50 protein-coding genes and 1 pseudogene are annotated in these 52906 nt (G+C 31.9%); 4 read left to right on the forward strand and 47 right to left on the reverse strand.

The window, feature by feature from the left end:
• Window positions 1-6: 6 nt before the first annotated feature.
• Window positions 7-381: an Asp23/Gls24 family envelope stress response protein gene (locus tag HMPREF3125_RS01075; protein WP_017637132.1), complete on the reverse strand. Its 375-nt coding sequence runs from the start codon at window positions 379-381 to the stop codon at window positions 7-9.
• A gap of 307 nt (window positions 382-688) precedes the next feature.
• Here HMPREF3125_RS01075 and rpmB point away from each other — a divergent pair, with 307 nt between their 5' ends.
• On the forward strand, window positions 689-877 hold the full coding sequence (gene rpmB / locus HMPREF3125_RS01080; protein WP_002435210.1) for a 50S ribosomal protein L28: 189 nt from the start codon (window positions 689-691) through the stop codon (window positions 875-877).
• Between the two features lie 164 nt (window positions 878-1041).
• On the opposite strand, the gene HMPREF3125_RS01085 is transcribed toward rpmB, so the two are convergent.
• The 9 genes from HMPREF3125_RS01085 to HMPREF3125_RS01125 form a co-directional block, all read right to left on the reverse strand.
• A complete protein-coding gene (locus tag HMPREF3125_RS01085) occupies window positions 1042-1686 on the reverse strand; it encodes a thiamine diphosphokinase (RefSeq protein ID WP_029055459.1) in 645 nt (214 codons plus the stop codon).
• A 5-nt stretch (window positions 1687-1691) separates the two neighbouring features.
• Window positions 1692-2336 (reverse strand): ribulose-phosphate 3-epimerase, encoded by a 645-nt coding sequence (gene rpe / locus HMPREF3125_RS01090; RefSeq protein WP_017637134.1) that lies wholly within the window; start codon window positions 2334-2336, stop codon window positions 1692-1694.
• Window positions 2337-3212: a ribosome small subunit-dependent GTPase A gene (gene rsgA, locus HMPREF3125_RS01095; RefSeq protein ID WP_070451372.1), complete on the reverse strand. Its 876-nt coding sequence runs from the start codon at window positions 3210-3212 to the stop codon at window positions 2337-2339.
• 140 nt (window positions 3213-3352) lie between these two features.
• Window positions 3353-5365, reverse strand: coding sequence for a Stk1 family PASTA domain-containing Ser/Thr kinase (gene pknB, locus HMPREF3125_RS01100; RefSeq protein ID WP_070451374.1), 2013 nt, complete (start codon window positions 5363-5365; stop codon window positions 3353-3355).
• Window positions 5362-6105, reverse strand: a complete 744-nt coding sequence (locus tag HMPREF3125_RS01105) for a Stp1/IreP family PP2C-type Ser/Thr phosphatase (RefSeq protein WP_017637137.1) — start codon at window positions 6103-6105, stop codon at window positions 5362-5364. The genes pknB and HMPREF3125_RS01105 overlap by 4 nt, the downstream gene beginning before the upstream one ends.
• Before the next feature lie 5 nt (window positions 6106-6110).
• Window positions 6111-7205 (reverse strand): dual-specificity RNA methyltransferase RlmN, encoded by a 1095-nt coding sequence (gene rlmN, locus HMPREF3125_RS01110; protein WP_070451377.1) that lies wholly within the window; start codon window positions 7203-7205, stop codon window positions 6111-6113.
• 1 nt (window position 7206) lies between these two features.
• Window positions 7207-8514 carry a 16S rRNA (cytosine(967)-C(5))-methyltransferase RsmB gene (gene rsmB, locus HMPREF3125_RS01115; RefSeq protein WP_070451379.1) on the reverse strand — a complete coding sequence of 436 codons (1308 nt, stop codon included), beginning with the start codon at window positions 8512-8514 and terminating at the stop codon, window positions 7207-7209.
• Entirely contained in the window at window positions 8511-9443 is a 933-nt protein-coding gene (fmt, locus tag HMPREF3125_RS01120; RefSeq protein ID WP_070451381.1) for a methionyl-tRNA formyltransferase, read from the reverse strand. The genes rsmB and fmt overlap by 4 nt, the downstream gene beginning before the upstream one ends.
• Window positions 9436-9924, reverse strand: a complete 489-nt coding sequence (locus HMPREF3125_RS01125) for a peptide deformylase (RefSeq protein ID WP_029055467.1) — start codon at window positions 9922-9924, stop codon at window positions 9436-9438. The genes fmt and HMPREF3125_RS01125 overlap by 8 nt, the downstream gene beginning before the upstream one ends.
• A gap of 207 nt (window positions 9925-10131) precedes the next feature.
• Here HMPREF3125_RS01125 and HMPREF3125_RS01130 point away from each other — a divergent pair, with 207 nt between their 5' ends.
• Window positions 10132-10335: a TM2 domain-containing protein gene (locus HMPREF3125_RS01130; protein WP_029055468.1), complete on the forward strand. Its 204-nt coding sequence runs from the start codon at window positions 10132-10134 to the stop codon at window positions 10333-10335.
• 74 nt (window positions 10336-10409) lie between these two features.
• On the opposite strand, the gene priA is transcribed toward HMPREF3125_RS01130, so the two are convergent.
• From priA to gmk, 4 genes are all read right to left on the reverse strand, one after another.
• On the reverse strand, window positions 10410-12818 hold the full coding sequence (priA, locus tag HMPREF3125_RS01135; protein WP_070451384.1) for a primosomal protein N': 2409 nt from the start codon (window positions 12816-12818) through the stop codon (window positions 10410-10412).
• The gene (coaBC, locus tag HMPREF3125_RS01140; RefSeq protein ID WP_070451386.1) at window positions 12818-14017 is read right to left on the reverse strand and encodes a bifunctional phosphopantothenoylcysteine decarboxylase/phosphopantothenate--cysteine ligase CoaBC; all 1200 of its coding nucleotides are present in this window, start codon (window positions 14015-14017) and stop codon (window positions 12818-12820) included. Before coaBC ends, priA begins: the two co-directional genes overlap by 1 nt.
• 220 nt (window positions 14018-14237) lie before the next feature.
• Window positions 14238-14450: a DNA-directed RNA polymerase subunit omega gene (rpoZ, locus tag HMPREF3125_RS01145; protein WP_017637145.1), complete on the reverse strand. Its 213-nt coding sequence runs from the start codon at window positions 14448-14450 to the stop codon at window positions 14238-14240.
• Window positions 14450-15073, reverse strand: coding sequence for a guanylate kinase (gene gmk, locus HMPREF3125_RS01150; RefSeq protein ID WP_070451388.1), 624 nt, complete (start codon window positions 15071-15073; stop codon window positions 14450-14452). Before gmk ends, rpoZ begins: the two co-directional genes overlap by 1 nt.
• A gap of 193 nt (window positions 15074-15266) precedes the next feature.
• On the opposite strand from gmk, the gene HMPREF3125_RS01155 reads away from it, so the two are divergent.
• Window positions 15267-16973, forward strand: coding sequence for an Rqc2 family fibronectin-binding protein (locus tag HMPREF3125_RS01155; protein ID WP_070451391.1), 1707 nt, complete (start codon window positions 15267-15269; stop codon window positions 16971-16973).
• Window positions 16974-17104: 131 nt separating this feature from the next.
• Here HMPREF3125_RS01155 and HMPREF3125_RS01160 read toward each other — a convergent pair whose 3' ends face one another.
• From HMPREF3125_RS01160 to bshC, 31 genes and pseudogenes are all read right to left on the reverse strand, one after another.
• Window positions 17105-17512, reverse strand: a complete 408-nt coding sequence (locus HMPREF3125_RS01160; protein ID WP_017637148.1) for a VOC family protein — start codon at window positions 17510-17512, stop codon at window positions 17105-17107.
• 448 nt (window positions 17513-17960) lie between these two features.
• Window positions 17961-18185, reverse strand: a complete 225-nt coding sequence (locus HMPREF3125_RS01165) for a hypothetical protein (RefSeq protein ID WP_017637149.1) — start codon at window positions 18183-18185, stop codon at window positions 17961-17963.
• Window positions 18186-18210: 25 nt separating this feature from the next.
• Window positions 18211-18822: an orotate phosphoribosyltransferase gene (gene pyrE / locus HMPREF3125_RS01170; RefSeq protein ID WP_070451393.1), complete on the reverse strand. Its 612-nt coding sequence runs from the start codon at window positions 18820-18822 to the stop codon at window positions 18211-18213.
• Window positions 18823-19515, reverse strand: a complete 693-nt coding sequence (gene pyrF / locus HMPREF3125_RS01175; protein WP_029055472.1) for an orotidine-5'-phosphate decarboxylase — start codon at window positions 19513-19515, stop codon at window positions 18823-18825. It abuts the gene before it with no gap.
• A gap of 110 nt (window positions 19516-19625) precedes the next feature.
• A complete protein-coding gene (gene carB / locus HMPREF3125_RS01180) occupies window positions 19626-22799 on the reverse strand; it encodes a carbamoyl-phosphate synthase large subunit (protein WP_070451394.1) in 3174 nt (1057 codons plus the stop codon).
• Complete coding sequence (locus HMPREF3125_RS01185; protein WP_017637153.1) at window positions 22792-23892, reverse strand: carbamoyl phosphate synthase small subunit; 1101 nt, start codon at window positions 23890-23892, stop codon at window positions 22792-22794. Before HMPREF3125_RS01185 ends, carB begins: the two co-directional genes overlap by 8 nt.
• Window positions 23893-25170 carry a dihydroorotase gene (locus tag HMPREF3125_RS01190; protein ID WP_070451396.1) on the reverse strand — a complete coding sequence of 426 codons (1278 nt, stop codon included), beginning with the start codon at window positions 25168-25170 and terminating at the stop codon, window positions 23893-23895.
• Window positions 25171-25188: 18 nt separating this feature from the next.
• On the reverse strand, window positions 25189-26070 hold the full coding sequence (locus HMPREF3125_RS01195; protein ID WP_029055474.1) for an aspartate carbamoyltransferase catalytic subunit: 882 nt from the start codon (window positions 26068-26070) through the stop codon (window positions 25189-25191).
• A 24-nt stretch (window positions 26071-26094) separates the two neighbouring features.
• Window positions 26095-27387, reverse strand: coding sequence for a uracil-xanthine permease family protein (locus HMPREF3125_RS01200; protein ID WP_070451398.1), 1293 nt, complete (start codon window positions 27385-27387; stop codon window positions 26095-26097).
• A gap of 192 nt (window positions 27388-27579) precedes the next feature.
• A complete protein-coding gene (gene pyrR, locus HMPREF3125_RS01205; RefSeq protein ID WP_017637157.1) occupies window positions 27580-28107 on the reverse strand; it encodes a bifunctional pyr operon transcriptional regulator/uracil phosphoribosyltransferase PyrR in 528 nt (175 codons plus the stop codon).
• Between the two features lie 397 nt (window positions 28108-28504).
• The gene (locus tag HMPREF3125_RS01210; RefSeq protein WP_070451400.1) at window positions 28505-29422 is read right to left on the reverse strand and encodes an RluA family pseudouridine synthase; all 918 of its coding nucleotides are present in this window, start codon (window positions 29420-29422) and stop codon (window positions 28505-28507) included.
• Between the two features lie 11 nt (window positions 29423-29433).
• Window positions 29434-29910 carry a signal peptidase II gene (lspA, locus tag HMPREF3125_RS01215; RefSeq protein WP_029055477.1) on the reverse strand — a complete coding sequence of 159 codons (477 nt, stop codon included), beginning with the start codon at window positions 29908-29910 and terminating at the stop codon, window positions 29434-29436.
• 167 nt (window positions 29911-30077) lie between these two features.
• Entirely contained in the window at window positions 30078-30551 is a 474-nt protein-coding gene (locus HMPREF3125_RS01220) for a CHAP domain-containing protein (protein WP_070451403.1), read from the reverse strand.
• A gap of 4 nt (window positions 30552-30555) precedes the next feature.
• Window positions 30556-31350, reverse strand: a complete 795-nt coding sequence (locus HMPREF3125_RS01225) for a VOC family protein (protein ID WP_070451405.1) — start codon at window positions 31348-31350, stop codon at window positions 30556-30558.
• Window positions 31351-31691: 341 nt separating this feature from the next.
• Window positions 31692-34442, reverse strand: coding sequence for an isoleucine--tRNA ligase (gene ileS, locus HMPREF3125_RS01230; RefSeq protein WP_070451407.1), 2751 nt, complete (start codon window positions 34440-34442; stop codon window positions 31692-31694).
• A gap of 214 nt (window positions 34443-34656) precedes the next feature.
• Window positions 34657-35307 carry a DivIVA domain-containing protein gene (locus tag HMPREF3125_RS01235; RefSeq protein WP_017637162.1) on the reverse strand — a complete coding sequence of 217 codons (651 nt, stop codon included), beginning with the start codon at window positions 35305-35307 and terminating at the stop codon, window positions 34657-34659.
• A 23-nt stretch (window positions 35308-35330) separates the two neighbouring features.
• Window positions 35331-36110, reverse strand: a complete 780-nt coding sequence (locus HMPREF3125_RS01240; protein WP_107999716.1) for a YlmH family RNA-binding protein — start codon at window positions 36108-36110, stop codon at window positions 35331-35333.
• Window positions 36111-36251: 141 nt separating this feature from the next.
• Window positions 36252-36545: a YggT family protein gene (locus HMPREF3125_RS01245; RefSeq protein ID WP_017637164.1), complete on the reverse strand. Its 294-nt coding sequence runs from the start codon at window positions 36543-36545 to the stop codon at window positions 36252-36254.
• 11 nt (window positions 36546-36556) lie between these two features.
• The gene (locus HMPREF3125_RS01250; protein WP_070451409.1) at window positions 36557-37141 is read right to left on the reverse strand and encodes a cell division protein SepF; all 585 of its coding nucleotides are present in this window, start codon (window positions 37139-37141) and stop codon (window positions 36557-36559) included.
• A 5-nt stretch (window positions 37142-37146) separates the two neighbouring features.
• Window positions 37147-37824, reverse strand: a complete 678-nt coding sequence (locus HMPREF3125_RS01255) for a YggS family pyridoxal phosphate-dependent enzyme (RefSeq protein ID WP_070451411.1) — start codon at window positions 37822-37824, stop codon at window positions 37147-37149.
• Window positions 37824-38627 (reverse strand): annotated as a pseudogene (gene pgeF / locus HMPREF3125_RS01260) (peptidoglycan editing factor PgeF). Before pgeF ends, HMPREF3125_RS01255 begins: the two are co-directional and overlap by 1 nt.
• Before the next feature lie 244 nt (window positions 38628-38871).
• The gene (gene ftsZ / locus HMPREF3125_RS01265) at window positions 38872-40050 is read right to left on the reverse strand and encodes a cell division protein FtsZ (RefSeq protein WP_017637168.1); all 1179 of its coding nucleotides are present in this window, start codon (window positions 40048-40050) and stop codon (window positions 38872-38874) included.
• Window positions 40051-40082: 32 nt separating this feature from the next.
• Window positions 40083-41480, reverse strand: coding sequence for a cell division protein FtsA (gene ftsA / locus HMPREF3125_RS01270; protein ID WP_029055481.1), 1398 nt, complete (start codon window positions 41478-41480; stop codon window positions 40083-40085).
• Window positions 41481-41583: 103 nt separating this feature from the next.
• Entirely contained in the window at window positions 41584-42966 is a 1383-nt protein-coding gene (locus HMPREF3125_RS01275; RefSeq protein WP_070451413.1) for a cell division protein FtsQ/DivIB, read from the reverse strand.
• Between the two features lie 16 nt (window positions 42967-42982).
• Window positions 42983-44332 carry a UDP-N-acetylmuramoyl-L-alanine--D-glutamate ligase gene (gene murD / locus HMPREF3125_RS01280; RefSeq protein WP_017637171.1) on the reverse strand — a complete coding sequence of 450 codons (1350 nt, stop codon included), beginning with the start codon at window positions 44330-44332 and terminating at the stop codon, window positions 42983-42985.
• Window position 44333: 1 nt separating this feature from the next.
• A complete protein-coding gene (gene mraY, locus HMPREF3125_RS01285) occupies window positions 44334-45299 on the reverse strand; it encodes a phospho-N-acetylmuramoyl-pentapeptide-transferase (RefSeq protein WP_070451415.1) in 966 nt (321 codons plus the stop codon).
• A 181-nt stretch (window positions 45300-45480) separates the two neighbouring features.
• A complete protein-coding gene (locus HMPREF3125_RS01290) occupies window positions 45481-47727 on the reverse strand; it encodes a penicillin-binding protein (protein ID WP_070451417.1) in 2247 nt (748 codons plus the stop codon).
• On the reverse strand, window positions 47708-48109 hold the full coding sequence (gene ftsL, locus HMPREF3125_RS01295) for a cell division protein FtsL (protein WP_017637174.1): 402 nt from the start codon (window positions 48107-48109) through the stop codon (window positions 47708-47710). The genes HMPREF3125_RS01290 and ftsL overlap by 20 nt, the downstream gene beginning before the upstream one ends.
• A gap of 13 nt (window positions 48110-48122) precedes the next feature.
• On the reverse strand, window positions 48123-49058 hold the full coding sequence (gene rsmH / locus HMPREF3125_RS01300; RefSeq protein WP_070451419.1) for a 16S rRNA (cytosine(1402)-N(4))-methyltransferase RsmH: 936 nt from the start codon (window positions 49056-49058) through the stop codon (window positions 48123-48125).
• Between the two features lie 15 nt (window positions 49059-49073).
• On the reverse strand, window positions 49074-49505 hold the full coding sequence (mraZ, locus tag HMPREF3125_RS01305; protein ID WP_017637176.1) for a division/cell wall cluster transcriptional repressor MraZ: 432 nt from the start codon (window positions 49503-49505) through the stop codon (window positions 49074-49076).
• 143 nt (window positions 49506-49648) lie between these two features.
• On the reverse strand, window positions 49649-51262 hold the full coding sequence (bshC, locus tag HMPREF3125_RS01310) for a bacillithiol biosynthesis cysteine-adding enzyme BshC (protein ID WP_070451421.1): 1614 nt from the start codon (window positions 51260-51262) through the stop codon (window positions 49649-49651).
• Between the two features lie 280 nt (window positions 51263-51542).
• Between bshC and HMPREF3125_RS01315 the strand changes: the two genes are divergently transcribed.
• The gene (locus HMPREF3125_RS01315) at window positions 51543-51983 is read left to right on the forward strand and encodes an N-acetyltransferase (RefSeq protein ID WP_029055486.1); all 441 of its coding nucleotides are present in this window, start codon (window positions 51543-51545) and stop codon (window positions 51981-51983) included.
• A gap of 52 nt (window positions 51984-52035) precedes the next feature.
• On the opposite strand, the gene HMPREF3125_RS01320 is transcribed toward HMPREF3125_RS01315, so the two are convergent.
• Window positions 52036-52722, reverse strand: a complete 687-nt coding sequence (locus tag HMPREF3125_RS01320; RefSeq protein ID WP_070451423.1) for a YjjG family noncanonical pyrimidine nucleotidase — start codon at window positions 52720-52722, stop codon at window positions 52036-52038.
• A 118-nt stretch (window positions 52723-52840) separates the two neighbouring features.
• The coding region (locus tag HMPREF3125_RS12365; protein ID WP_141738035.1) for a beta-class phenol-soluble modulin at window positions 52841-52906 on the reverse strand (66 nt) is incomplete at its 5' end.

The following is a 52906-nucleotide window of genomic DNA, read 5'->3' on the forward strand; positions in this document are numbered from 1 at the left end:
GTCCTCCTAAATCTTTTTGCCCGTTTGGTTTAATCTAACACCTTGTACAAAGATATTAACTGAATTCACTTTAACATTAAGTGTTGACTCTAATGTATATTTAACAGTTGACTGAACATTGTTAGCCACTTCTGAAATTTTCACACCATAACTTACTATAATATACATATCTATATCAACATTTCCGTTTTCTTCGCGTACTTTGATACCGCGTGCGTAATTGTCATGCCCTAAAATTTCAGCAATTCCATCTCTAACTTGTTGTCTAGATGACATACCAACTATGCCGTAACATTCAACAGCTTTACCGCCTACAACAGAGGCGATGACTTCATTCGAAATATCAATTTTACCGTAATCATTTGAAATTTCTAATGTCATATTAATATTCCTCCTGAAAAATAAAGTTATATGTTGCGATTCTCATATAATTAAGCAATCTCATTGCTAAATTTTAATAATTAATATTAGTAAATCATTTGAATTTTTAATGTTTAAATTTCATATTTCTTTACAGTATCATACTATATTACTCCACAGCTTACAATTATATCATAAAATATCAACAGTTTGCGCCATTAAATTTTAATTTGCAGAATTAATTATTGCCAATTTCGTTAAGTTATGATATCTTAATAAAGTATATAAGTAGTGACGTGTATTTATATTTATTAAAGGAGGTACTTTCATGGGTAAACAATGTTACGTAACAGGTCGTAAAGCTTCGACTGGTAATAATCGTTCACACGCTTTAAATGCGAACAAACGCAGATGGAACGCTAACCTTCAAAAAGTTAGAATTCTTGTTGACGGAAAACCTAAAAAAGTTTGGGTTTCTGCACGTGCTTTAAAATCTGGTAAAGTTACTAGAGTTTAATAAATATAATGCACTTATAAATAGTCCTTATGTGGAGGATTTATTTTAAAAGAACTTAAAGGAGCTTCCTTTAAGTTCTTTTTTTATGCAATCATATTTACAAGTAATAAAATAAGGGGGTACTATTTCCAAATAATTATATCTTTCTCTTTCCTATTATTCTATTAGTAATCTTTGTCTTTGCTTCTCATTTGTAAAACATGTCCATGACTAATTTCAATATTGCCTCGCTCATGTTTAACTTCATTTGAAATTGTTAACGTAGATCCCACTTCTAATTTTTCTTGTTGTAATTCATATTTAAATCCAGTTAAAGAAATAACTGGTTCACCACTCATAGGTATAAATGAAATATAAGGATAATTTGAATTAAAATCTACTGTATAACAACCAGGTGTCAGTAATGTAATTTCATTTTGAGTATCAATAATCTTAAACTTGACCCCTTTATTAATATATTCAGGTTTTAAGAGTAATTGAATAACACCCATAAAATGATCTAAACGACCACCAGTCGCGCCATAAATATTAATCTCTTTATACCCTTCGGCGACTGCTTGTGCTACACCGAGGCCTAAATCAGTATCATCCTTTTCTGCTTTCACTGGATGTATATTTAATTGTTGGGATAAAATGTGACGTTCTTCATCGTTTACTGAATCAAAATCACCAACCGAAAATTCAGGAATAATTTGATGCTTTAAGAGAATTAAGGCACCTCTATCTATGCCGCCCCAAATATCTTCACGGTGTTGATCAAATAAATCATTTGGAAGATTTCTATCAGAGCACATTAAATTGATTTCCATAATCATCAGCCCTTTAGTTTTTGTGTAACTTCTTTATAATCACTTTGTTTAAAGAAATATGAGCCAGTTACTAACATTGTAGCTCCATTTTTCACACAAATTTCAGCTGTTTCTGCATTGATACCGCCATCAACTTCAATATCAAATGTAAGTTGCTTTTCATTTTTTAACGTATTTAATTCTAGTATTTTATCAACACATTCTTCAATAAATGATTGACCACCAAAACCAGGGTTAACTGTCATAATTAATACATAATCTACTACATTGATAATAGGTAGTAGCTGACTAACTGGTGTTCCTGGATTAATGACAACGCCTGCTTTTTTACCTTTGTTCTTTATTTGTTCTAGCGCTCTATGAATATGGGCAGTAGCTTCTAAATGAACAGAAATGAGATCTGCACCATGGTCTGCGAATAATTCAATATATTGTTCAGGATTTTCAATCATTAAATGGACATCTATCGGTAAATCTGTTTGTTTACGAACTGCATCTAGAATTGGAATTCCAATAGAAATATTAGGTACAAATTGACCATCCATAACATCAAAGTGTAATCCATCAACTTGTGCATCTTCTAATTTTATTATTTCATCTTTTAAGTTTAAAAAATCAACTGATAGTAGTGAAGGTAATACTTTAGTCATTTAATATCGAACCTTTCTCTCTGAAATTTCATTAAATAATTGTAAATAATGTTCATATCTAAATTGTGCGATGTTTCCTTTATCTAATTCTTCTTTGACATTACATTTTGGTTCTTTAAGATGATTACAATTACGGAATTTACATTGCTCACCGTATTGTGCAATTTCGATAAAGTAATTTTTAATCTCATCTTTGTCAATATGATCAAAGTCAAGTGCACTAAAACCTGGCGTGTCTGCGATAAAACCACTCACTGTTTCATGCAGTTCTACATGTCTTGTAGTATGTTTACCTCGATTAAGAGATTTTGAAATATCATTAGTTCCAAGCTCAAGTTCAGGTTTAAAATGGTTTAAGAAAGTCGATTTCCCAACTCCAGACTGTCCACTTAAAACAATTAAACCTCCTCCCCATTCTTCAACTAATGTCGTTTGGTTATCATGAATACTTACAAATTGAGTTGAATAACCTATTTCTTCATAAATAGATAGATAATTATTAATTTTTTCAATTTGATTATCGTCAGCCATATCTTTTTTAGTGACTAAGATTCTTGTGTTTAACCCATATGAATGAGCAATCACTAAAAATCTATCTAATAGTTGCGTTGAAAATTGTGGCTCAACAGCACTCATTACAATAACTAATGTATCAATATTACTGACAGGTGGCCTTTTTAATTCATTATCTCTTTCATGAACATGTTGAATATAACCTTCTGTTTCATTTTGCACATCAAAATCTACAATATCTCCAACAATGGGTGAAAATTTCTTCTTTCTAAATAAGCCACGTGGTTTCGTATTATAGCGTGTACCGTTAACATCTACTTGATAAACGCCGCTTATCAATTTTACAATTCGACCTGTCTTCAAAAGGACACCTCTCATAATTATTTTACTGATAATAGTATATCAAACTCATTAATAATTATATATCTTTATAACTATAAAAAATACGATGAGTCTCGTAATTGACTCATCGTATAGCACTTCATATTTTAATGAATTATTATTTAGTCATCATAATCCACATCTTTATCTGCAACAATTTTGTTATCTACTCTTACAGTGTAACCAGCAGTTTTACCTTTTTCAATTTTCATAGGAATATTAATTGATTTGTCATCTTTAATTTCAAATGATTGAACTGCGCTAGAACCACTATTATCTTTATCTCTAACATAAACTTCTACTTTTTGGCTTTTTCCCTTTTTACCAGAATAAGGTACTTTCACTGATTCATTGTAATTCTTAACATCTTTATCTGAATCATCATCTGATTTATCATCGTCGGATTCTTCGCCTTTAGAGACTACTAATGTTATTGTTGAGCCTTCATCTACTGATTTACCTTTTGGTGATTGTGAAATAATATCATTCTTTTTCACACTGTCGCTATAGGATTTTGAAACTTTTAATTTGAATCCTTTTGATTCTAATTCTTTCTTAGCAGTATCATATGATTTGTTTTCATAATCACTTACATATACTTGTCTAACTCCTAAAGATTCATAAATTTTGATATTATTGTCATTTAATTTCACTTTTTTATTTGCTGACACACTTTGATTAGCAATATAACCTTTAGGTGTGCTTGAACTATATGTTTGTTCAACCCCTACATCTTTAAGACCTACTTCACGCAGTTTATCGAGCGCGTCATCTTTTGATAAACCAATTACACTTGGCATTTTAACCATTTCAGGTCCTTTTGATACTACAATATCAATTTTATCTCCACGCTCAACGCGCTCACCTTTAGCTGGTTTAGATTTAATGATTTGATTTTCAGGATATTTATCACTGTAATCTTTTGAAACGTCACCAAGTTTTAGATTATGATTTTTCAACATTGTTTCAGCTTGGGATTGTGTTTTACCAGTGATATCTGGCATTTCTTCAAATTTATCGCCAAACACTGCCATACTTACAAAAGAAATAAGACCGATAAGTAATAACGCAAAGATAAATGCGTATAAAAATTTCTTTTTCTTAGAACTTTTTTTGCGTGGCGGTTCATATAAATGTGTATCTCTATTTTGATGTTGTTGATTGTCTTGGTGATCCATTATTGGAATTTGCATTGTTTGACCAATACTTTTCTCTTTTGGTGTGTCGTCAATCTTTCTGGAAATTTCTTCTTTAGAAAAAGACATTGTTTTAGTCTTAGTTTGATCAAAAGCATATCTTTCTTCGTTAGAACGATTTTCGTGTAGAGCACTACTTAAATCATCACGCATTTGTTGAATAGTAGTATATCTATTAGCTCTATCCTTCTCAGTCGCTTTAAGTACAACGTTGCTTAAAGCTTGTGGCACTTCTTCGCGTTTATCTGTTGTTATGTTAGGAATGGAATCTTGTATATGTTTGATGGCAATACTTACAGCTGTTTCACCGTTAAATGGTGGTTCTCCTACTAACATTTCAAACAACACAATACCTATAGAATATATATCAGTACCTTCATCGGTAGATTCACCTTTAGCTTGTTCAGGTGATAAATATTGCACAGTCCCAAGTACATGATTCGTTTGAGTTAAGGATGTTTCACTTATCGCTTTTGCTATACCAAAATCAAAAATTTTCAAGGTTTTATTTTTATCAATGAGAATATTTTGTGGTTTTATATCTCTATGTACGATTCTATTGTCATGTGCATGTTTAATGCCTTCTAGAATTTGTTGAGTAAATTGTACTGCAGTTTCTAAACTTAAGGGTCCATGGTTCTCAATATACTCAGCAAGTGTGGGCCCTTCAATATACTCCATTACTAAAAAGTAACAATCATCTTCTTCAGCGACATCAAAAATGGTAACAATATTTTTATGTGATAATTGTGATGAATTATGAACTTCTCTTTCAAAGCGACGTAATGTCTCTTCTTTCTCCCTTGGTGGGATTGAAATAGCTTTAATTGCAACCTTACGCTTCAGAATTAAATCTTCAGCTAGATAAACAATGCTCATTCCACCGCCACCAAGCTTATCAATGACTTTATAGCGCTCATTAATCAGTTTATTTATCATACTCTATCACCCTCGATAGCAGATAATATAAAACTTATATTATCTCTAGATTCGTGGGCGAATGCTAAACGCATAAGGCTCTCACCATGATCTTCTAAAGAAGCTTCTTGTTTTAATTCTTCTTGAATCTCATAATTTCTAACATAATCTGTTAGTCCGTCAGAATTAAGTAATAAATAATCATAAAAGTTTAAGCGCTTAATAAATAAATCTGGAGATACACGTTTATCTGTTCCCATTACTTTGGTAATGATATTTCTTTGAGGATGATGGTATGCCTCTTCTTCTGTAATTTGACCTGTCATTACTAGATGATTCACAAAAGAATGGTCACTAGTAATTTGATCAATTTGCCTACTATTTATAACGTAAGCTCGAGAATCACCAACATTAGCAATAACAACTACTTTATCGAATACTAATGCACAAACACAAGTCGTACCCATACCGTGGTAATCAGGGTTTTCTTGAGCATAATTATAAAGATCAAAATTAATTGCTTTAATGTTCGTACTCAACCATTCTTCAGCTTGATGTTCTTCGATTAAATTTTCCGCTTCAAAGCGTTTTTGTAGTTCATAAGTAACAAACTGACTTGCAATTTCACCAGCTCTATGACCACCCATACCGTCACACAACACTAACATTTGTTGACTAGTTTGGTTATAAAATATACCGCCTGCGTCCTCGTTCTTATCTCTATGTTGTCCAGTATCAGTGAAAAATTGTGCATTTAGCATTGCTCTTACCTCGTTTCTACTTGTCGTTCCTTCGCTCTTAATTGACCACATGCTGCATCAATATCTGATCCTTGTTCACGTCTTATTGTAGCATTGATACCTAATCGTTTTAACTCTTTTTCAAATTTAAAAATATCATCTTTAGGTGTTTTGACATAGTTTCTTTCTGGAACATGGTTAACTGGAATTAAATTGACGTGACAATTTAATCCTTTAATAAGATGAGCTAAATCTCTAGCATGTTCTAATTGATCATTTACACCGCCAAACAAACCATATTCAAATGTAATACGACGATTTGTTTTTTCTTGATAATATTCAATAGCTTCCATTAATTTTTCAACATTATAGGCACGGTTTATAGGCATTAATCTTGAACGAATTTCATCTTTTGCACCATGTAAACTTACTGCAAAATTAATTTGGATATCTTCATCAGCAAAGTCATAAATTCTTGGAATAATTCCTGAAGTAGATACTGTAATATGTCTTGCGCCGATATTTAAACTATTATCATCATTTACAATACGTAAAAAGTCCATCATTTCATCATAATTTTCGAATGGTTCGCCAATACCCATAATAACAATTTGAGATACACGTTCATCTGTTTCGTCTAGTGCTTTTTGTACTGTTAATACTTGAGATACAATTTCTCCTGCTTCTAAATTACGTTTTAATCCGCCTAATGTTGAAGCACAAAATGTACAACCAATACGGCAACCAACTTGTGTTGTTACGCATACTGAATTTCCATATTCATGTCGCATTAATACAGTTTCAATTGTATAGCCATCTTGTAATTCGAACAAGAATTTGATTGTGCCGTCTCTACTTTCTTGTTTAACAACAGTCGTTAACGTTGTCATTGCAAAGTTGTCTTTTAATAGTTGACGTAAATCTTTTGAAAGATTTGTCATTTCATCAATGCTATCAACACGTTTTTGATATAACCATTCAAAAATTTGTTTTGCTCTAAATTTCTGTTGACCGTGTTCAATTAACCAGTCTTGCATTTCATCATATCTTAAAGAGTAAATAGACTGCTTCTCAAAATCAGGAAGGAATTTATTTTTCTTTTTCTTTTTATCAGTAATCATATTAACTTTCCTTTCTTTTAATTCTAGCGATAAAGAATCCATCTGAATGATAGTCTTGGGGGAAGACTTGTAATGTTTTAACCATTTCACCAGTTGTTGGGTGTTGGAATGGTTCAAATTCAAAATCATCGTTTTGTTTTAAGAATGTATACACTACATTTTCATTTTCCATTTGTTCTATTGTACAAGTTGAATAAACAATTGAACCTCCAGGTTTTACGTTATGTTTTACATTCTCCAATATTTGTAATTGTAATTCAACTAGTGATTGAATTGTATTTTTCGACTGACTATATTTAATTTCAGGTTTATGTCGTAATACACCGAAACCACTACATGGAGCATCCACTAAAATTTTGTCATATTGATTTTCATAGGGTTCTGTTGCATCGTGTTGAAAGGCTTTAATATTTTTAAGTCTTAATTTTCTTATATTGAAATCAATGAGTTTTATTTTATGATCATGTATATCTGTCGCATCAACATGCCCTTCTGGCGATAAAATTTCAGCAATGTGACACGCTTTCCCTCCAGGCGCACTACATGCATCTAATACAGAATCATTTCTATCTAAATCCATGATATGTGCTACAAACATCGAACTTTTATCTTGAATTGATACTAAACCATCTTTAAAAGCTCTTGAGTTCACAATTGGTTTTCCAGAAATGTGAAGACAGAAAGGTAAAACATCATCTTTCTTTACTGTATACTCTTCTTTTTCTAACGCACTTATAATGTTATCAATCGAGCCTCTTGTTATATTAGCTCTTACAGTAGCAGCTACTGGTTCTAAAAATGATTGTGCAATTGTCTCTGTTTGTTCCAAGCCGTAATGTGTTACCCAATGGTCAACTAACCACTTAGGTAAACTATATTGAATAGCAATTCTTTTTTTATCATCTTGGATATCATTTATATCTGGTAATTCACTTCTCATAATTGTACGTAGTATACCGTTAACCACATTTCCGGTATAATAACCGCCTTCTTCTTTGGCAATTTCCACCGCTTCATTAATGATTGCGTGATCAGGTACTTTATCTAAGTATACATATTGATAAATACTCATCCAAAGTAATTCACGTACCCAACCTTTGATTTTTGTTTTAAAAAATGGTTTCAAATAAAAATCTAAAGTATATTTACGTTTTACTGTACCGTATACAAGTTCAGTGAATAATCCTTTATCTAAATCACTAATTTCATATGTTGATAGTACTTCATTAATTTCTAAGTTACTATAGGCACCTTCATCTAATATTGCTTGTATTGTCTCAAAAGCGAGACCTCTTATCGAATTTGTCATACTAATTTCTTCCCAACTAGTGATTCTTGAACACCACTTAAATAATTTGCTACTTGCATACGTTTTTTACCGGCTAATTGAATATCAGTTAAAGCAATACATTCCTCTGAGGCAGTTGCAACTATAATTGCTTTCTTAGTCGTATCTACAATAGTGCCTGGTTCACCTTTTTTACCTGATACGATATGTGCACCATAAATTTTTAAATTTTTGTCATCCATAATAGTATAGGCAACTGGCCATGGTGATAGACCTCTTATATGATTGTGTATCTCTTGTGCACTACAATTCCAATCGATTTTTTCATCTTCACGACTAATATTTGAAGCAAATGAAGCTTGACTATCATCTTGTTCTACACTGTCATTAGTACCATTTAAAATTGAAGGTAATGTTTCTTTTAATAAATCAGCACCTAAAAAACTTAATTTATCATGCATTGAACCCACATTATCATCTTGTTCAATGTCGATAGCTCGTTGTGAGATAATATTCCCTGCATCTAGTTTTTTCACCATATACATAATCGTTATACCTGTTTCTTTTTCACCATCTATAATCGCTTGATGTATTGGTGCACCACCTCGATATTTAGGTAACAATGAAGCATGTACGTTAATTGCCCCTAGTTTAGGTGTATTTAATAATTGTTCTGGTAAAATTTGGCCAAATGCAGCCGTTACGATAAGGTCTGAATCCATGTTTAATAATGTTTGTAATTCCTCAGATCCTTTTATTTTTTCGGGTTGATATACTGGAATATTATGTTCTACCGCTACTTTTTTTACAAGCGGTGGTGTCATAACGCGTTTTCTACCTACTGGTCTGTCTGGTTGAGTTACTACTGCAATAACTTCATGCTCTGCAATAAGCATTTCTAATACTTTAGTTGAGAAATCTGGTGTTCCCATAAAAATTATTTTACTCATTTTCGAAATATGCCTCCATTTCACTATCACTTAATATACGTTTAGCCTTTTCTGTGAAAAATATGCCATTTAATTGATCAATCATATGTAAAATCATTCTCGCTACATCATCGTACGCTGTTAATTCTACTGAATTTCCGTTAACGTCATTACTTTCAACAACAATCATTTTACTGCGTTCAACTTCGCCATATACATCGGGTAAACTTACTGATCCTTCTAAATCAGTAATCGTTTCAGTTGATTGTTTAATAATTTTAGGATTGATAAGTTGTAATAAGCCTTCCATTTCCATATCAACGATGGCAACTTGTTGGTTAATACCGATTTGATTTGCGCTTAATGCAGATCCTTCCAAGGCATATAAAGTATCTTCAACATCTGTTAGTGTTTGCTTTAATTGATTATCGTATTGTTCTACTTGATGTGCCGGTTGGTTAAATATTGGATGCTCCGCTTTAACTAATTTTTTTACTGACATATTTAACGCTCCTCATTAAAATTCATCAAACCATTATAACTTATATAGTATAAAATTGCGACCTCCCTTATTCAGACTAAAGAATGAGAACGATCTCTTTGACTTTAATACCATATTTTATAAAATATAAATGAGTACTATGTTTAAAAAAAGGGAAGATTAATAAAGACAATTAATTTAAATTGTAAAAAAAGAGGTGAATTAATAATGGAAGTAAACAAAGTGATTTATATTTTATTAGCTGTATTTTTAGGTAGCTTTGGAATTCATAAATTCTATGCTGGTAAAAATATGCAAGGCATTCTACACATTTTATTCTGTTGGACAGCAATACCTCATATTTTAGCTATTATTAGTGCTATCTTAACATTATTCAGACCAGCTGATGAAAATGGTAATGTATTAATGTAATTAAATTAAATTTTTAAGCCATTGAGCGCTGACAACTGTGTTTGTTGTCATGATACTCAATGGCTTTTTTATGTCTACATCATCATTTGTGGGTTGATATCTATTTTTAATGCTAATTTATCTTTAACATACTTGTCATGATAATAATCATCTAAATATGTTAATGCTTTGTGTAATTCTGGTTCTCTTTTATATTTAACTAGAATTTGGAAGCGGTACTCGTTGTTAATTCTTGATAAAGCCGCAGGAGAAGGACCGAGGACAAGGGCTTGATCAGTTAGATGTTGTAACAATATTTTATGAATATGTTTAGAAGCTTCCATTACTTTTTTCATTTCTTTATGTGAAATTGTAAAATTAATTAAAAAGTAATAAGGAGGATACTTACCTAATTTGCGATAACTCATTTCTTGTTGATAAAAAGTTAAATAATCATTTTTCTTAACATCTTCAATTGCGTAATGTTCAGGATTATATGTTTGAATAATTACTTGCCCTTCTTTTTCATGACGTCCTGCTCGTCCAGCTACTTGTGTTAATAGTTGATATGTGCGTTCGCTAGCTCTAAAATCAGGTAAATTTAACATTGTATCTGCATTTAGAACACCTACTAATGTGATATTAGGATAATCTAATCCTTTAGCTATCATTTGTGTGCCTAAAAGAATATCTCCTTTACCATTTTCAAAATCATTAAGTAATTTTTCATGAGCACCTTTACGTGATGTTGTATCTACGTCCATACGAATGATTTTTGCATCTTCGAATTCTTGCTGGAGTAATTCTTCAACTCTTTGTGTACCAGTCCCTACTTGTCTAATATGTTCACTTTCACAATTAGGACATTTATTAGGTGGCGTTTCTTGATAACCACAATAGTGACATTTCAATTGATCAGTTGTTTTGTGATACGTTAATGAAATATCACAGTTTGGACACTGTGGTACGTGACCACAATCACGGCAAAGCATAAATGAAGCATATCCTCTTCTATTTAAAAATAGTACGATTTGTTCATTATGGTCTAAACAATGTTGAATGGCTTGTCTAAGTGTAGAAGAAAACATTGAACGGTTCCCTTCTGCAAGTTCCTCACGCATATCCACAATATTAATAGCAGGCAGCGCTTGATTATTAACACGATTAGGTAATGTTAATAATTGATAAACGTCTTTTTCTGCACGTGCATATGTTTCCAAACTTGGAGTTGCACTTCCTAGTATGACTGGACATTGATGATAATGACTACGCCATTGCGCTATATCTCGCGCATGATATCTTGGATAATCTTCTTGCTTATATGTAGATTCATGTTCTTCATCTATAATAATTAGACCTAAATTTTTAAATGGAGCAAATATACTTGAGCGAGCACCTACACTGACTTGTGCACGACCATCACGTATCTTTTGCCATTCATCATATCTTTCACCATTTGAAAGACCTGAATGTAACACCGCAACATCATCACCAAATCGGCGTTTAACCCGTAATACCATTTGTGGTGTTAAAGCAATTTCGGGGACGAGCATCATAGCCTGTTTACCTTGATTTAATGCTGTTTCAATAGTTTGTAAGTATACTTCTGTTTTCCCCGATCCTGTGACACCATGTAATAAAAATGTTCTCTCTTCATTTGCATCTATTTTTGCTTTAATCGCATCGAAAGCATTTTGTTGATCATTCGTTAATTGACGATTATTTTCTTTCTCAAAAATACGATTTGCAAAAGGATCTCTTTCAACTTCAGCGTCATACTTTTCTAAATAACCTTTTTTAATTAATGTATCTAAACTTGATTTAGAGAATCCCATTTCATCTAATTCTTTGATAAACACATCTCGGTGTCTTTCATCTAACAAGTAAGCATATAAATCATATTGCTTAATTGATTTTTCTAATTTATTTAAAATTTCGTCTGGATTACCTATATCCGTTACTTTAACAGCACGTTGTGTTTTCTTTTTAATATTTTGCGATAAGATAGTAGTTTCTTTAATGACATGTTGCTTTAATAAATCATCTAAATATCCTAAATCGTTATTTTTTTGTGCATCTTTATAAAAATAATATCCATCTTTATTAAATCTTTTTAAAATAGATTCTGATATGTCATTACCCTTTACAATTTCGAACGCTTTTTGATATTTAGCTTTAATTGCATTAGGCAACATGACTTCTAAAACTGAAATACGTTTTGTTAAATGATAATGACTAAGCCACTCACTAAGTTCAATTAATTCAGGTGTTAATTCTGGTTTGATGTCTTGAATCTCTTTGATTTCTTTAAGTTTACTGAAGTCAATGTCTTCGTCAGGTTGATCTTGAATACTCATAACATACCCTTGAATTGTTCTTGGTCCAAACGGTACTATCACACATACCCCTATTTGAACGAATGATTGCAATCGTTCAGGTATAATATAGTCAAATTTAAAATCAACACTTTTAGAAGGTATATCTACAATAACCTTTGCTATCATTATTGCCACCTAGTTTCTAATTCGTCTAAAATTTCGTTAGCAATTTCAACTTTTTTGCCTTTCTTTATATTGACCATATCTTGGTTTTTAAAATGCATCGTTAATTCATTTTCATCTGAATTAAAACCAATTGATTTATCACCAACATTATTGGAAATAATCACATCCGCATTTTTTCTTTTTAATTTATCTTGAGCATATTGTTCAATATTTTGAGTTTCTGCAGCAAAACCAACTAAATACTGATCCTGTTTATGTTCACCAAGATACTTAAGAATATCCTGAGTACGTTTAAATTTTACAGTTAAATCGCCATCTTGCTTTTTCATTTTATGATCTAACACTTCAGATGGAGTGTAATCAGATACAGCTGCGGCTTTAATAACGATATCTTGAGTATCATAGTATTGTAATGTTTCTTCAAACATCTCTTTTGCACTTTCAACTCGAATCACATTCACACCTTTAGGATCATCTAATTGGGTTGGCCCACTAACTAGCGTGACATTAGCACCACGTTTTTGTAATGCAGTTGCTATTGCGAATCCCATTTTTCCTGATGAACGATTTGATACAAATCTAACTGGATCGATGACTTCAACTGTAGGACCTGCAGTAACAAGAGCATTTTTACCTTTAAATGAACTTTCAATTTGTGTCTCATTTAGATCAAAGTATTGATTAATGACTGACACAATTTGTAAAGGTTCTTCCATGCGTCCTTTTGCAACATATCCGCACGCTAAATAACCGTCCCCAGGTTCTATAAACTGGTACCCATCAGCTTTTAAAGTCTTTATATTATGCTGTGTTCGTTTATTTTCGTACATGTGTACATTCATAGCTGGAGCAATAAATGTTTGAGTTTCTGTTGCTAATAAAGTTGACGTTATCATATCATCTGCAATACCGACACTTAACTTTGCAATTGTATTTGCAGTCGCTGGCGCTACGATAATAACATCTGCCCAATCGCCAAGTGCAACGTGTTGGATTTCTTGAGGATTTTCTTCTTTAAAAGTATTTGTATAAACTGGATTTTTACTAATAGATTGAAAGGCTAATGGTGTAACAAATTCTTGTGCATGATTTGATAACATCACACGTACTTCATAACCTGCTTGAGTTAATTTACTAGTTAAATCTATAGCTTTATATGCAGCTATACCGCCCGTAACCGCTAATAAAATATGTTTCATTATTGTGTTCTCCTTAAATACATTTTCAATTCAATCAATTTATTTCCCTGATTAGAACTTTGCTCGTTTGTTTATTCAACAAGATGTTATTCAAATTTATATTAATTATACACAAATTATCAATGATATTAAAAAAACACACCTTATATAAGTGATATATTCATTACAACTCATGTAATAACATATCTCAAAAAAGGTGTGTACATTTATTTTAATGTGATTATCCTAAAAATTCGTTAGGAATAACTGGTGAAACTTTACCATCAGCAATTTCTTCTAGTGCTTTACCAACAGGTTTAGCTGAAATGTATTTACTTTCTAAAGCTGTTTCTGGTTTTTCATCTAATTCACGAGCTCTTTTTGCAGCAGTAGTAGCGATAAGATATTTAGATGTAATCTTACCTGTTAATTGGTTTAAAGGTGGATTTAACATTAGTTTTTTGCCTCCAGTATCATTTTTCTATATTTAGCTTCTATTCTTTCACGTTTAAGGTGTTCAGCTTCGACGATTGATTGAATTTTGTTTTTGGCTAACTCTACTTCATCGTTAACCACAACATAATCATATAAATTCATCATTTCTACTTCTTTTCGTGCTTCGCTAACACGACTTTGAATTTTCTCATCTGATTCTGTCCCTCTACCTACTAAACGATCTCTTAAATCATCTAGACTTGGTGGAGCTAAGAAAATAAATAATGCTTCAGGGAATTTCTTTCTAACTTGTTTTGCACCTTCGACTTCAATTTCTAGAAATACATCATGTCCTTGGTCCATCGTATCTCTAACATATTGAACAGGCGTACCATAGTAATTACCTACATACTCGGCATATTCAATAAATTGATCATCTTTAATTAATGCTTCAAATTCATCTTTTGTTTTGAAGAAGTAATCTACACCATCAATTTCACCCTCGCGCATGCTACGAGTAGTCATCGATATAGAATACTTATACGAAGTATTGGGATCTTCAAATATTTTCTTTCTAACAGTTCCTTTACCTACACCAGAAGGACCTGAAAGAACTATTAACAATCCTTTTTCATTATCCATGCCTTACGACCTTTCTAAGCTATTCTTCTATTATTTAAATATGATATCATATTGCACTTGAAATTGTATAGAGATACTTTTAGCGACTCATTATACATTTTTCATAATAAGTTAAATTAAACAAGAATCATGACCGTACGAATGATGCATGTTACAATAATGAGAATGAATAACAAGAAGGTGGCAGATATCAATGGCATATGATGGCCTATTTACAAAACAGATGGTTGATTCCTTACAAGATTTAGTTACAGGACGCATCCATAAAGTTAATCAACCCGAAAATGATACGATAATTATTGTTGTACGCCAAAACCGTGAAAAACATCAACTACTTTTATCTATACATCCAAGCTTTTCAAGGTTGCAATTAACGAATAAAAAATATGATAATCCATTCGACCCACCTATGTTTGCTCGTGTCTTCCGTAAACATCTAGAAGGTGGCATTATTAAAGCTATTCGTCAAATTGGTAATGATAGACGTGTAGAAATTGATGTACAAAGTAAAGATGAAATCGGCGATACTATGTATAGAACGATTATATTAGAAATTATGGGTAAACATAGTAATTTAATATTAGTTGATGAAAATCGAAAAATCATCGAAGGATTTAAACATCTTACACCTAATACAAACCAATATCGTACAGTAATGCCTGGTTTCCAATATGAAGCCCCTCCAACTCAACATAAGTTAAACCCTTATGAAGTGTCAGGTTCTGAAGCATTAAAACATATTGATTTCAATGCAGGTAAAATTGCTAAACAACTGTTAAATACTTTCGAAGGTTTTAGCCCGTTAATTACAAATGAAATCGTTAATCGTCGTCAGTTTATGACGCCCGAGACTTTACCTGAAGCATATGATGAAGTCATGGCTGAGACACTAGAAACACCTACCCCTGTATTTCATAAAAATCATCAATCTGGTAAAGAAGATTTTTACTTCATGACTTTAAATCAATTTTATGATGATATAGTAACTTATGACTCTTTAAATGATTTATTAGATCGTTATTATGATGCACGAGGAGAACGTGAGCGCGTCAAACAACGTGCTAATGATTTAGTGCGTTTTGTCCAACAACAACTTCATAAATATCAAAACAAATTAAGCAAACTCATGCATGAATATGAAGGAACTAAAGATAAAGATAATTATCAATTGTATGGGGAATTAATAACAGCAAATATTTATCGTATAAATCAAGGAGACGAATCTGTAACAGTACTCAATTATTATAATAATGAAGAGATTACAATTCCCTTGAATCCAACGAAATCTCCTTCTGTTAATGCACAATATTATTATAGACAATACAATCGTATGAAAACGCGTGAACATGAACTTCAACGTCAAATTCAGTTAACTAAAGAAAACATTGACTATTTCACTGGTATTGAACAGCAATTAGAACATATAACGGTAAATGAAATCGATGATATTCGTGACGAATTAGCAGATCAAGGATTTATGAAACAGCGTAAAAATGTTAAGAAAAAGAAAAATGCTAAAATACAGCTTCAATCTTATCTTTCAACAGATGGAGATACGATATTAGTAGGTAAAAATAATAAACAAAATGATTATCTCACTAATAAAAAAGCACAGAAAAATCATATATGGTTCCATACGAAAGACATCCCAGGTTCGCATGTTGTTATTCTAAATGATTCACCTTCAGAAGAAACTATTAAAGAAGCGGCTATGCTCACTGGTTACTTCTCTAAAGCTGGAAATTCAGGTCAAATTCCTGTTGACTATACCGAAATAAAACATGTCCATAAACCTTCTGGTGCAAAACCAGGATTTGTCACTTATGACAAGCAAAAAACTTTATATGCAACTCCAGATTATGATCATATTCAACATATGAAATCTGAAAGTTTAACTTAATTTAAATATAAAGAGGACTGATTACGCATATATGAAGTGCACCCCAAAAGTTAGACTTAAAATCTAACTTTATGGATTTCAGCACAATATATGACACGTAACCAGTCCTTTTTAATTATATAAATATTTTGTTAGTGCTTATCTGGTAATGCAAGTTGGAAACTGACACCAAATTTATCTTGTACCCATGCAAATTCGCGATATGGTGGCATTTCAGTTTTAGGCATTAAAATAGCGCCTTCTTTTTTTAGTCCACTGAAAAGTCTTTCCATTTCCATTGTATCTTTAACAGTGACATAAAGTGACATTGCAGGATTCATTGGTAATTCTTCTCCATTGTTTGCATCAATAGCCATAAAAACTTGACCATTTAGTGTGAATATCGAATGTTGAACAGTTCCAGGTGTTCCAGGTCCATCTTCATCATATTTAACCATCGTTATAATTTCACTATCTTCAAATAAGCTTGTATATAAATTAATTGCTTCTTCTGCTTGATCATTAAACATTAAAAATGTCGTTATTTTTGGTATTTCCATTTTAATCCCCCTATAAGTGTTGTTTAAATTATTATCAATACTTATCCATAGTTTAACATGCGTGTCTTAATTTTGTTGACTATACCCACTTTTAAGATTTTAGCTATTTATAATATTTTTGTTAGATGTAGTTTTTTAATTTTGACTTATATGTTTGAACGGTTAAAATTAAATTAAGTGAAAAGGAGGCCATAATATGACACATTTACTTATTCCTCTATTGATATTAGTAATTGTTTTACTAATTGGATGGCTATTAACTAAATTATTTATTCGTTAAAGTAATATAAAAAAGAAACGGCGTTAGAGTGTTGTTAAACTGATGTGCCCTTATAAAGTTAGATTTTTAGTACAACTTTAGGGTTCAGTACAAACATTGACTAATCGCCGTTTTTTTAATTCATTGCTTTTAAATTAATAATCATGTAGTTTAAATCATTATTTCGGACTACAATTCACCTTTAGTACGTAAGTTTTCCTTTGCTTTTTTGAAAATATCACTTGTATGTTCAAAAGCATTATAATTCATTTCTTTTTGAAATTTGGATACTGTACTTTCATTTTCTTGGACATCGAGTTGAGTTGTATTTCTAAAATCTTCCCGTCGACTTAAAAATGCATTGCAGTGTTTTAATGACGAGTACAGATGATTATCATGTTTCTGCTTTAACATTTTACATCCCACCTATAAACCTATCTTATGATAAGTTATCTCTCCAATCAACTAAAGTCTGAATGTCATTTTCAGAAATTTCTCCACACTCTTTTGCTACTTCAATCAATTCATTATAATTACTTAAAGTGTAAAAAGGAATTTGTGCTTGTTTGAATGTATCATCTGCTTTAGCTAGACCATAAGTAAATATGGCAACAACGCCTAACACTTCTGCGCCAGCTTCTTTAAGGGCATCTACTGCTGTTACTGATGATCCACCAGTAGAAATTAAATCTTCAACAACAACTACTTTTTTGCCTTTACTTTTGGCACCTTCAATTTGATTTTGTTTACCATGGCTTTTACTTTTCGAACGAACATAGTTCATTGGTAACTCCATTTTTTCTGAAATATACGCAGCATGTGGTATACCTGCTGTTGCAGTACCAGAAATAATTTCTACGTCTTCAAATTTTTCATTAATAAGTTTGATTAAACCATCTCTAATAGCATTTCGTACTTCTGGATAGCCTAATGTTACTCTGTTATCGCAATAAATTGGTGATTTAATACCTGAACTCCATGTAAATAAATCATTTGGTGATAATGATACTGCTTCAATATCTAGTAGTGATTTTGCAATTTCTTTAGCCATTTAACCTAACCAACTTTCTTTTATTTTTTGATAACTTTCAACTGGATTGTCACTTTGAGTAATTGGTCGACCAACAACAATATGTGTTGATCCTAATTTTTTAGCTTGCTCCGGTGTAGTGATTCGTTTTTGATCATTTTGCGCAGCACCTTGAGGTCTAATGCCAGGCGTTACCTTCATAAAATCTTCGCCTAATTCTTTAGTTAACAATTCCGCTTCCAATGGTGAGCAAACGACACCATCAAGACCTGCTTGTTGAGTCAATCGAGCATAATTTAGAACTGCTTCTTCAATCGTTGTTTGTATATTTTGTTCATTATTTAACTGTTCTTGAGTTGTTGATGTTAATTGAGTAACAGCAATGATTTTTATATCTTTGTTGTGTTGACGTAATCCTTCAATAGCTGCTTCCATCATCGCCTTACCACCAGCTGCATGAACATTTACTAAATCTACATCTAATTTTGCTAACCCTTGCATTGCTTTATTTACTGTATTGGGGATGTCATGTAATTTTAAATCAAGAAATATACTATGACCTCTATCTTTAATTGATTTAATTAAATCAGGTCCTGTTTGATAAAATAATTCCATTCCAACTTTTACAAATAATGGTTCATTAAATTGATCTAAAAATGCATTAACTTTATCTGCAGATTCAAAATCTAATGCAATAATTGGTAATTGTTTCATTATGTACTCCTTATATTGAAAGTTCTTCAATCAAAGTCTAATAACTAAGAATTGAAGAACTTATCTAAATTAAAATGTAGTTTCAAAATATTAAATTATATTGAATTAGTTTACATATTTCGCATCGTAAATGTCATACTCTCAATAACATTAGTTAAATCGCTAGCAGTATCTAATGATGTTAAACATGGAATACCATTTTCAACTGTTGTACGACGAATTTGGAATCCATCTCTTTCCACTTCTTTACCTTTTGTCATTGTGTTAATAACGATTTGAACGTCACCATTTTGAATACGTGTAAGCAAGTCATTTTCTCCACCGATTTTGCCTACAACTTCTGCTGGTATATTATTTTGTTTTAATTTTTCAGCAGTCCCCTTAGTTGCTAGAATCTTATAACCTACTTCATTAAGACGGTGTGCAATTTTGACAATTTCGTCTTTATCTTTATTGCTTACTGTCATTAATACTGTACCGTGATCTTTGACTTCAAATCCACTACCAGTTAACCCTTTGTATAGCGCTTTTTCTAATGTTTGGTCTTTACCCATTACTTCACCTGTAGATTTCATTTCAGGCCCTAAAGTAATGTCTACATTTTTCAGTTTATTAAAGCTAAATATTGGTGCTTTAACAAATACACCTTCTGAATACGGTTGAATACCTTCTTTATAGCCTAAAGATGATAATTTCGTACCCATGATTGCTTGCATAGCTAATTGTGCCATTTGAATGTCAGTAATTTTACTTAAAAATGGTACTGTTCGACTTGAACGAGGATTTACCTCTAGAACATAAACACCATCATGTGCAATTACAAATTGAATATTGATTAATCCAATAATATTTAAACCTTTAGCTAATCTAATTGTGTAATCTTCAAGTGTTTTAATTTCTTCTTGAGATAGTGTTTGAGGTGGGTATACTGCAATAGAATCACCACTGTGTACACCTGCACGTTCAATATGTTCCATTATTCCTGGAATAATAACTGTTTCTCCATCTGAAATAGCATCGACTTCAATTTCTTTACCAGTTAAATATCTATCAACTAATACTGGATGTTCTGGACTAGCTTTAACAGCTTGTGTCATATAATTTTCTAACTCATCATCACTATCTACAATTTCCATAGCACGACCACCAAGCACATAAGATGGTCTAACTACAACTGGATATCCAATATTACGCGCGTTTTCTAACGCTTCTTTTGGTGATGTTGCAGTTTTACCTTGAGGTTGTGGTACATCGATAGTATGAAGTAATGCTTCAAATTCTTTTCTATCTTCAGCACGGTTTAAGTTTTCTAAAGAAGTTCCTAGTACTTGTACGCCATGTTTTGCTAATTTGTCAGCAAGGTTAATTGCTGTTTGTCCACCAAACTGTACAACTACACCTTTAGGTTTTTCAAGATTAATAATACTCATTACATCTTCTTCTGTTAATGGTTCAAAATATAATTTATCTGAAATTGAAAAATCTGTTGATACAGTTTCAGGGTTATTATTTACAATAATTGCTTCATAACCAGCATTTTGTATTGCCCACACAGCATGAACTGTTGCATAGTCAAATTCTACACCTTGTCCAATTCGAATAGGTCCAGATCCTAATACAAGAATTTTTTCTTTATCAGTAACAATAGATTCATTTTCAGTTTCATAAGTACCATAGTAATAAGGTGTTGTAGACTCAAATTCAGCAGCACATGTATCTACCATTTTGTACACTGGAGTAATATTATTTTCAATTCGTAATTGATAAACTTCTTCTTCTGTCATATCAAAACGATGTGCAATAACTCTATCACTGAATCCATAATCTTTAGCATATTTAAGGTATTCTAAATCACCTTGATGTGCTTTAAGTTCATGTTCAATGTTGATAATATTTTGGAATTTATTTAAGAAGAAATAATCAATTTTAGTCATTTCATGAATTTCTTCTAAAGTTGTTCCACGACGTATGGCCTCACCTATAAAGAATAATCTTTCATCATCTTGATGACTAATACGTTCTTTAATGTAGTCTAAATCAAAGCTTTCACCGTTTGGTAATCCTAAATGATGTACGCCGTATTCTAATGAACGAATCGCTTTTAATAAAGATTCTTCATATGTGCGTCCTATTGCCATTACTTCTCCAGTTGCTTTCATTTGAGTACCTAATTCACGCTCACCTTTTTCGAATTTATCAAATGGGAAACGTGGTATTTTTGAAATAACGTAGTCTAGTGTAGGTTCAAATGCAGCATAAGAAGTTCCAGTAATTGGATTTAACATTTCATCTAGTGTTAAACCTACAGCAATTTTGGCTGCTAACTTCGCAATTGGATAACCTGTTGCTTTAGATGCTAATGCTGATGAACGAGATACACGTGGGTTTACTTCAATAATGTAATAGTTGTATGAATCTGGATCTAAAGCTAGTTGTACGTTACATCCACCTTCAATTCCTAAAGCGCGAATAACTTTTAATGACACATCACGTAGCATTTGATATTCGACGTCTGATAGTGTCTGACTTGGCGCAACAACAATTGAGTCACCAGTGTGTATACCAACTGGGTCAATATTCTCCATATTACAAACTACTATTGCATTATCATTTTTATCACGCATAACTTCATATTCAATTTCTTTAAATCCAGCAATTGATTTTTCAATTAAACATTGTGTAGCAGGACTATAATGAAGACCATTGGTAACAACTTCTTTTAAGTCATCATCGTTGTAGCAAATACCGCCACCAGTTCCTCCCATTGTGAATGCAGGACGAACGATTAATGGATAGCCAACTTCTTCTTTAAATTTAAAAGCTTGTTCTACTGTATTTACGATGTCACTTTCAGGTACTGGAACATTTAAATCATTCATTAACGTTCTAAATAATTCACGGTCTTCAGCTTGTTGAATTGATTCTAATTCAGTACCAAGTAACTTCACATTATTTGCGGCTAATACACCACTATCGTGTAATTGAATAGCCATATTCAAACCAGTTTGACCACCTAATGTAGGAAGTAATGCATCGGGTTGTTCTTTGCGAATAATACGTGCAATAAAATCGTGTGTTAATGGTTCAATATAAACTTTATCTGCAATTTCTTTATCTGTCATAATCGTCGCTGGATTTGAGTTAACTAATATAACTCTATATCCTTCTTCTTTAAGTGCAAGACAAGCTTGAGTTCCTGCATAATCAAATTCCGCAGCTTGCCCAATAATAATTGGACCCGATCCTACTACTAAAATTGTTTGAATATCGTTACGCTTAGGCATTTACATTACGCTCCTTTTCTATGAACTCGTTCATCATTGTTATAAATTCATCAAATAAATAATTCGAATCGCTTGGGCCTGGTCTTGCTTCAGGATGATATTGAACAGAAAAAGCAGGTAAAGTCTTATGTCTTAAACCTTCAACAGTTCCATCATTTAAAGCAATATGAGTAACCTCTAAATCAGTGTTTTCTAAAGAATCTTTATCGATTGAATAACCATGGTTTTGACTTGTAATGTCAACTTTACCTGTTTTTAAGTTTTTAACAGGATGGTTAGCGCCTCGATGACCAAACTTCATTTTGAATGATTTAGCACCTTGGGATAATGCGAATAATTGGTGTCCTAGGCAAATTCCAAAGAATGGAATTTTACCAAGAATACCTTTAATCATTTGAATAGCTACTTCTACTTCATCTGGATCTCCAGGTCCATTTGATAGCATTACGCCATCTGGTGACATCTTCAATATTTCTTCAGCAGATGTGTCGTATGGCACAACTGTCACATTGCACCCTCGCATATTTAATTCTCGTACAATATTTTGCTTTTTACCAAAGTCAAGAAGTACAACGCTTAAATCTGCTCCAGTAGATACATAAGGTGTTTTTGTAGAAACAGTTGATACTTCGTCTCTAGGTAATTCAGTTGTTTTAAGATGTTCAACTAAGCTTTCAATTTCATCTTTGTTATCTGTAAATCCAGCTCTTAATACACCATGTTGGCGAATTTTACGTGTGATACTTCTAGTATCAACACCTGAGATACCAGGTATTTGATATTGAACTAATACTTCATGTAATGTCTTTTGATTACGGAAATTACTTGGATGTGTACTTGCTTCTTTGACTACTACACCATTTAATGTAGGTGTTAAAGATTCAAAGTCATCTCTATTAATTCCATAATTTCCAATTAATGGATACGTAAATGTAATAATTTGACCTGTATATGAAGGGTCAGAAATTGTTTCTTGATAACCTGTCATTGCTGTGTTAAAAACAATTTCACCAATCGATAATTCATCTGAACCTAGCTGGTATCCTTCATAATAAGAACCGTCTTCAAATACTAGATAACGTTTTGAAAGCATTTATTTTTCCTCCTTAAATACAACTTCACCTTTTATCATAGTTAATACGGGATGTCCGTATACTTTCTCACCAATAAATGGTGTATTGTCAGCTTTTGATAAGAAATCTTCACTTCTAATTTCTTTTTCATTTTCTAAATCAATAATAGTAATATCAGCATAACTATCTTTGTGTAGTTTTCCGTAGTTAAGATTAAAGATTGTAGCTGGTTTAATTGTTAAATAATCAATTAATTGTTTTAATGACCAATTCCCATTTCTTACGAAGTGTGTATATAGTAATGGGAATGCTGTTTCACTACCTACAATTCCAAATGGTGCTTTAGTCATAGGTTGTTCTTTTTCTTCTTTAGCGTGTGGCGCATGGTCTGTAGCAATACAATCAATTGTACCGTCTAATAATCCTTCTAATAATGCGTCACGATCTTCTGTACTTCTTAATGGTGGATTCATTTTATAATTAGAATCATCACCTGGAACATCATTTTCTGTTAATAATAAGTGATGTGGCGTTACTTCAGCTGTAACATGAATGCCTGCTTTTTTAGCATCGTGAATAACACGGACACTTTCTTTAGTTGATACGTGACAAACATGATAATGACATCCTGCTGCTTCAGCTAATAAAACATCTCTTGCAATTTGAACTGATTCACAAACATTTGGAATACCAGGAATACCTAGTTCTTCACTACGTTTACCTTTATGCATAGCGCCGCCATAAATTAAGCTATTGTCTTCACAATGAGCAACAATTGGCTTTTTAACTTTAGCAGCTTGCTTCATAGCAGCGTACATCATACTCGCTTGTTGTACACCGACGCCATCGTCTGTGAACGCAAACACACCTTCTTTAGCTAAAGCTTCGAAATCCACTAACTCTTTACCAGCTTGTCTAGTTGTAATTGAAGCATAGGGTAATACGCGAACTTGAGCTGTTTCAGAAATTCTTTCTCTTAACGCTCTTACATTTTCAACTGAATCTGGTACTGGTCTTGTATTAGGCATAGGGCAAATTGTAGTAAATCCACCTCTAGCTGCTGCTTTTGTACCTGTTTCAATTGTCTCTTTGTGTTCACCACCTGGTTCACGTAAATGCACATGTACATCTACAAATCCTGGTGCGATTAAATTTCCTTTAGCATCAATGACTTCAATATCGTCAGATGATGCATCTATTTTAGTACTGATCGTTTTAATTCTTTTACCTTCGATTAAAATATCTGTATTTTTCAATTTTCCGTTCTTAATAATTTTACCGTTTTTAATTAATTTCATGATTCAAATACCCCTTCCTTATTGTAAAAGCTCATCAATAACTGCCATTCTCAAATACATACCGTTTTCCATTTGCTTAAATATTCGAGACTTAGGTGCCTCTACCAATTCGCTTTCGATTTCTACTCCTCTATTTACAGGAGCCGGATGCATGACAATAGCTTCTTCTTTTAATTTATCATATCTTTCCCTAGTTAACCCATATTGTTGATGATAATTTTCAGCTTCAAAATTGGCCTTTCCAGTAATACCATGTCTTTCATGCTGAACTCTTAGCAACATCACAATATCTACTTGGTTAATCACATCATCAATATTTACATATGATGCCTCTATTGTATCGTCTACCCATTCTTCGGGGCTCGCGAACATTACATTTGCACCTAATGCTTTTAAACTATGAAAATTACTTCTAGCTACTCGAGAATTTTTGATGTCACCACAAATTAATACATTTAGACCTTCAAATTTTCCATACTCTTCATAAATTGTCATTAAATCAAGTAAACTTTGTGTTGGATGTTGACCACTACCATCCCCACCGTTAGCTATAGGGATATTTAAATTATTTAATTCTTCATAATATGCATTTTGAGAATGTCTAATTACAAGTAAATTAACACCAATACTTTCTAAAGTTTTACAAGTATCATACAAGGATTCACCCTTTTGAACTGATGATGTACTTGTCTCAAAATTAACTAAATTCAATCCTAACTTTTGTTCGGCAACTTCAAAACTACATTTTGTTCTAGTTGAATTTTCAAAGAACAAATTAGCTACAAATTTATCTTTGTATTGCGGTACATTAACTTCTCCAGATTTAAATTGACTTGCTTTTTTAACTAAGCTAAAAATTTCATCGTTTGATAAATCTTCCATTGATAATAAATGTTCCATTGTTTGCCTCCTCAGTTAAACTGATTATTTTTTAGGTAAGATTAAATTTAAAATAATACCTGATAATGCTGATAATGCCATTCCTTCAAGCTGAAGATTTATGCCAATACCTTTTAAATTGATAAGTAGATTTCCAATACCAATTACTAAAATGACAGATGCTATTACCAAGTTTCTATTGTTAGCAAAATCAACATTACTCTCAACAATCATTCTTAAACCACTTGCGGCGATAATACCGAATAATAGTATAGATACACCACCCATGACTGGTGTTGGTATTGAAGAAATAAGTGCTGTGAATTTTCCTATAAATGCGAGTACTATCGCTATGACAGCTGCGCCACCAATAACGTAAATACTATAAATTTTAGTAATCGCTAGAACGCCAATGTTCTCACCGTATGTTGTACTTGGTGGTCCTCCGATAATACTTGCAACCATCGTTGATACACCGTCACCGATAATTGATTTGTCTAATCCTGGATCTTTAAAGAAATTTTTACCTACAATTTTATTAATGACCATTTGATGTCCAATATGTTCACTAACTGTCACAAAAACTACTGGTATCATCACTAGTACCAATCCTAGGTGAAACGATGGTACATAATCTTTAAATGGTAGATAAATATCTGGGAAATCTAACCATTTAGCTTTAGCTATTGGCGCAAATTTTACTAATCCCATAAATATTGAAACGATATAACCTACAATAATACCGATTAAAACTGGTATGAGGGATAAGAATCCTTTGAAAAAACCTTGCACAATAATAGTTACTATTAAAGTGATTAACGCTACTACTAAATAACTTAAATTGTAACCTTTCATGTCTCCTGAATTTTCATACATTGCCATGTTTACTGCTGTAGGTGCAAGACTTAAACCGATAACCATGATTACTGGTCCAACCACAACAGGTGGTAATAATTTCATTAGCCATTCTGTTCCACTAAATCGTATACATATACCGATAATGACGTACATTAATCCACTCATGAATAATGCAACTAACATGTCTCCTAAACTTTGTGTACTTAACCCAGTAATGATTGGAGTGATAAAAGCGAAACTAGAACCCAAATAAGCAGGTATTTTGGCTTTTGTTATTAATATGTATAATAATGTTCCGATTCCAGATGCTAATAATGCAGCTGATATTGGTAGTCCTGTTAAAAATGGTACAAGTACAGTCGATCCAAACATCGCAAATAAATGTTGTAAACTTAAGAATGCCCATTGGCCTGCTTTTGGTTTATCTTTAACATCTAATACTGGTTTTACTGTACGTTCAAACATTTGTTCATTTTCCATAATGATTCATTTCCTCTCATAAAAAAATCTCTTTACATACAGTTATGCAAAGAGACTAAAGTCAATGATATGAATCATAAGCAATATGTATCTATAGTCATATAAGTTTACATAACTATATTACAGTTAGTTAAATGCTTATATAATTCAATTCACCTTTTTCAGTCTCTCGTACTGTTTTAAAAGGATATATTATTCAATTACTACCGCATTCGTTGAATCCTTTTCCGTTAAGAATACTTTCACTGATTCATCTCGTGCAGTAGGTATATTTTTCCCTACAAAATCTGCTCGAATTGGAAGTTCTCTATGGCCTCGATCAACAAGTGTTGCCAAACCAATTTTAATTGGTCTAGAGTGTAATAGTATAGCATCTAATGACGCTCTTACAGTTCTTCCTGTATATAAAACATCGTCCACGATGACAACAACTTTTCCTGTGATGTCTACATCAATCTCAAATGCTTTATCAAAAGATTGCTTTGAAACTTGATCAATGTCATCTCGAAATTGTGTAATATCAATTGTACCTGTTGGAACAAGTTGTTGCTCAATCATATTAATTTTTTCTTGAATACGGTAAGCAAGGTAAGCACCTCGCGTTTTAATGCCCAATAATACTAAATCTTCTGTACCTTTGTTATACTCAAGAATTTCATGTGCAATTCGAGTTACTGTACGTTGTATTGCTGCTTCATCCATAATGATGCGTTCAGACATTTCCTCACCTCATAAATTAACATGAAAAAAACCTCACATCTTTAACAAGACATGAGGTTGATATATAGATAATGTGTAATTGAGATATAATCACATACACATTTTCATTCATTTACATGAGTTACAATTCTTTAAAAAACTTTCTATAAAAGTATATAAAGGTAGTAACATTAATGTAGATTAAGTATCATTTTCATGTCTTTGAAGCCTCTCTGGACTTACATTTAAAGACCTACGATTTTTTTATTTAAACTGTTATTAGTTTAATCCTAAAACTACAATTAGTCAACGGTCATATGACTATTTTTTTATTTATCTTTATAAGTTTATGACTTATGTCTAGACTTTAATTAATATCTAAATTCAAATATTGAACTATATGATTTATCAAACTATATTAAGCATCTCTTTTTCTAATATCATCTAATAAATCTTCAAATTCTTGTGGTAATTTAGCTGTTCTTTCAATATATTCATGCGTAACTGGATGTTCAAAACCGATGACTCCAGCATGTAAAGCTTGTCCACCAATATCTAATGTTTTCTTAGGACCATATTTAGGGTCCCCAACTAATGGGAATCCAATATATTTCATATGTACACGGATTTGGTGAGTACGACCTGTTTCTAACTCGCACTCAATTAATGTGTAGTCTTTAAAATGTTCTAATACATTGAAATGTGTTACTGCTTCTTTTCCATCATCTACGACAGCCATAGCTTGGCGGTCTTTTTTATTACGTCCAATAGGTGCATCTACAGTTCCATAATCATGTGGAATATTGCCATGTACTAATGCGACATATTTACGTTTAACTGATTTCGCCATTAATTGCTCAACTAAGCCTCGATGCGCAATATCATTTTTAGCAACCATTAACAATCCTGAAGTATCCATATCAATTCTGTGAACGATGCCTGGGCGTATTTCACCATTAATACCTGATAAATCTTTAATTTGATACATCAATCCATTGACTAAAGTACCTGTATAATGACCAGGTGATGGATGAACAACCATACCTTTAGGTTTATATACAATAGCTACATCGTTATCTTCATAAAAAATATCAAGATTTAAATTTTCTGGCGTGATATCCGCTTCTACGACCTCTTGTTCTGTTAAGATAATATGATCGTTTTGTTTAACTTTATAGTTTGGTTTTACCACTTTATCATTTACTTTTACTAAATCTTCTTTGATCCAATCTTGAATCTGACTACGTGACCAATCGCTATTCAATTCAGGTAATACTTTATCTAATCTTTGACCTACATAATTATTATCTGAAATTTGATATTCATATGTTTCCATTACCTTACCTCCTATTCTTTATTTGTTGTATCTTTAAGTAAAGCTATAATTATTAAAATTACACCAATTGTTAAACTTGAATCGGCAATATTAAATATTGGAAAATCATATCCAAAAATATTTGTGTCGATAAAATCAACAACTTCTCCATTAAACAAACGATCTATAAAATTCCCTAAAGCGCCTGCGAACAACAAACTAACAGCTAATTGCATAAATAAATTGTACTTAGCTTCTTTAATAAAGAATAATACGAGTATGATTAATATAATTACTGTAATGATATAAAAGAAAAACATTTTTCCACTTAAAATACCCCAAGCAGCACCATTATTTCTATGGGATGTTATATTTAAAAAATTTGGTATTACTTCGTAGGAATCCCCTATTTTCATTGAACTAGCAATTATCCATTTTGTTATTTGGTCAATGACTAAAATAAAAATGACTACGAATAATGAAATACCAGTATAATATTTCTTTTTCATTCATGTGCCTCCATTCAAAACCATTCATCACTTTTTTACAATATCTTTTATTATATCTTAATCAAGTATATAAAAACAGGATAGCCTAAAAATAAATACGATGTACATAATGAAATAATTTTATTTGCTAATCGGCATTATTATGAGTATCGATATGTTGTTCTTAATTATGCTTTTTCATTATTTTTAGGATGTATATACTGATATTGATCTACATCAAAACTTGGAATTGTTCTATCTGTAATTTCATAAGCTTTTTTAAAATTCATCTCAGAAATTTTAAGTGATCCATCTTGATTTATTTTTTCAATATATGCTACGTGCCCATATTTTCCTTTAGTTGTTTGTAATATCGACCCTTTTTTAGGTTGATGATTGACTTTGTAATCATCTTTTTCAGCATTTTTAGCCCATTCTTTTGCATCAGACCATGTGTTCTCAATTTGATGGTGATCTTCTTTGACTTTATCAAAAACATAATACGTACATTGACCTTTTTGATAAGTATTATATTTCATTGGATTGATTTCTAATAAATGATTTTTGGGCTCTGTCATATCTTGATTATTTAATCCATCTATTATTGCAGCTATCGTAATACATATAGTCACTATAAACATTAAAGTTATACTTTTTTTCACTGAATCACTCTTCTTTTATATAATTAAACCTAAAATATATGCCATCCGGCCCTTTAACATTCAAATGGGTCGTTTCTGGATAATGAAAATCTACAAGTGCTAAGCCATAAGAATGAGAATTATCAACGCGTTTAGTTCCGGATATCCATTGATTTATAGATAAATGATGGTGGTAATGTTGAGATGATAAAAAGAATGAATAGTCATCCATATATGCTGATTCTTCTAAACCAAAATAATTTAAATAATAATCTTTGACTTCAGATATACGTACCGTCTTTAAATGTAACGTACCAATTTTAGCCTCATCTGGAATGCCTTGCCACTTTTCGTCTGAAACTTCATTTAATAAACGTGGGACGTTAATTGGCACAATATTAAGCAATGCTTTATCATCCTCATAATGCCATGACTCAAAATCTTGATCGACATAAAATTTCAAACCGTTGCCTTCAGGATCTTCAATAAACAAAGACGTTGAAACACTTTGTTCTCCACCGTTAACAGGTATTTCATAATCGCTCAATTGTACTAATAAATCAGCTAAATCAGATAGCGTTGGCAACATGATTCCTAAATTAAATAACCCAGCTTCTGACATTAATGGTTCTCGTCCATTAGTAATTTCATTTAACGTAATGAATGTATTTGACATTCCTACTTCATATTGAATGCTCGTCATCGTTTCGTTAACAATATTTAACCCTAATATTTCTTCATAAAAAGGTTTAAGTTCATCTTTATCTCTTACATTTATAGTTATTCCATTTACAAAATTTGCATTCTTATTATGAAACATACATACTACCTCTTTCATAAAGCTTATCTATAAATTTAACTCATTATTGAAATTATTATCAGTAACATCCATATTTTTAATATTATGCTAAAAATTTATACTAAAAGCAACTTAATTGCTAAAAATATTGCTTGAAAGAGCATAATGAGAACATGACATTTCAATTAAACTTACACTAATTCATTCCAATTTTAATGACTATCTAAATTTTCATTAGCTAATATATGAACGTAAAAATAATAAAGTAACCTTTATCAATATTTCAAATTTAAAAATATAAAATAAAAGCTGTTAGCAATGTCAATTGACACTGCTAACAGCTTTAAATCAATGATCTAATATTAATTTAATGTTTTTACGACTTCTTGACAACGTGGGCATAAGTGATCTAGTTCTCCTACTGATCCTAATTGATCACTGTAGTTCCAGCATCTTTCACATTTTTCACCTTCAGCATGTTCAATACGGATATCACCATATTGATAAGCTTGACCATTGTCAACGTGGTCAACTACTTCTGCTTGAGAAGTAATAAATAATTGTTGTAAGTCATTAAATTGTTGTAAGAATTCTGAAGCATTGAAATCACTATTACTACCGATTGTCACTTTAGCTTCTAATGATTTACCAATTACTTTTTCATTACGAGCTGCTTCTAATGCACGGTTGACGTCATCACGTAATTTCATAAATGTATTCCATTTATCTAATAATTGTTGGTCTACTTCTTCAACTTTTGGCATATCAGCTAAATGTACACTTTCTTCTTTAACATGTGGCGTATGTGACCAAACTTCTTCTGCAGTATGCACTAAGATTGGTGCAAGTAATTTAGTCATATCAACTAAGATTTGATATAACACTGTTTGCATACTACGGCGTTTATGTGATGAACGTTCTTCAATATAAAGAATATCTTTACCATAATCTAAGTAGAAATTACTTAATTCTACATTGATAAAGTTTTGTACTTCTTGATAAATATTAAGGTAATCAAAGTTTTCATAGTTTTTAATTGTACTAGCAGTGAATTCACGTAAACGATGTAATAAATAACGATCGACTTCTAATAAATCCGCTTCAGCAATACCATCTGTTTCTGGATTGAAATCATTCACATTACCTAACATAAATCTTAATGTATTTCTGATTTTACGATATACATCTGACGTTTGTTTTAAAATTTCATCTGAAATACGCACATCAGCTAAATAGTCTGTACTACTTACCCATAAACGTGCAATATCAGCACCTTTTTGTTTTACAACTTGATCCGGTACAATCGTGTTACCTAATGATTTACTCATTTTCTTACCTTCTCCATCCATGACGAAACCATGAGATAATAAGAATTTGTATGGTGATTGGCCTTTTGTTGCCACTGCAGTTGTAATTGATGAGTTAAACCAACCACGATATTGGTCACTACCTTCAAAGTATAAATCTGCTGGGAAACTTAATTCAGGACGTGTTTCAAGTACACCTCTATGAGATGATCCTGAATCGAACCATACGTCCATAATATCTTCTTCTTTAGTAAATTCGCCATTAGGACTTCCTGGATGAGTGAATCCTTCAGGTAATAAATCTTTAGCTTCACGTTCGAACCAAATATTTGAACCATGTTGTTCGAATAAATCTGCAACATGATTAACTGTTTCTTTAGTCATGATGATGTCGCCATTTTCTGCATAGAATACTGGTAGTGGAACACCCCATACACGTTGACGAGAAATAACCCATTCTCCTCGATCACGAATCATATTGTAAATACGAGTTTTGCCCCAATCTACTTTAAAATCAGTATTATCAATCGCATCTAGAATATCTTGTCTTACTTTATTAATAGAAGCAAACCATTGTGGTGTCGCACGGAATATAACTGGTTTTTTAGTTCTCCAATCATGTGGGTAACTATGAGTAATGAAGTTTAGTTTTAATAAAGCATCTTTTTCTGTTAATAAATCAGTAACAGCTTTATTTGCTTTGTCATAGAACATACCTTCAAATGGTCCGCCTTCTTCAGTGAACACACCTTTATCATTTAGTGGACTAATAACAGGTAAATCATATTTTTGACCAACGATATAGTCATCTTCCCCGTGTCCAGGAGCAGTATGAACACAACCTGTACCAGCATCAGTAGTGACGTGGTCTCCGTTAATAACTAATGAAGTTCTGTCTAAGAATGGATGTTGTGCTTCAACATATTCTAATTCCTTACCTGTAAATTCTTTTTCAAGTTGGATTGAATCTGTATCCCATTCTAATGCTTCTGCAACTGTTTCTGCTAGAGCTTGTGCAATAATGTACTTTTTACCATTAACATTATATTGCCCATATTTTAATTCTGGATGAACTGTAATCGCTACATTTGAAGGGATTGTCCATGGTGTAGTTGTCCAGATAATAAATTGTGCGTCAGGATCAACGACACCTTTGTCATCTTTAACATTAAACGCTACATAGATTGAAGCAGAACGTTTATCATGGTATTCAATTTCAGCTTCAGCTAATGAAGATTCACTTGATGGTGACCAATAAACTGGTTTTTTACCTTTGTAAATTAAACCTTTGTCAGCCATTTCACCAAATAATCGAATTTGTGCTGCTTCATATTCAGGATTTAATGTGATATAAGGGTTATCAAAATCACCACGTACACCTAAACGTTTGAAATCATTCTTTTGAATTTCAACTTGTTTTAAAGCAAACTCTTTACATTTTTCTCTAAATTCAGCAGTAGTCATTTTTTTACGATCTACGCCTTTTTTAGTTAATGCTTGTTCAATTGGTAAACCATGTGTATCCCAACCAGGAACGTACGGTGCATAAAAGCCTTGCATTGTTTTATATCTAACGATGAAATCTTTAATAATTTTATTTAAGGCATGACCCATATGTAAGCTACCGTTAGCGTATGGTGGACCATCATGTAAAATGTAAGATTGGTTTCCTTTATTTTTATCTAATGCTTTTTGGTATTGATTGTCTGCATCCCATTTTTCTTGAATTTTTGGCTCTTTATTAGGTAAGCCACCACGCATTGGAAATTCTGTTTTTGGCATTAATAACGTATCTTTATAATTCATTTACTTTCATTCCTCCTAATTATAAAAAAGAACTCTAAGTTCAATTAACAGGGACGGTTATACCGCGGTACCACCCTGATTAACTCAACTTAGAGTTCTCTCTTGAATATATTCATTTTAAACAAATCAGTGATATAAGAAACATGCTTATATTAGGCTCCCACCATTTCCTAATTCGCTGTGATAAGTGTTTTGTTTCTTACGCGTCTGATTTTTATTTTTGATTTGGTGATTCTGATTGAGTCACTGAATCACTTTGAGATGTTGAAACCGTACTTTCTGAAGATTCAGTTGTTTGAGACTGACTTTGAGCATTTTGTTTCATTGCTTTTTCTTCTTCAGTTAAATCATTTTCATTTAAATGGTGAATGTCTTCTAAAGTGACTTGTTCAGCATCTAAATCATAATTTAATAAATAATCCCAATCGTCATTCTTAAGTAAGTCTAATTGAGCTTCAACTAACATACGGAAACGAGATCTAAATACTTTAGATTGACGTTTCATATCTTCAGTTTGGAAAGCTAAACGACGTGCTTTTTCTACCGCATCGTTTACAATTTGATCAGCTTGCGCTTGAGCTTTGGCAATTGTTGCTTCTGCATCTTTATTCGCTGCTAATTTAGTTTCTTCACCAGCTTTTTGTGCTTGTACTAATGCGTCAGTTACAGATTGATGAACATCTTGATATGACTTAATATTAGTATCTCTTTCTTCAATAACTTTTTCAAGTTGTTTTTTATCTTCTTTTAATCTTTCTATTTCAGAGCTTAATTGTTCTAAATAGTTTGCAACTTCAGTAGGTTCTAGACCATTTTTCACACGAGTAAACTCTTTACTTTTAATTTCACTTGGTGTAAAAGGCATTATATGTCCTCCTTAATTTTACACTATTTGAATAATGTATTATAGGTAATGTGTATTTTATCTTTTTTAGTTCTTCCACCTATATCGGTCATTTGTGCTCTACCGAAACCTTGGATGGAAAGCAAATCATTCATTTCTAATTGAAAATCAGGTGAATCAATGATTGTGTGATTCACTTTTACTCTTTTTTTCTCGATGAGTTGTTTCGCTATCGATCTTGATTTGTGAATCATTTCTTTAAGTACAACATCAAGTCTTAGTGCGCTCACCGTTGAACTATGAATCTTCCAATTCTCTTCTGATTGTATCATATCTTTTAAAGGAATAGAATTAAGTTTAATTGTAGCACCTTTGATTTTAGTGAATTCTAACATAATAAATGATTCTAAAGCTTTTGTCAAAACAAATTGAATACGTTCTCCAACAATAATATCTCCAAGTTGATTTCTATCTATTCCTAAAGACATCAATGTCCCTAATACATGTTGGTGTTGTATTGTAACAAACTTTTGTGGATAGTCTATTTCAATTAAAGTTAAATCAAAATCACTTTCATTTGGTTCGTAATAAGAAGGTGTGATAAGGGCACGTTGTCGTTCAGCTTGAGGTCCCCCATTAAAATGAACAACCAAATCTTCATAACTACCAACAATAACTTCCAATATATACTGACCTCTAGGATCTAAAAAGTTTGTTAATACTGGCGCATAATGTCGTTCAGCTTGTTGGCATTTATCGATTAATAAATCTATGGTTGCTTGTTCTTCTTTTCTAAAATGCTGATAAATATCGATGTTTGACACCTCCTTATTTTTACGTAGTTTAGCTAGTTCAGTCACCTTATTTTACAAAGTTAACAATAAAACGAGGCAAACTGGCATACTTCCAGTTACCTCGTTATTCAACAACATCTATATTATTTACTATCTTTTAAGTATTTACTCTTATCCAGCCAAGTGAACTAAAATCATGTTGAAAATAGTCACTAATCCTCGTTGGAATAATACTAAAACAATGATAGCTACAATAGATGATATATCAATAATTCCTATTGGTGGAATTATTTTTCTAAATGGTTCCAAAAATGGTTCGTAAATCTTCCCGAGTATTTCACCAAACTTAGATTCTCGAATATTTGGCACCCAAGAAGTAAAGAAATAAACAATCATTCCATAATAATAGATTTGAACAATCCAAATTATAATTCGGAATATTGTATTAAGTAATCCAATATCCATATGTTATCTCCTTATTCGTAATGTTGCTCCATATTCTCAATATGGTCTGTAATGCTACCAGCAACTTCAACATTGTCTGGAGTACATAGGAAAATATCTGTACCGACACGTTGGATATCGCCACCAATCGCATATACTGTACCACTCAAGAAATCAATAATACGTTTAGCAGAGACTTTATCAATGCGTTGTAAATTAACTAAAGTAGCACGACGATTTTTTAATTCATCTGCAATATCTTGTGTATCTGAGAATACACGTGGTTCAAATAAACACATTTTTGAACTTTCTTGAGTAACAACATTTGTTTGTGCATTATTATTCATCGTTACAACATTTCTTGAGTTTGATTTAGAATTATTAGTCATACGATAATTCCTTTCTTCAGAAGTTGAATTATATCTAGTTGAAATTTTTTGTGGTACTGATTTAATTGCACTTGTTTTTGAAGTAGCCGGTTCTTGCGCTACCTCTCTTTGTGATTCAACTTCACGTTCTTGTTTACGATCACGTTCTTGTTCACGTTCTTCTGGTACTTCCACTTCTTCTTCATCTTCAACTACAAAAAAACCATTAAATAAATCTTTTAAAGCCACGGGGCTCACTCCTCTTCTCCTACAAGTTTAGTCCCAATTCTTACAAACGTAGCACCTTCTTCTATAGCAATGAGGTAATCGTTACTCATACCCATAGATAATTCAGTACACGGTGCATATTCTAAATTGAGTTTGTGTATTTCGTCTCTTTTTATTCGTAATTTTCTAAATAATGACTGTATGTATTCGACATCATCTGTAAATGGTGCCATAGTCATTAATCCGACTATTTTTATATTCTCATATTGTTTAAGGTCTTCGATAAACGAATTAACATCGTCTAAATCAATACCATGTTTAGAAGATTCTCCAGAAACATTCACTTGTAAAAAACAAGGAATAGTATGATTGGCACGTTTGTTAATTTCTTTAGCTAAACTCATTCTATCTAAAGCGTGGAAGTAATCAACATCATTGATGACATCTTTGACCTTTCTAGATTGCAAAGAACCGATAAAATGAAACACTGCATCACTAGGTAGTGCTTCTTTCTTTTCTTTAAATCCTTCAAGTCTATTCTCACCAAAGTGACGAAGTCCAGCTTGATAAGCTTCTTTAGCTCGCTCTATTGTAACATACTTTGTCACTGCAATCACGCTAGGCTGTGTTGAAATGTTACTTTTTTCTCTTTGTTGATTTATTTCATCGTTAATTTTTGCCAAATTTTCTTCGACTTTACGCATTAATCTTCACCTTGCTTTCTTCCGATAAAGGCTAACATTCTACCGGTTTGCCCTTTCTCAACTCTATAGGAAAAGAAATAATCTAAGTTTTCTGATGTAGCATAATCTGTAATATAAATATTATCTTTTGGTACACCCACACTTTGTAATAATAAAGCATTGGCTTTTTTCAAATCTATGCCATGTCTATCTTCATCTCGTGTTTCTATATATTGTGTTGTTTCAATATCTAATGTTTCAAATTTAGATTTAATATCATCATTAATTTCATACGAATTTGAAGTTGCAGGACCTATCACAACTTGTAAATCATTTAAGTCAAAATCGATTTGTCGAACCATTTCTTTTACAATTTCACCATATGTACCTCTCCAACCTGCATGAGCTAAACCAACATAATGATTTTTCTCACTATAAAAATATACTGGTACACAATCTGCATAACACATCGTTAATAAAATATTAGGTTCATATGTATACAGACCATCAATGCTATGTAAATCATTAGTGATTGCATCGATATTAGTTCCTTTATCTGCAGCTGTGATTTTGGCTACTTTATTTTCATGAGTTTGTATAGGAAATACCCAATCTCTTCTAGGAAAATGTATCAAATCGGCTAAAATAGCTTGATGCTTTGATATATTATCTTGATCATCGTCAACGTATCTAGCCATATTAAATGCATTTTAAGGATACATACTTAAGCCAACCTCTCTCGTAGTAAATCCAAGGGTAGTATTTGTCTTATTTTCGTCTTTGTATTCTAAAAAATGATCTTGTTTAATAAATTTTTCAGTCAAATGTTTCACAACCTTAAGTATGAATTTTCAATATTTGCTATTAATGATAAAAATGGCTTTCGTAAAGTTATTATATAACATTTTTATTTGTAATTAAATTAAAACTATTTTAATTGTACATGGATTAACATGCTTTTTCTTAAACTTTAGAATCTGGTTATAATCTTAAAAATTCCTATGTAAAAAATTAAAAAGTCATCAGAATTCAATCTGATGACTTAAAATAATATGTTTAGAGAATTAATTAACGTCTAGTTCTTCTTGAACGTCTTTCTTCTCTGTTTCTAATAAAGCTAGGAATATCATCGTCTTTAGTTGTATGAGTTCTTTCGTTCACACTGTCAGAAGATGATGCACTTGAAGCAGAACTGCTTACAGATTCTTCTCTATCTACAGAATGAGATGATGAAGCACTATTTACACTAGAACCGAATCCAGTACTAGAAGCTTTACGTCCTTGAGAAGATGGTTTGTCTTCAAATCCAGTAGCAATAACTGTAACTACAATTTCATCTTGTAATTCTGGGTTAATTACTGTACCGAAAATCATGTTCACGTCTTCATCAGCAGCATCTTGTACGATATCAGCAGCTTCTTGAGCTTCGAATAAAGAAAGTGATTCCCCACCTGTAATGTTCATAAGCACACCTTGTGCACCAACAATAGAAGTTTCTAATAAAGGTGAAGAAATAGCTTTTTTAGCTGCTTCTACCGCTCTATTTTCTCCAGATGATACGCCAATTCCCATTAAGGCAGAACCTTGGTTTGACATAATAGTTTTCACGTCAGCAAAGTCTAAGTTAACTTCACCAGATACAGCGATTAAGTCAGAAATACCTTGTACACCTTGACGTAAAACGTTGTCTGCTTCTTTAAATGCTTCCATCATAGGAGTTGATTTATCAACGATATCTAATAAACGATCATTAGGAATAACGATTAATGTATCTACAGCAGCTTTCATTGATTCAACGCCGGCAGCAGCTTGTGTTTGACGTTTACGACCTTCAAAGCCGAATGGACGAGTAACAACACCAACTGTTAAAGCTCCCATTTCTTTAGCAATTTTTGCTACTACAGGAGCAGCACCAGTACCAGTACCGCCACCCATACCTGCAGTTACGAATACCATATCTGCACCTTGGATTGCATCTTCAATTTGTTCACGTGATTCTTCTGCAGCTTTTTTCCCAATTTCTGGGTTAGCTCCAGCACCTAATCCACGTGTTAATTTTTCACCAATTTGGATTTTTGATTCAGCTTTAGATAAGTTTAAAGCTTGTCCATCCGTATTGATAGCGATAAATTCTACATTATTCATACCGTGGTCAATCATACGGTTTACAGCGTTGTTACCGCCGCCACCTACACCGATGACTTTTAAAGTCGCTAAATGATTAAATCCTTGTTCAAATTCTAACATTTAAATTTCCTCCTAGTTTTAATGGCCAATAATCATTCAAATAAAGATTTCATGAGTTTTTTAAATTTACCTTCTTCTTTGTCTTTATCTTGAGCATTATGATGATCTTGTTCTTGATGAGTTTCGCGGTTGTCATATTCTTCATGAGGTGCTTCAGGTTCTTCCTCATAATCATCTTTTTTATTCGATTTGCGTTTGAACCAATCGAAACCGCTTGATTTAGAGTCAGCATCTTTATCATTTGATTCGATAACTTCCTCTTCAAATTCCTCATTATCTTGATAACTAATTGTAACATAATCTAATAACTCGTCAAAAGTGATACTACTAGAAATCGTAGAAATCGCAGAAGAAAATTCTGGTTTTCTGATACCCATTTGAGATGGTGTATGAATTCTTACTTTTTCACTTACCATATCTTGTAGTAATTCTTTTACACCTAATAAGTTAGCTGATCCGCCAGTAACGACGAAACCACCGTTAACTTTAGTTAATCCTAATTCTTGCAATACATCAAATACTTCGAAGAAAATATCTTCAACTCTTGCTTCAATAAAATCACTTAAATCTTTTTGCGTATATTGAACATTCTCTTCACTATCTATTTGATCCACAGAAAATACATCTTGGCTTGAAGCTGAGTCATAAAAAGCATGACCATATTGATGTTTAATCTTTTCTGCTGTGTCATAAGAAGTGTTTAATCCTTGTGCAACATCGTCAGTAATATCACGACCAGCCATTTCGATTGAATCTGCATCCACTAATTCGCCACGTTCATAGAAGGCAATTTGTGTTAAATCTTCACCGATATCAATAACACATGCACCGAGCTCTTTCTCAGTTGCTGATAAGATTGAGCCATAATTGTATGCATCTGAATATACGTCAAGCACGTCTACACCACATGATTCAACACATTTAATCATATTAATTAAAATTGATTTTTGAATAGCTATAACGCCTGCATCCACTTTAAGTGAATGTCTAGCGATTAATTCTTTTGGATCTGATACTTCATTTTCCTTATCTACAACAAAGCGTATTGGGAAAACGTTAATGACTTCTGTTTCAGGAACATCATTTTTGTCTCTAATACCTTCAAGTACAGATTCGATATGTGTTCCATTAATTTCAGTATCTTCATAAAATTCTATTTCATTTGATTCATCATACACTTCAGTTCCTATGATAGGTAATTTTAAGAATACTTCTTTAATATCGACACCTGAAGCGATAGAAGCCTTTTTAATTGTGTCTTTGACAGCTTGTCTTGCTATATCAAAGTCATCAATCAGACCATTTTTAATACCGCTTGTATAGGTTTGTCCTGTACCTATCACATTTATTCCATTGTGAAATTTTTCGCCTACTATTGTTTTAACACTTGATGAACCAATATCTATGCTTACATAGTAATGTTCCTCCATAGATAGGCACCTCCTGACAAGTTACTATTAAAATACACTATGTTTAGTTTACAATACGTTGATAAGCTTGTGAACTATAAACACATACTAATATCAAAATTTTTTAATTATTTTCTTTTGATTCTTTATTAATTTTATTTAACACACTTTGAAGTTCTTCTTTTGCTTCAGTTTCTTTTGCTGATGTTTTAGATACACTTTGTTCAGATTCAGATTGATCACCACTACTATTTTGATAAGGAATAAATGATGCTCCTACCGACAAATCAATATAACCATCTGTTTTAAGGTCGCCTGAATCACTACGAGACAGTGATTCTGACATTTGTGGGTAATATTTCATCTTATCCGCTATAGTCGTAATATCTCCAATGACTTGAATATCATCTTTAGTGAATATTTTAATTCTGTTCTGCTTATTCTTATCTGGTGCATAGTTGACTTCCGCAATTAAATTTCTCACTTTAGGTGACATTTCTGATAACGCTTGGATTATTTTTTCCTTTTTGTCGCCTTTAAAACCATCAATGATTGGACCGTCATGTGAAATATTACCATCATAATCTTTTAATTCTTTCCCGTCTTCTAGCACAGGCACATATTTGTCTTTGTTTTTCGTTAAACCAACAACTTGATATTCTGTTATTTTAACATTTAACGTATTAGGTAATTGCTTGGTAATGCTTACATCTTTAATTAATTTATTTTTCTTTAAATTAGTTTTAGCTTTACCTTTACTAAAAGTATACATGCGTGAAGTAGACTTAACATTGAGTGCTTTGTTAATTTGGCTTTTACTTACATTATGATTCCCCTCAATATTTACGTTGGAGATTTTACTTAATGGTGTAAACATATATAGTAAGAATATCACAATTAACAATACCAATACTGTAATAACGGTGTACTGAATTCTTTTTTGTCTTCGACGCCGTTGTGCTCTTTTCTCTTCTAGAGTTGGTGAACTAAATTGTGTAACTTTCTTATTAGAATCTGTTTGTTCTTCTTGTGCATGTTCTTTTTTCTTTGATGTTGATTTGTTTGATGTTAAAAAACTCAACCAATTTTTCTTTGCATTTTTATCTTTGTGCTTAGTTTTTGAAGTTGTATTATCTTCTATATTATTTGTTTGTTCTTTATCTTGTTGACTATCATCGTTATTAACATTTTCATCATTATGATAATGATTAATTTGCTCACTTTCGCGATACGACTCTGAGTTATCATTATCGCTAACAAAATCTTCTTTATCGTTTAAATGAGTTTTGCGATCATTTAAGATGTCCTCACTATGATGCTGTTCTTCTTCACTCTTATCATCATAGTGATTCGAGTTAGATATGTCGTCTTCAACTTTATCTTTAAACTTTTTTCTTTTACGCGTTCTAAAATCGTTACTTCTACGAAACATGCTTAACTCATCATTTTGTTTGTCATCGGAGTTAGCTGCATTGTTTCTGTTATTGTCATTAGATTTACCGTCCATTTTCTATCACGCCCTTTTAGTATGATGGCAAGTGTGCACGGAAACTTTGAATAAATTTCTCTCCACGTTCTTCGAATGTATTATACTGATCCCAACTTGCACATGCTGGTGAAAGTAACACCACATCATTTGGTTCAATAACGTCTTGAATTTTATCGACGGCATCTTGTACATCTGTAGCCTTGATAACGTATTTACCTTGACTATTTCCTAATTTAGCGAATTTTTCTTGTGTTTCACCAAATACGACCATAATTCTTACATTATTCATATAAGGTACTAATTCATCAAATTCATTACCTCTATCTAACCCGCCACATAACCAAATGATTGGTTGATTAAATGAATTTAATGCAAATTGTGTAGCTAGCGTATTTGTTGCTTTAGAATCGTTATAGTATTTATTAGTTCTATTTGTACCAATATATTGTAATCTATGTTCAATTCCTGAGAATGTTGTAAGACTGTCAACAATCGCTTTAATTGGTACACCAGCTAATATTGTAGCTAAAACAGCTGCTAAAATATTTTCTAAATTATGTTCACCTGGTAAAACTAAATCATCTACGCTAATAATACGAACACCTTTATATTCAATAAAGCCATCTTTAATATATATACCATCCACTTCTTGTTGAGTTGAGAAATATAACGTTTTAGCTTTTAAATTTTCTGATTCAATTAAATGACGTTGATGATAATTACAAATTAAGAAATCATCTTCTGTTTGATTTTTATATATTTGCTTTTTAGCATTTTGATAATTTTCAAGCGTTTCGTGATAATCTAAATGCGCTGAATAAATATTAGTGATAATTGCGATATGTGGTTTATATTGATCAATTCCTAATAATTGGAATGATGATAATTCAGTAATCAAATAATCTTTCGGAGTTACTTCTTGTGCCACTTTCGAAGCAACATAACCAATATTTCCAGACAATCTACCAGTTAATCTACTATTTTTAAACATGTCACCTATTAATGAAGTGACAGTGGTTTTACCATTTGTACCTGTTACTGCAATAATGGGCGCTTCTGAAATTAGATAACTTAATTCAACTTCAGTTAATATTTTTAAACCTCTTTTTACTGCTTCATCTATAATCGATACAGTGTATGGAATACCGGGGTTCTTAATAACTATAGGGTTATTATCTAATAATGAATTTGGATGGCTTCCACTAATAACCTTAATGCCCATAGCTTCTAAATCTTTAGCATGTGCATCTTGAGATAAATCTTTACCATCATTCACTGTTACATTCGCGCCTAATTTACTTAATAATTTGGCTGCCTCGTAACCACTTTTTGCTAATCCTACAACTAATACATCTTTATTTTCTAATCCTGTGTAATTTAGCATACTAGTGCACTCCAATCCATAAGCCTATTAGACCTGTTATTAAACCTACTGACCAAAATACTGTTACAACTTTCCATTCATTCCATCCACATAATTCAAAGTGGTGATGAATAGGACTCATTTTGAAAATACGTTTTTTAGTTAATTTATATGAAGCAACTTGTAACATAACTGATAACGTTTCTACTACGAATACAAATCCGATAAATATAAGTGATAACTCTTGGTTTAACATAATTGAAATTGTAGCAAATATGCCACCTAATGCTAAGCTACCTGTGTCACCCATAAATACTTTAGCTGGATTTAAGTTATATGGTAAGAAGCCTAGTAAAGCAAATACCATAATAATACAGAATGTACCTATTGCAGGTGATTCTAGTACAAAACTCATAATGGCATACATTGCAAAACCGATAATTGAAAGTCCTGTAGCTAAACCATCTAATCCATCTGTTAAATTGACTGCATTTGAAAAGCCAACTTGCCAAAAGATGATAAATATAACATAAGCAAATGAAAGAGGGATACCACCGTCAGTAAACGTAATATGTAAAGTTGTTGAAAAATTGACTAAGTTAAACACATTACTTAGTACGAAAAATATTACAGCAATTAAAATTTGTGCTAAAAATTTCTGTTTACTTGTTAAACCTTGGTTATTTTTCTTAACAACGATAATGTAATCATCAATAAAGCCAATTAATCCAAATCCGATTGTTACAAATAGTAATAAAATTATTGGATTAGAACGATCTACAAAAATAATCGCAATAACTGAAGCGATAATGATACTTATTAAGAATGTTAGTCCACCCATTGTTGAAGTACCCGTTTTCTTCATATGGCTTTGAGGCCCTTCTTCACGAATACTTTGTCCAAATTTCATTCTTTTGAGCGTTGGTATGAGTATAGGTACAAGTACAAAAGTTACTAGAAGCGATAACATCGCATATACAAAAATCATAATAATCTCCTTTTCTTTTATCCGTCAATTTACATATATTATTAAATATTTTTAATTGTTAGCTTTTACATTTTATCAGTTTTAGTTCTAAATTTATACGTTAGTTCATAACATATTAAGAAAGAGAGAAGGATAAATAAAATCCCAATCTCTTCCTTATATGTTGAATATCTATGTTGTACTAGTCAGTGCTTGAATCTTTCTTTTTAGACTTAGATTTATCTTTCTTATCAGATGATTTGTCTAATGATTGTTTATCACTATCGTCAGTTGTGCTATCAGTAGATTCTGCTGATAAAGTAACTTCAATTTTATCTGATTTTTTAAGTTTTTGACCTTGTGTCATAGATTGATCTGAAACAAAACCACTGCCAGTCGTTTTGACCTTAATGTTAGTTAATTCTTGGAAAGCAAGAACATCTTCTTTTGTCCAGCCTTTCATATCAGGCATAGTCAAGTCACCATCTGTTACTAAAAGAACTTTACTATGAGGCAATGCTTCAGAAACAGCTTTGACTGATTGTGATTTCACTGTTTTACCACTGCCAATAACAACTGGTTTAAGTGATTTAGCATTAATACTATCTTTAGCTTTTTCTATTGATTGTCCTTCTACGTTAGGCACTTTACTATAATCCTTTTTAGAAGCAGAATCTTTTGATTTATCAACGTTTAAATATTTCAACGTATTTTCCATGATCGGTTTGAATGCTTTACTTACACCCATTTCATATGCTTCTTGATCATTTTTTTGTGCAAGACTCATACCAGCATAAACAATCACTTTAGGATGTTTCTTAGGTGCATCACCCATGAAACTTACGAAGTATGGATTCTCACCCTTAACATAACCGCCACCTTTAGAATCGGCTACTTGAGCGGTACCTGTTTTACCTTCGATATCGTATCCTTTCACACGATAGTTCATCGCATGACTCTTCTTACTATTTACAACTTTATCTAATTCTTTTTCAACTTTATTAGCAGTATCTTCTGAAACTGGTTTTCCAGCGTAAGATTTCTCACCTTTATAAAAATTCTTTTTAGAAATTGGATTGTCTATACTACTTACAAACCATGGTTTCAACATATTACCTTTGTTGAAAAATGCTGACTGTGCTTGAATCATTTGAACTGGTGTTACTGTAGTTGATTGTCCAAATGCTGATGTTTTTTGTTGTAATTCATTATCCCATGCAATATGACCAGTGGATTCACCATCAAACATACCATTTGTTGATTTACCAAAACCAAATCGTTCATACCAAGATTTCATTTTATCAGCACCAACTTCATCTTGTAAGTGCATCATTAATGAGTTAGCTGAGTACGTAAATCCTAGTGTTTCAGGAATACTACCCCAACCTGTTTTATTCCAGTCAGAAATTTCTGAGCCCATTATCTCTCTAGGTCCTGATTTAAATTTCTTATTCGGGCTGAATTTACCTTCTTGAATAGCTGCAGCTAATCCATATGTTTTAAATGTTGATCCTGGTTCATAAGTATTTTGATATAAATCATTAGCCCATTTTTTACCAAAGTCTTTACCTGTTTCAGGATTAAATGTAGGTCTTTGGCTATACGCTAAAATTTCTCCGGTTCTTGCATCCATAACAACCGCAAATAAATCTTTAGGATTGTAGCGGTCAACCATGTCATCTAATGCTTCTTCGACGAACACTTGAATATTTGAATCAATCGTTAAATGAACATCATCGCCACGTTTAGGTTGTTTTTCTGATTTTGTATTTGGTGCGATGTATCCCCAGATATCATGTATATATTTTAATGATCCTTTTGAACCATTAAGATAACTATTAAATATCTTTTCAACTCCCATGGCACCATTTAATTGACCCGTATCAGGATCTTTTTGAGCCATACCAATTAAGTGAGAAGCAAAGTTACCATTAGGATAAAATCTTTCAGTTTCAGGATATAAGGTAATTCCTGGTAAGTCTTTCTTTTCAAGTTTTTCTTTATCTTGATACGTTAAATTAGTACCTTTTTGACCAAACTCTACTTGGAATACTTTTTTCTGATTCAATCTTTTTTCGATTTCATCTGGTTTCATATCAATAACTTTTGATAATTCTTTGGCAGTTTTCTTTTTATCTACCACATGCCTTGGCTTTTTACTATTTTCACTCGCTTTTTTATCTACTACTGCTACGACTTTATATCTTTCAACATCTTCGGCTAAGACTTTACCGTTTCTATCGTAAATCTTTCCTCGTTCTGGTTGCTCTGAGTTATTAACTAAATATTTTTGGTTTGCTTTCATTATCAAATCTTGTCCATTTGAATGACCAGTAATCATTATGTATGAAAACCTCAAAACCAATATAAAAAAGAGCAGCCCGAATAAACCAACAAGTAGGACTGCCCCTATTTTATTTTTTTTAATTTTAATTTTTCGTTTCGCCATTATTACGCACTACCTTTACATTATCGTTCTTGAGGCTCATACCTTGCTTCTTAGCCTTGTCGTAAATGCGTTCGTATGAAGAATTTTTCTTAATTTCAGATTTTAAGGCGCTGTTTTCGCTAGATTGTTGTTCGATTTTTTGATCTAAATCTGCAATTTTTCCTCGCGTATCATACGCATCCATTTTTAAAGATAGCATATAAATACTAATCATAGCAATGACAGAGACTAGCGTTATGTATAAAATCTTTTCGAATCTAGTAAGTTGAACGACAACTTTACGTTTAACGGTTTGCTTTTGAGGAGAGGTTTGCGGTTGTCTTTTTGGAACACTGGTTTGTGTTGCATTATCATATGGTTGGTAAACTTTTTCTACAGCCATGTTGAATTACTCCTTATTTTAATATTTCTGCAATGCGTAGTTTTGCGCTTCGGGCTCGATTATTGTCATCTAAATCTTCGTCAGTCGCAGTAATAGGTTTACGGTTTACGCGTTTCAATTTTGGGGTATATTCTTCAGGGATAACTGGTAAGCCTCTAGGTAAGTCAGGTCCCTTTTCATACTCTTGAAACATCTGTTTACATAATCGGTCTTCCAATGAATGGAATGTAATAACAGAAATACGTCCGTGTACCTTTACAAGCTCAATAGCTTGTTCTATTGAATCTTCGAATGCACTTAATTCATCATTTACTGCAATTCGTATAGCTTGGAACACTCTTTTCGCAGGGTGCCCACCTTTTCTTCTAGCTTTGGCAGGAATGCCTTCTTTAATAACTTCAACTAATTCTAATGTCGTCTCGATTGGTTGTTTTTCTCGGTTTGCTTCAATTCTTCTTGCAATTTGTTTTGAGAACTTTTCTTCACCATAACGATAGAAAATTTTGACTAATGCTTCAAAAGACCATTCATTTACAACTTCATAAGCTGATAATGATTGCGTTTGATCCATCCGCATGTCTAATTTAGCATCATGATGATAGCTAAAGCCTCTTTCTGGTACATCTAACTGTGGACTTGAAACACCTAAGTCATAGTAGATACCATCAACTTTTTCAATGTTTAGCTCTTTTAATATTTGTGTTAACTCTCGAAAATTACTGTGAATAAAAGTGACTTTATGTAAATGTTCTTTCAAAGCATCTTTAGCATTTTTTATTGCAGTTAAGTCTTGATCAATTGCAATAAGTCTACCTTCATCACTTAATTGATTTAGTAAATATAAGGCATGTCCTGCTCCACCTAACGTACAGTCAACATACACACCATCTTCTTTTATATTTAGATAATCAATGGTTTCGTTTAACATAACGCTTATATGATGAAACACTGTCATACCTCCAAATTAAAAATCAAAATCTATTAAATCCTCAGCAATATCTTCGAAACTATCTTCAGATTCCTCATAGAAATCATTCCAAGTTTCTCTATCCCAAATCTCAATTCGATTTGAAACACCTATTACTGTACATTCTTTAGTTAAATTAGCGTATTTCCTTAAATTTTGCGGAATATTAATACGTCCTTGTTTATCTAACTCTACTTCAACGGCACCTGAGAAGAACATACGCATAAACTTACGTGCGTCTTTTTTTGTCATAGGTAAGGTTTTCATCTTCTCTTCAATTTGTTGCCATTCATCTAAAGTATAGCCGAATAAACACTTATCAAGGCCTCGAGTGATAATAAAACGTTCATTTAAATCATAACGAAACTTGGACGGTATAATCATACGTCCTTTTGTATCTAATTGATGATCGTATTCTCCCATGAACATTTTTTCTCACCTCACCTTATTTATAATTTACCACATCTCCCCACTATCCTCCACTAATTATGTAAAATTCGTCAAAAATATTTATTTTTATAAAAAAATACCCGCTTTATCTTTTCGATAAAGCGGGCTTAAACGCTGTTATATCAATCTTTTATTATAATATGATCAAAAGTGTAAGAAAGTGGTGGATAAGTGGAGGGACTGAACACATCTTTCCCAAAATCATTCAAAATTTGAAGTGGATTCCATATTCTTTCTTGTAATCCTCCCATTGCGTGGAGATGATCATTAATTTCTCTAAAATGTCTCATGCTAATGTCATTTTCTCTTTCGATATTTAAAAGATAACGTTTTTTCAAATAATCATACTGTCTTAAGTGTATTTCATTATTTTTAGTTACTAAATTTTCATTAGCATTATTACCTTGAACTTCTTTATATAAAGAATGAAATAGATTTTCCTGTTGTTGTTTCATACTTTCAATTTCATTTAAAAATGTTTCGGAAGCTTGTTCACGAATAAATTTTTGTTTATCTTCTTCAATACCATTCTCTATGACCTGTTCTAATTGAAGTTGATACTGATTTAATAATTTTTGAGTTCTATTATATAAGTAAGTAATCCTCAATCTTGGTAATACAATCGGCATATCAATATTTAATAACTGAAATACATCATGTAGTTCTGCCCAATATTTAATTTCACTTGGACCACCGATGAAGGCCACAGTATTAAATAACCATTCTTCCATTATAGGACGTGTAACAACATTATTTGAAAATCTATCAGGTTCTTCATCTAATATGTCTAATAACTGTTGTTGATTATAGTTTTGTGTTGATTTACTTAAATGGAAAGCATCATTTTCATAAGTTAATAATTGTCTCATCCCTTCTTCATGAAGGAATAAATGCACATTAGTATCAGTTTGAATCATTTGAGACAAACCTTGTTGTGTTGTATTTTTTTGATTATTTCTAAAAGCTTCATCAATAGCACGATGTTTTAAAATCATTTCTTTTAATAAAGGTTTTTCCATTTTTCTCAACGAAGTATATTGAGCATCAATAAATAAAACACCATAATCTTTGAAGATTTCATGTAATAAAGCTTTAAAAATATTTGACCAGTTTTCATTACTTTTAATAATGTCTAAACACATTTGGTAAATTGCTTTACTATGCTCTGTTTCTTTTAATTGTTTAAAGTAATCATTCAACACTTCAATCATTTGTGACTGTTCAGGATTAAAACGAGATACATTACTTTCAGGTGGTGTCATAGTATGATATTTAATTTTATGTAGATGTGCGTCTTGTTGATTATAAGCAAATGTATGATTGACTTCATCAAAATCATGATCTTCTCCAGCAATCCAAAATACCGGTACAACCGTTTGGTTATATTTATTTGTAAGTTGTTGACTCAATGTAATAATTGAAAAAATCTTATGGATTGTATATAAAGGACCACCAAACAGACCAGCCTGTTGTCCTCCAATGACAACTTTTGCGCCATTAGCTAAAACATCCAAATGTGTTTGTTGTGCTTCAGTTATTGATAAATCTTCCATATAAGATTGAATAACATTAGCAAGTTCTTTTTCTCTTCCATTTGAAGGCGCATCCATTTTCTTTTTAAAGCTATCTTCTGACATAGCATCATATTGGTAGAATTGTTGGAGTGTACCATCACTATTTTTTATTTTGGAAATAAACTGATCGTCATTGTTTAATTTTAATATTTTACAGTCCATTGTTTTTCTCCTTCAGTATCACTATTCCTAATATAGTATAAAGACTATACTCACTTATGACAATTTAACGGCTTATAAAAATTTATAAAATCTTAAAATTCATTAAAAATACATACGTTCGAAATGACATTCGTGTCATTATTTTTATTTTGAATGGTATAAAAAATTCAACTCGTATAAATATATTTATCTAGTTTAATTTTGGCTTAGAGCATAAATAAATGAAAAGAACATAGACTTTAAGGTATAATATAAGAAAGGAATAAAGGGGGACATGATGATGAGCGACGTAAAAAAATTAGAAATTAATTACAAAACTGATGAGTTATTCGAAGATTTTAGAGAGTTTGGTAATAAAGATTTATATATGGTTGAAGAATTTAACGGACAAATGATCGATGCAAGTTCAGACTCACCTTTTTATGGTATTTTTGTCGGAGATAAATTAGCTGCAAGAATGGCATTGCTAAATAAAGGTGAAGTTGAGGAATCTTACTTCCCTGATTGTGACGATTATATTTTATTATGGAAATTAGAAGTATTAGAGAAATATCAAAACAGAGGTTTTTCTAAGGAATTAATCGATTTTGCAAAATCATTTAACCTTCCTATTAAAGCAATCGCTAGAAATAATTCAAAATCTTATTTCGAAAGTCAAGGTTTCAAAGATGTCGAAGCTAAAAATCCTGAAGGACATGATGTTTTAATTTGGCACCCATAGTACGAAAAAATTCCACCGAATTTATTAAATTCGATGGGATTTTTTAATTTGATTATTCTACAATATCAATTAATTCTTTAAGAGACTTAATTTCATAATCAGGTTGAATTGTTGTATTATTTTCTTTATTTCTTAAATTGAACCAACATGTAGCAATATTAGCATTTTTTCCTCCTAAAATATCCGAAGTAAGTGAATCTCCTACAATTATTGCCTTTTCTCTATGTGTTTCTCCCATTTCTTTAAAAATGTAATCAAAAAATTCTGGCATAGGCTTTTGATAACCTGTTTGTTCAGATATAAAAATGCCATTTAATGTTTCGTTAAATGTTGTTTGAGCTAAACGACGTTGCTGTGTTTCTGTAACCCCATTTGTCACAATATAAATATTATGTTTTTTTCTCAAATAATCTATTGTGTCTAAAGTCCCATCAAAAAAGCTAGGTGTAGCTTTTGCTAATTCATCTCTAAATAGGTTGTCAGCTAAATTCCCATCAACTTCAATGTTATAGTCTTTAAAGTAATTAACAAATCTCAGAGTTAAAACTTCAACTTTAGTTAATTTATTTTCTTGAAAAGCTTCCCAATGAGATTGATTAACCTTTCTAAAATAATAAAAATCCTCTTCTGTTGGATAATGATTAAAACGTTTAGCCATATTATAAAATGCTTTTTCTTCAGCATCATAAAAATCAACAATTGTATCATCAAAATCTAGTAAAATAGTTGTGTATTTCATTTTTATATCCCTCGCTACTCTTGTATCTCTATTAACAATAACAAATTTTGAATATAATTTCTTAGAAAATAAAAAAAGACCAGAGCGCTTGCCCTGGTCAGTACTAAATATTTGAATATTAGAATCCGAATAATTTTCCTAATACGCTAACACCATTTTCTACGATGCTTACGATGCTTGTTCC

It is taken from the genome of Staphylococcus sp. HMSC13A10 (assembly GCF_001808005.1).
GTDB lineage: Bacteria > Bacillota > Bacilli > Staphylococcales > Staphylococcaceae > Staphylococcus > Staphylococcus pasteuri.

Coding starts and splice junctions, on each gene's coding strand:
- HMPREF3125_RS01075 (WP_017637132.1), bottom strand. CDS start 381: ATGACATTAGAAATTTCAAATGATTACGGTAAAATTGATATTTCGAAT.
- rpmB (WP_002435210.1), top strand. CDS start 689: ATGGGTAAACAATGTTACGTAACAGGTCGTAAAGCTTCGACTGGTAAT.
- HMPREF3125_RS01085 (WP_029055459.1), bottom strand. CDS start 1,686: ATGGAAATCAATTTAATGTGCTCTGATAGAAATCTTCCAAATGATTTA.
- rpe (WP_017637134.1), bottom strand. CDS start 2,336: ATGACTAAAGTATTACCTTCACTACTATCAGTTGATTTTTTAAACTTA.
- pknB (WP_070451374.1), bottom strand. CDS start 5,365: ATGATAAATAAACTGATTAATGAGCGCTATAAAGTCATTGATAAGCTT.
- HMPREF3125_RS01105 (WP_017637137.1), bottom strand. CDS start 6,105: ATGCTAAATGCACAATTTTTCACTGATACTGGACAACATAGAGATAAG.
- rlmN (WP_070451377.1), bottom strand. CDS start 7,205: ATGATTACTGATAAAAAGAAAAAGAAAAATAAATTCCTTCCTGATTTT.
- rsmB (WP_070451379.1), bottom strand. CDS start 8,514: ATGACAAATTCGATAAGAGGTCTCGCTTTTGAGACAATACAAGCAATA.
- fmt (WP_070451381.1), bottom strand. CDS start 9,443: ATGAGTAAAATAATTTTTATGGGAACACCAGATTTCTCAACTAAAGTA.
- HMPREF3125_RS01125 (WP_029055467.1), bottom strand. CDS start 9,924: ATGTCAGTAAAAAAATTAGTTAAAGCGGAGCATCCAATATTTAACCAA.
- HMPREF3125_RS01130 (WP_029055468.1), top strand. CDS start 10,132: ATGGAAGTAAACAAAGTGATTTATATTTTATTAGCTGTATTTTTAGGT.
- priA (WP_070451384.1), bottom strand. CDS start 12,818: ATGATAGCAAAGGTTATTGTAGATATACCTTCTAAAAGTGTTGATTTT.
- coaBC (WP_070451386.1), bottom strand. CDS start 14,017: ATGAAACATATTTTATTAGCGGTTACGGGCGGTATAGCTGCATATAAA.
- rpoZ (WP_017637145.1), bottom strand. CDS start 14,450: ATGTTAAATCCACCTTTAAACCAATTAACAGGTAAGATTACATCTAAA.
- gmk (WP_070451388.1), bottom strand. CDS start 15,073: ATGGATAATGAAAAAGGATTGTTAATAGTTCTTTCAGGTCCTTCTGGT.
- HMPREF3125_RS01155 (WP_070451391.1), top strand. CDS start 15,267: ATGGCATATGATGGCCTATTTACAAAACAGATGGTTGATTCCTTACAA.
- HMPREF3125_RS01160 (WP_017637148.1), bottom strand. CDS start 17,512: ATGGAAATACCAAAAATAACGACATTTTTAATGTTTAATGATCAAGCA.
- HMPREF3125_RS01165 (WP_017637149.1), bottom strand. CDS start 18,185: ATGTTAAAGCAGAAACATGATAATCATCTGTACTCGTCATTAAAACAC.
- pyrE (WP_070451393.1), bottom strand. CDS start 18,822: ATGGCTAAAGAAATTGCAAAATCACTACTAGATATTGAAGCAGTATCA.
- pyrF (WP_029055472.1), bottom strand. CDS start 19,515: ATGAAACAATTACCAATTATTGCATTAGATTTTGAATCTGCAGATAAA.
- carB (WP_070451394.1), bottom strand. CDS start 22,799: ATGCCTAAGCGTAACGATATTCAAACAATTTTAGTAGTAGGATCGGGT.
- HMPREF3125_RS01185 (WP_017637153.1), bottom strand. CDS start 23,892: ATGCTTTCAAAACGTTATCTAGTATTTGAAGACGGTTCTTATTATGAA.
- HMPREF3125_RS01190 (WP_070451396.1), bottom strand. CDS start 25,170: ATGAAATTAATTAAAAACGGTAAAATTATTAAGAACGGAAAATTGAAA.
- HMPREF3125_RS01195 (WP_029055474.1), bottom strand. CDS start 26,070: ATGGAACATTTATTATCAATGGAAGATTTATCAAACGATGAAATTTTT.
- HMPREF3125_RS01200 (WP_070451398.1), bottom strand. CDS start 27,387: ATGGAAAATGAACAAATGTTTGAACGTACAGTAAAACCAGTATTAGAT.
- pyrR (WP_017637157.1), bottom strand. CDS start 28,107: ATGTCTGAACGCATCATTATGGATGAAGCAGCAATACAACGTACAGTA.
- HMPREF3125_RS01210 (WP_070451400.1), bottom strand. CDS start 29,422: ATGGAAACATATGAATATCAAATTTCAGATAATAATTATGTAGGTCAA.
- lspA (WP_029055477.1), bottom strand. CDS start 29,910: ATGAAAAAGAAATATTATACTGGTATTTCATTATTCGTAGTCATTTTT.
- HMPREF3125_RS01225 (WP_070451405.1), bottom strand. CDS start 31,350: ATGTTTCATAATAAGAATGCAAATTTTGTAAATGGAATAACTATAAAT.
- ileS (WP_070451407.1), bottom strand. CDS start 34,442: ATGAATTATAAAGATACGTTATTAATGCCAAAAACAGAATTTCCAATG.
- HMPREF3125_RS01235 (WP_017637162.1), bottom strand. CDS start 35,307: ATGCCTTTTACACCAAGTGAAATTAAAAGTAAAGAGTTTACTCGTGTG.
- HMPREF3125_RS01245 (WP_017637164.1), bottom strand. CDS start 36,545: ATGGATATTGGATTACTTAATACAATATTCCGAATTATAATTTGGATT.
- HMPREF3125_RS01255 (WP_070451411.1), bottom strand. CDS start 37,824: ATGCGTAAAGTCGAAGAAAATTTGGCAAAAATTAACGATGAAATAAAT.
- ftsZ (WP_017637168.1), bottom strand. CDS start 40,050: ATGTTAGAATTTGAACAAGGATTTAATCATTTAGCGACTTTAAAAGTC.
- ftsA (WP_029055481.1), bottom strand. CDS start 41,480: ATGGAGGAACATTACTATGTAAGCATAGATATTGGTTCATCAAGTGTT.
- HMPREF3125_RS01275 (WP_070451413.1), bottom strand. CDS start 42,966: ATGGACGGTAAATCTAATGACAATAACAGAAACAATGCAGCTAACTCC.
- murD (WP_017637171.1), bottom strand. CDS start 44,332: ATGCTAAATTACACAGGATTAGAAAATAAAGATGTATTAGTTGTAGGA.
- mraY (WP_070451415.1), bottom strand. CDS start 45,299: ATGATTTTTGTATATGCGATGTTATCGCTTCTAGTAACTTTTGTACTT.
- HMPREF3125_RS01290 (WP_070451417.1), bottom strand. CDS start 47,727: ATGGCGAAACGAAAAATTAAAATTAAAAAAAATAAAATAGGGGCAGTC.
- ftsL (WP_017637174.1), bottom strand. CDS start 48,109: ATGGCTGTAGAAAAAGTTTACCAACCATATGATAATGCAACACAAACC.
- mraZ (WP_017637176.1), bottom strand. CDS start 49,505: ATGTTCATGGGAGAATACGATCATCAATTAGATACAAAAGGACGTATG.
- bshC (WP_070451421.1), bottom strand. CDS start 51,262: ATGGACTGTAAAATATTAAAATTAAACAATGACGATCAGTTTATTTCC.
- HMPREF3125_RS01315 (WP_029055486.1), top strand. CDS start 51,543: ATGAGCGACGTAAAAAAATTAGAAATTAATTACAAAACTGATGAGTTA.
- HMPREF3125_RS01320 (WP_070451423.1), bottom strand. CDS start 52,722: ATGAAATACACAACTATTTTACTAGATTTTGATGATACAATTGTTGAT.